At 63.0% G+C, this 57,671-nt stretch carries 48 protein-coding genes, 2 tRNA genes and 1 pseudogene (2 of these 51 running past the window's edge); 36 read left to right on the top strand and 15 right to left on the bottom strand.

Annotated features, from left to right (window positions below):
• Positions 1–735, bottom strand: partial view of a tripartite tricarboxylate transporter substrate binding protein gene (locus EAO39_RS20100; RefSeq protein WP_120971467.1) — the 5' portion only. It extends 267 nt beyond the left edge of the window; the window shows 735 of its 1,002 coding nt (coding positions 1–735); its start codon is at positions 733–735; the stop codon falls past the left edge of the window.
• A gap of 47 nt (positions 736–782) precedes the next feature.
• Positions 783–2,411 carry a benzoylformate decarboxylase gene (mdlC, locus tag EAO39_RS20095; protein WP_276209343.1) on the bottom strand — a complete coding sequence of 543 codons (1,629 nt, stop codon included), beginning with the start codon at positions 2,409–2,411 and terminating at the stop codon, positions 783–785.
• A gap of 110 nt (positions 2,412–2,521) precedes the next feature.
• Between mdlC and EAO39_RS20090 the strand changes: the two genes are divergently transcribed.
• Entirely contained in the window at positions 2,522–3,427 is a 906-nt protein-coding gene (locus tag EAO39_RS20090) for a LysR family transcriptional regulator (protein ID WP_120971466.1), read from the top strand.
• 73 nt (positions 3,428–3,500) lie between these two features.
• Here the strand turns inward: EAO39_RS20090 and EAO39_RS20085 are convergent, their stop codons facing one another.
• The 7 genes from EAO39_RS20085 to EAO39_RS20055 all read right to left on the bottom strand — a co-directional run bounded on the left by EAO39_RS20085 (position 3,501) and on the right by EAO39_RS20055 (position 10,193).
• The gene (locus tag EAO39_RS20085) at positions 3,501–4,670 is read right to left on the bottom strand and encodes an MFS transporter (protein WP_120971465.1); all 1,170 of its coding nucleotides are present in this window, start codon (positions 4,668–4,670) and stop codon (positions 3,501–3,503) included.
• Positions 4,671–5,025: 355 nt separating this feature from the next.
• Positions 5,026–5,102: transfer RNA gene (locus EAO39_RS20080), tRNA-Met, on the bottom strand.
• Positions 5,103–5,227: 125 nt separating this feature from the next.
• Positions 5,228–5,304 (bottom strand) — tRNA-Met (locus EAO39_RS20075).
• A gap of 24 nt (positions 5,305–5,328) precedes the next feature.
• Complete coding sequence (locus tag EAO39_RS20070; protein WP_120971464.1) at positions 5,329–6,108, bottom strand: enoyl-CoA hydratase; 780 nt, start codon at positions 6,106–6,108, stop codon at positions 5,329–5,331.
• A gap of 105 nt (positions 6,109–6,213) precedes the next feature.
• Positions 6,214–8,091, bottom strand: coding sequence for a M61 family metallopeptidase (locus EAO39_RS20065; protein WP_120971463.1), 1,878 nt, complete (start codon positions 8,089–8,091; stop codon positions 6,214–6,216).
• A gap of 108 nt (positions 8,092–8,199) precedes the next feature.
• The gene (locus tag EAO39_RS20060; protein WP_120971462.1) at positions 8,200–8,904 is read right to left on the bottom strand and encodes a DsbC family protein; all 705 of its coding nucleotides are present in this window, start codon (positions 8,902–8,904) and stop codon (positions 8,200–8,202) included.
• 158 nt (positions 8,905–9,062) lie between these two features.
• Positions 9,063–10,193 (bottom strand): FAD-dependent monooxygenase, encoded by a 1,131-nt coding sequence (locus EAO39_RS20055; RefSeq protein WP_205589447.1) that lies wholly within the window; start codon positions 10,191–10,193, stop codon positions 9,063–9,065.
• A 160-nt stretch (positions 10,194–10,353) separates the two neighbouring features.
• On the opposite strand from EAO39_RS20055, the gene EAO39_RS20050 reads away from it, so the two are divergent.
• The 6 genes from EAO39_RS20050 (at position 10,354) to EAO39_RS20025 (ending at position 17,517) form a co-directional block, all read left to right on the top strand.
• Complete coding sequence (locus tag EAO39_RS20050; RefSeq protein WP_120971460.1) at positions 10,354–11,241, top strand: MOSC N-terminal beta barrel domain-containing protein; 888 nt, start codon at positions 10,354–10,356, stop codon at positions 11,239–11,241.
• A gap of 254 nt (positions 11,242–11,495) precedes the next feature.
• On the top strand, positions 11,496–12,590 hold the full coding sequence (gene ychF / locus EAO39_RS20045; protein ID WP_120971459.1) for a redox-regulated ATPase YchF: 1,095 nt from the start codon (positions 11,496–11,498) through the stop codon (positions 12,588–12,590).
• An 11-nt stretch (positions 12,591–12,601) separates the two neighbouring features.
• On the top strand, positions 12,602–13,540 hold the full coding sequence (locus tag EAO39_RS20040) for a hypothetical protein (RefSeq protein ID WP_120971458.1): 939 nt from the start codon (positions 12,602–12,604) through the stop codon (positions 13,538–13,540).
• Between the two features lie 118 nt (positions 13,541–13,658).
• Positions 13,659–14,531, top strand: a complete 873-nt coding sequence (gene nadC / locus EAO39_RS20035; RefSeq protein ID WP_120971457.1) for a carboxylating nicotinate-nucleotide diphosphorylase — start codon at positions 13,659–13,661, stop codon at positions 14,529–14,531.
• A 133-nt stretch (positions 14,532–14,664) separates the two neighbouring features.
• Complete coding sequence (locus EAO39_RS20030; RefSeq protein ID WP_120971456.1) at positions 14,665–15,663, top strand: tripartite tricarboxylate transporter substrate binding protein; 999 nt, start codon at positions 14,665–14,667, stop codon at positions 15,661–15,663.
• 444 nt (positions 15,664–16,107) lie between these two features.
• Complete coding sequence (locus tag EAO39_RS20025) at positions 16,108–17,517, top strand: carbohydrate porin (RefSeq protein WP_162989661.1); 1,410 nt, start codon at positions 16,108–16,110, stop codon at positions 17,515–17,517.
• On the opposite strand, the gene EAO39_RS20020 is transcribed toward EAO39_RS20025, so the two are convergent.
• Positions 17,518–18,048 carry a YqaA family protein gene (locus EAO39_RS20020; RefSeq protein WP_205589446.1) on the bottom strand — a complete coding sequence of 177 codons (531 nt, stop codon included), beginning with the start codon at positions 18,046–18,048 and terminating at the stop codon, positions 17,518–17,520.
• A gap of 244 nt (positions 18,049–18,292) precedes the next feature.
• Between EAO39_RS20020 and EAO39_RS20015 the strand changes: the two genes are divergently transcribed.
• The 8 genes from EAO39_RS20015 to EAO39_RS19980 all read left to right on the top strand — a co-directional run bounded on the left by EAO39_RS20015 (position 18,293) and on the right by EAO39_RS19980 (position 26,007).
• Entirely contained in the window at positions 18,293–18,967 is a 675-nt protein-coding gene (locus EAO39_RS20015) for a M15 family metallopeptidase (protein ID WP_240467143.1), read from the top strand.
• Positions 18,968–19,112: 145 nt separating this feature from the next.
• On the top strand, positions 19,113–20,177 hold the full coding sequence (gene dusB / locus EAO39_RS20010) for a tRNA dihydrouridine synthase DusB (RefSeq protein WP_120971454.1): 1,065 nt from the start codon (positions 19,113–19,115) through the stop codon (positions 20,175–20,177).
• Positions 20,174–20,407 carry a Fis family transcriptional regulator gene (locus EAO39_RS20005; protein WP_066477459.1) on the top strand — a complete coding sequence of 78 codons (234 nt, stop codon included), beginning with the start codon at positions 20,174–20,176 and terminating at the stop codon, positions 20,405–20,407. Before dusB ends, EAO39_RS20005 begins: the two co-directional genes overlap by 4 nt.
• A 107-nt stretch (positions 20,408–20,514) precedes the next feature.
• Positions 20,515–22,113, top strand: a complete 1,599-nt coding sequence (purH, locus tag EAO39_RS20000; RefSeq protein WP_120971453.1) for a bifunctional phosphoribosylaminoimidazolecarboxamide formyltransferase/IMP cyclohydrolase — start codon at positions 20,515–20,517, stop codon at positions 22,111–22,113.
• A gap of 188 nt (positions 22,114–22,301) precedes the next feature.
• The gene (locus EAO39_RS19995; RefSeq protein WP_120971452.1) at positions 22,302–22,745 is read left to right on the top strand and encodes a c-type cytochrome; all 444 of its coding nucleotides are present in this window, start codon (positions 22,302–22,304) and stop codon (positions 22,743–22,745) included.
• Between the two features lie 110 nt (positions 22,746–22,855).
• Complete coding sequence (locus tag EAO39_RS19990) at positions 22,856–23,506, top strand: hypothetical protein (RefSeq protein ID WP_205589445.1); 651 nt, start codon at positions 22,856–22,858, stop codon at positions 23,504–23,506.
• Between the two features lie 379 nt (positions 23,507–23,885).
• Positions 23,886–25,286, top strand: a complete 1,401-nt coding sequence (locus EAO39_RS19985; RefSeq protein ID WP_240467142.1) for an amino acid permease — start codon at positions 23,886–23,888, stop codon at positions 25,284–25,286.
• A gap of 115 nt (positions 25,287–25,401) precedes the next feature.
• Positions 25,402–26,007: a DNA-3-methyladenine glycosylase I gene (locus EAO39_RS19980; RefSeq protein WP_120971450.1), complete on the top strand. Its 606-nt coding sequence runs from the start codon at positions 25,402–25,404 to the stop codon at positions 26,005–26,007.
• Here the strand turns inward: EAO39_RS19980 and EAO39_RS19975 are convergent, their stop codons facing one another.
• Positions 26,008–27,282, bottom strand: coding sequence for a Zn-dependent hydrolase (locus EAO39_RS19975; RefSeq protein WP_120971449.1), 1,275 nt, complete (start codon positions 27,280–27,282; stop codon positions 26,008–26,010). It lies immediately after the preceding gene.
• A 57-nt stretch (positions 27,283–27,339) separates the two neighbouring features.
• On the opposite strand from EAO39_RS19975, the gene EAO39_RS19970 reads away from it, so the two are divergent.
• A complete protein-coding gene (locus tag EAO39_RS19970; RefSeq protein ID WP_240467141.1) occupies positions 27,340–28,257 on the top strand; it encodes a LysR family transcriptional regulator in 918 nt (305 codons plus the stop codon).
• Between the two features lie 54 nt (positions 28,258–28,311).
• Here the strand turns inward: EAO39_RS19970 and hemL are convergent, their stop codons facing one another.
• Both hemL and EAO39_RS19960 read right to left on the bottom strand, forming a co-directional pair.
• Complete coding sequence (gene hemL / locus EAO39_RS19965) at positions 28,312–29,616, bottom strand: glutamate-1-semialdehyde 2,1-aminomutase (protein WP_120971447.1); 1,305 nt, start codon at positions 29,614–29,616, stop codon at positions 28,312–28,314.
• On the bottom strand, positions 29,600–30,562 hold the full coding sequence (locus tag EAO39_RS19960) for a bifunctional hydroxymethylpyrimidine kinase/phosphomethylpyrimidine kinase (protein WP_120971446.1): 963 nt from the start codon (positions 30,560–30,562) through the stop codon (positions 29,600–29,602). Before EAO39_RS19960 ends, hemL begins: the two co-directional genes overlap by 17 nt.
• A gap of 115 nt (positions 30,563–30,677) precedes the next feature.
• Between EAO39_RS19960 and EAO39_RS19955 the strand changes: the two genes are divergently transcribed.
• Genes EAO39_RS19955 through EAO39_RS19930 form a run of 6 tightly spaced genes read left to right on the top strand, consistent with a single transcriptional unit; the run spans position 30,678 to position 41,105 of the window.
• Positions 30,678–30,830 carry a rubredoxin gene (locus tag EAO39_RS19955; RefSeq protein WP_120971885.1) on the top strand — a complete coding sequence of 51 codons (153 nt, stop codon included), beginning with the start codon at positions 30,678–30,680 and terminating at the stop codon, positions 30,828–30,830.
• Positions 30,831–30,880: 50 nt separating this feature from the next.
• Positions 30,881–31,285, top strand: coding sequence for a response regulator (locus EAO39_RS19950; RefSeq protein WP_120971445.1), 405 nt, complete (start codon positions 30,881–30,883; stop codon positions 31,283–31,285).
• Positions 31,285–31,647, top strand: coding sequence for a response regulator (locus tag EAO39_RS19945; protein ID WP_120971444.1), 363 nt, complete (start codon positions 31,285–31,287; stop codon positions 31,645–31,647). The genes EAO39_RS19950 and EAO39_RS19945 overlap by 1 nt, the downstream gene beginning before the upstream one ends.
• Before the next feature lie 15 nt (positions 31,648–31,662).
• Positions 31,663–32,190 (top strand): chemotaxis protein CheW, encoded by a 528-nt coding sequence (locus tag EAO39_RS19940; protein ID WP_120971443.1) that lies wholly within the window; start codon positions 31,663–31,665, stop codon positions 32,188–32,190.
• 19 nt (positions 32,191–32,209) lie between these two features.
• A complete protein-coding gene (locus EAO39_RS19935) occupies positions 32,210–34,438 on the top strand; it encodes a methyl-accepting chemotaxis protein (RefSeq protein ID WP_120971442.1) in 2,229 nt (742 codons plus the stop codon).
• 46 nt (positions 34,439–34,484) lie between these two features.
• A complete protein-coding gene (locus EAO39_RS19930) occupies positions 34,485–41,105 on the top strand; it encodes an Hpt domain-containing protein (RefSeq protein ID WP_120971441.1) in 6,621 nt (2,206 codons plus the stop codon).
• Positions 41,106–41,207: 102 nt separating this feature from the next.
• Here EAO39_RS19930 and EAO39_RS19925 read toward each other — a convergent pair whose 3' ends face one another.
• Positions 41,208–42,710 carry a deoxyribodipyrimidine photo-lyase gene (locus tag EAO39_RS19925; protein WP_120971440.1) on the bottom strand — a complete coding sequence of 501 codons (1,503 nt, stop codon included), beginning with the start codon at positions 42,708–42,710 and terminating at the stop codon, positions 41,208–41,210.
• 23 nt (positions 42,711–42,733) lie between these two features.
• Here EAO39_RS19925 and EAO39_RS19920 point away from each other — a divergent pair, with 23 nt between their 5' ends.
• The 6 genes and pseudogenes from EAO39_RS19920 to EAO39_RS19895 all read left to right on the top strand — a co-directional run bounded on the left by EAO39_RS19920 (position 42,734) and on the right by EAO39_RS19895 (position 47,750).
• Positions 42,734–43,333 carry a YqgE/AlgH family protein gene (locus EAO39_RS19920; RefSeq protein WP_120971439.1) on the top strand — a complete coding sequence of 200 codons (600 nt, stop codon included), beginning with the start codon at positions 42,734–42,736 and terminating at the stop codon, positions 43,331–43,333.
• Complete coding sequence (ruvX, locus tag EAO39_RS19915; RefSeq protein WP_120971438.1) at positions 43,330–43,842, top strand: Holliday junction resolvase RuvX; 513 nt, start codon at positions 43,330–43,332, stop codon at positions 43,840–43,842. Before EAO39_RS19920 ends, ruvX begins: the two co-directional genes overlap by 4 nt.
• A complete protein-coding gene (gene pyrR / locus EAO39_RS19910) occupies positions 43,839–44,369 on the top strand; it encodes a bifunctional pyr operon transcriptional regulator/uracil phosphoribosyltransferase PyrR (protein ID WP_120971437.1) in 531 nt (176 codons plus the stop codon). The genes ruvX and pyrR overlap by 4 nt, the downstream gene beginning before the upstream one ends.
• A gap of 11 nt (positions 44,370–44,380) precedes the next feature.
• Positions 44,381–45,334 (top strand): annotated as a pseudogene (locus EAO39_RS19905) (aspartate carbamoyltransferase catalytic subunit); the annotation flags it as partial.
• A gap of 222 nt (positions 45,335–45,556) precedes the next feature.
• The gene (locus tag EAO39_RS19900) at positions 45,557–46,855 is read left to right on the top strand and encodes a dihydroorotase (protein ID WP_120971435.1); all 1,299 of its coding nucleotides are present in this window, start codon (positions 45,557–45,559) and stop codon (positions 46,853–46,855) included.
• Positions 46,856–46,988: 133 nt separating this feature from the next.
• Positions 46,989–47,750, top strand: a complete 762-nt coding sequence (locus EAO39_RS19895) for a lysophospholipid acyltransferase family protein (protein WP_120971434.1) — start codon at positions 46,989–46,991, stop codon at positions 47,748–47,750.
• A gap of 39 nt (positions 47,751–47,789) precedes the next feature.
• On the opposite strand, the gene EAO39_RS19890 is transcribed toward EAO39_RS19895, so the two are convergent.
• On the bottom strand, positions 47,790–48,803 hold the full coding sequence (locus EAO39_RS19890) for a tripartite tricarboxylate transporter substrate binding protein (RefSeq protein ID WP_120971433.1): 1,014 nt from the start codon (positions 48,801–48,803) through the stop codon (positions 47,790–47,792).
• A 137-nt stretch (positions 48,804–48,940) separates the two neighbouring features.
• Here EAO39_RS19890 and EAO39_RS19885 point away from each other — a divergent pair, with 137 nt between their 5' ends.
• The 8 genes from EAO39_RS19885 to EAO39_RS19850 all read left to right on the top strand — a co-directional run.
• The gene (locus EAO39_RS19885) at positions 48,941–49,846 is read left to right on the top strand and encodes a LysR family transcriptional regulator (RefSeq protein WP_120971884.1); all 906 of its coding nucleotides are present in this window, start codon (positions 48,941–48,943) and stop codon (positions 49,844–49,846) included.
• Positions 49,847–49,957: 111 nt separating this feature from the next.
• Positions 49,958–51,343: an 8-oxoguanine deaminase gene (locus EAO39_RS19880; protein ID WP_120971432.1), complete on the top strand. Its 1,386-nt coding sequence runs from the start codon at positions 49,958–49,960 to the stop codon at positions 51,341–51,343.
• Positions 51,344–51,435: 92 nt separating this feature from the next.
• Positions 51,436–52,749, top strand: a complete 1,314-nt coding sequence (locus tag EAO39_RS19875; protein ID WP_120971431.1) for a nucleobase:cation symporter-2 family protein — start codon at positions 51,436–51,438, stop codon at positions 52,747–52,749.
• Positions 52,750–52,798: 49 nt separating this feature from the next.
• Entirely contained in the window at positions 52,799–53,185 is a 387-nt protein-coding gene (gene arsC, locus EAO39_RS19870; RefSeq protein WP_120971430.1) for an arsenate reductase (glutaredoxin), read from the top strand.
• Positions 53,186–53,392: 207 nt separating this feature from the next.
• Positions 53,393–54,925, top strand: a complete 1,533-nt coding sequence (locus EAO39_RS19865; RefSeq protein ID WP_120971429.1) for a Do family serine endopeptidase — start codon at positions 53,393–53,395, stop codon at positions 54,923–54,925.
• A 386-nt stretch (positions 54,926–55,311) separates the two neighbouring features.
• Complete coding sequence (locus EAO39_RS19860) at positions 55,312–56,880, top strand: ATP-binding cassette domain-containing protein (protein WP_120971428.1); 1,569 nt, start codon at positions 55,312–55,314, stop codon at positions 56,878–56,880.
• 31 nt (positions 56,881–56,911) lie between these two features.
• Positions 56,912–57,316 carry a hypothetical protein gene (locus EAO39_RS19855; protein ID WP_120971427.1) on the top strand — a complete coding sequence of 135 codons (405 nt, stop codon included), beginning with the start codon at positions 56,912–56,914 and terminating at the stop codon, positions 57,314–57,316.
• Between the two features lie 108 nt (positions 57,317–57,424).
• A protein-coding gene (locus EAO39_RS19850; RefSeq protein ID WP_120971426.1) for a response regulator crosses the window boundary here: on the top strand, positions 57,425–57,671 show its 5' portion. Its footprint extends 413 nt past the window's final position; only the first 247 of its 660 coding nucleotides appear in the window; it begins with the start codon at positions 57,425–57,427; the stop codon falls past the right edge of the window.

Here is a 57,671-nt window from a genome sequence, read left to right as displayed (position 1 = left end):
GGGCACCTTGGGATAGAGCGGCGAGCGCTGCGGGCTGCCAATGGCCAGCAGCTTGAGCTTGCCGGCTTCCACCTGCTTGAGGCCGGGGCCTGGATCAAACCAGTACTGCAGCTGGCCGCTGAGCACATCGGTCAGTGCCGGGCCGGCGCCTTTGTAGGGAACATGGGTGGCCTCGACCTTGGCAGCACGCTTGAACATTTCACCGGCCAGATGGGGTGAGCTGCCGGGGCCGGGTGAGCCATAGGACAGCTTGCCGGCATGGGCCTGCAGGTGTTTGACGAACTCGCCCACATTGCTGACCGGCACCGAGGGATTGGTCTCCAGAAACACATGGACCCGGGCCACGGCAGCCACGGGAATCAGGTCTTTTTCCGGGTTGAAGGGCAGCTTGCTGTAGATCAGCGGATTGATGCTGATGCCGCCGCCCGAGCTCAGCAGCAGCGTGTAGCCGTCCTTGGGGGAACGCACGGTTTCGCCGATGCCGATATTGCCGTTGGCACCGGGCTTGTTGTCCACCACCACCGACTGGCCCAGGGCCTGGCTCATGGTGGGGGCAATCGCCCGGCCCATCACATCGGCGGCACCGCCGGGGGCGAAGTTCACTACCAGGCGGATGGGGCGCTCCGGCCATTTGTCATTGGCCAGAGCCGGGGTAGCGATGGTGCTGCAAAACAGGGCCGGAATGGCGGCCAGTCCCATGCGGCGCAGGCGGTTGATCGGCGGCATTTTTGCCATGAAGTCTGTCTCCTTGAGTGTTTTTATGTCGTTCGTCTAAGGGCGTGTCAGGCAACTTCCACTTCCACCACGATGGGGCGGGGGTGGGCAATGGCGGCCTGCAGGGCCAGGGCCAGCTGCGATGCATCCTCCACATGCATGCCGTCGCAGCCGTGGCCCTTGGCCAGGGCGACAAAGTCGATATCCGGCAGCTCCGTGCCTTCCACCTTCTCGCCGTCCCGGTAGCCAAAGACCTTGGAAAAATCCTGCAGCGCGGCGTAGCGGCGGTTCTTGAGGATCACAAAGGTGATGGGCAGGCGCAGATTGGCGGCGCTCCACAGGGCCTGAATGGCGTACATGGATGAGCCATCGCCGATCACTGCTATCACTTTTTTCTCGGGCTTGGCCAGGGCCACGCCCACGGCGGCAGGCATGCTGTGGCCCAGGCCGCCGCTGCACATGGTGAAGAAGGTCTCGCTGTGAAAAATCGGCAGATAGCTCTGGATGGTGGGGCGCGAGCTGGGCGCTTCTTCCACGATGATGCTCAGAGGATCACGCACGCCGGCCAGGGTGTGCATGGCAAATGCGACCGACATGCGTTCGCCCGCCGCCGGAGCCTCAGGTACGGGCGCAGCAGGCTTGCGGGCCGGGGCTTGGCGCTGCGTGATATGCGGGCGGGCCAGTAGTTCCTGCACGCCCAGGCGGATATTGCCCACGGCGGCCGTGCCCACGGGAGCCCAGGCGGCAATGGCCGGGTCTTCAATCAGCTGAAACAGCTCAGAGCCTGCGGGAATGAAGGGGCCGGCGCCTTCCACGTGGTAGGTGAAAGCGGCAGCGCCCACGGCAAAAATCGCATCGTGCGCGCCCAGCAACTCGACCATGCGCTCGCGCATGGCAGGCAGAAAGCCGGCAAACAGCGGGTGATCTTCGGGAAAGCTGCAACGCCCGCTCATGGGAGCCACAAACACGCGGGCCTGGTGGCGCTCGGCCAGGGCCACCACCTCATCCCAGGCCTGGCCGCGATCGACGGCGGCGCCTACCACCAAAGCAGGAGATTGCGCAGCGTCCAGCGCGTCGCCGATCAGGCTCAGGGTGTGCGGGTTGGCTCGGGTCTCGAAGCCCACATGGCGCAAAGTGATGGGCTCGCAGGGCTTGTCCCAGTCATCGGCAGGAATCGAGACAAACACCGGGCCGCGTGGCTCCTGCATGGCGATGTAGTAGGCGCGGGCCAGAGCCAGGGGCACGTCTTCTGCGCGTGCCGGCTCGCAGCTCCACTTCACATAGGGCTTGGGCAGCTCGGCGGCATCGCGTGAGTGCAAAAACGGATCGAACTGCAGCAGAGAGCGGGCCTGCTGGCCCGCCGTGATGATCATGGGCGTGCGGTTCTTGAAGGCCGTGAAGATATTGGCCATGGCATGGCCCACGCCTGCGGCCGAATGCAGATTCACAAAACTGGCCTGGCGTGTGGCCTGTGCATAACCATCGGCCATGCCCACGACCACGGCTTCCTGCAGGCCCAGTTCGTACGAGAAATCCTCGGGATAGTCGCGAAACAGCGGCAGCTCGGTAGAGCCCGGGTTGCCGAAAATACGGGTCATGCCCAGCTCGCGCAGCATGGCAATCACGACGTGGCGCACGGTATGGCTTGGCTGTTCGGCTTGTGCCAGGGCGGTTTGATGGGAGGTTGTGACTTGCAAAACAATCGTCCTGTAGGGAACTGAGAGGGGAGCTCAAGCGCTTGGGCGTCATCTTGCAGGGCGGCATAATTTCCAGCAATTGAATAAAACATCTAAGAGATATTCGTTTTATGGATATATCAGGCCTGGATCTCAATCTGCTGCGCGTGTTTGATGTGGTGTTTCGCCATGGCAGCGTCAGCCGTGCCGCCCAGGAGCTGGGCATGTCCCAGCCGGCGGCCAGCCAGGCGGTGACGCGGCTGCGTCAGTTGCTGGGCGATCCTCTGTTCGAGCGCATGCATGGCGGCGTAAGGCCCACGCCGCGTGCCGAGCGGCTGGCGCTGGCGGTGCGTGCTGCCCTGGCCACGCTGGAAGTGGCGCTGGCCGAGGCCCATGCCTTCGAGCCGCAGCAGGCGCAAAAGCGTTTTCGCATTCATCTCAGCGATATTGGCGAGGCGCGGTTCTTGCCGCCGCTGATGTGGGCGCTGCGCGAGCAGGCTCCCCATGTGCAGCTGGAGACCCTGCCCATGGCCATGACCGAGATTGCCGATGCGCTGGATCGCGGCTCGCTGGATATTGCCATCGGTTTTCTGCCCGGTGTGACGGGCACGCAGCAAACCGTGCTGCTGTCGGATCACTATGCGGTGCTGCTGCGCAAAGAGCACCCGGTGCTGCAGGTGTTGCAAGACGGGCGGCTCAGCCCGGAGAATCTGCGCTCGCTGGAGTTTGTGGCCGTGCGCTCCCATTCCGAAACCTTGCGCATTCTGCAGGCGCTGGATCTGCAGCAGCAGATACGGCTGTCAGCGGCCCACTTCATGGCCGTGCCCTCCATCGTGCGCCAGACGGACCTGGCCGTGATCATGCCTGCCGAGATTGCCGATACCTTTGAGCGCCAAGGCGGCTATGCGGTAGTGCAGGCCGATCTGCCGGCAAGCGCGTTCGATGTCTCGCTGCACTGGAGCTGGCGCTTTGCGCAGGAGCCGGCCAACCAGTGGCTGCGCTCGCTGGTGCTTGAGGTTTTCAGGCAGCGAGCTTGAAAAACGGACGTAAAAAAGCGCCAGAGCTTGTTGAAGGCTCTGGCGCTTGATGCATTAGCAGTAGCTGCTCTGTTTATTGAAGTTCCTTGCCCTTGAGTTCGGGAATCAGAAAGGCCGTGGCAATCATGTCCAGCACATAGATGGCGGCCAGCAGGGCGATGGCCACCTGGAAGGAGTAGGCCATGGCGATTGCGCCCACCACCACCGGGCCGAAGCCACCCACGGCGCGGCCGATGTTGAACAGCACGTTCTGTGCGGTGGCGCGGGCTGCGGTGGGGTAGGCCTCACTGATGACGGCGCCATAGCCGCCCATCATGCCGTTGACGCACAGGCCCATGATGGCGCCCACCCACAGCATGGCCGTGGGGTCGGTCAGTTGGGAATAGGCCAGTACCGAGATCACCGAGCCGACCTGGAAGATCAGGAAGGTGGGCTTGCGGCCGATGCGGTCGGCCAATTGGCCGAAGACCCAGATGCCGACGGACATGCCGATGATGGTGACCGCGGTCCACATCGAGGACTTGGTCAGGCTGAAGCCCATTTGCTTGGACAGAAAGCTGGGCATCCAGATCATGATGCCGTAGTAGCCGAAGTTCTGCACCGAGGTCAGCACGATCACGCCCAGGCTGACCTTGACCGTGGCCTTGTCCTTGACCAGCAGCTTCAGGCACTGCAGGGCCGAAGGCTGCTCTTTTTTGCTGCGAGCCACAAACACTTCGGGCTCGTGCAGCTTGTTGCGGATGACCCAGGCCACGAGGGCGGGAATCACGCCCACCAGAAACATGCCACGCCAGCCGATCAGGGGCAGCAACAGCGGGGTCAGCAGGGCTGCACCCAGCACGCCCACTTGCCAGCCCAGCGCTACATAGGACGAGACGCGGGCACGGTGGCGGGCCGGCCAGGCTTCGGCGGCCAAGGCCATGCCGATGCCGAACTCGCCACCCAGGCCTATGCCGGCAATGGTGCGGTAAATCAGCAAGTCCCAATAGCCTTGGGCAAAAGCGCACAGGCCGGTGAAGACGGCAAACAGCACGATGGTCCAGGTCAGCACGCGGATGCGGCCGTAGCGGTCGCTGAGCATGCCGAACACAATGCCGCCGAACACGGCGCCGATCAGCGTCCAGGTCACCAGCGAGCCGGCCTGGCCGGGAGTGAGGTTCAGGTCTGCAGAGATGGCCGAGAGCATGAAGCCCAGAATCAGCAGGTCAAAGCCGTCCATGGCGTAGCCGACGGCCGAGCCCATGAGTGCCTTCCAGCTGTATCCGTCGACTTGTGTTGGGGCACTGCCAGCTTGTGCGGCGCCATGGGTGTTTGAGGTCACGGGATCATCCTTGAGCGAGAGATCAGGACGTTTTCCGGTGCCCATCGGCAAGCTGCAGAAAAAGCGCAGCCCTCACTGGTGGGATGACCAGTGCGCGGGCACGCTGCGCGCGTGCAGCATCCTTGGGGTGCAAGGGGCACGAGAAAGAGTCCTGAAGGGGAGGGGGTGAGAGAGCGGGAGCAGGGCATCGCGCGCTGCGCAACAGGCGGCGCGGTGGCCATGCGGCCTCTGTAAAAAGCGAAAAGCCCCAAGAGCGTGAGCGCTTGGGGCTTAAATTTGGTGGTCGTAGCGGGACTCGAACCTGCGACATCAGCATTATGAATGCTGCGCTCTAACCAACTGAGCTATACGACCGACAGTCCGGTATTCTAATGCCTAAAAATTAGCTTTTCAGTCAAATCCAGAATTTTTTTGATGCGATCAAAAAGATCGGACATGAAAAAACCGCAGTGTTCATCAGAGCACTGCGGTTTTCTATCTGGTGGTCGAGGCGGGACTTGAACCTGCGACATCAGCATTATGAATGCTGCGCTCTAACCAACTGAGCTACACGACCTGGAGCCAGCGATTATATACCAAATTACTGGTGGGTGAAATGGGCTGGGCGCTTGTTGACGAAGGCGTCCATGCCTTCCTTCTGATCCTGCGTGGCAAACAGGGCGTGGAACAGGCGGCGTTCGAACATCACGCCATCCGACAGACTGCTTTCAAATGCGCGGTTCACGGACTCCTTGGCCGCCATGACGGCCAGCTGCGAGAAACCGCTGATGATGATGGCTGCGCCCAGGGCTTCTTCCATCATCTTGTCCAGCGGCACCACGCGGCTGACCAGACCGGCGCGCTCGGCTTCCGTGGCATCCATCATGCGGGCGGTCAGCGCCATGTCCATGGCCTTGGCTTTGCCCACGGCGCGGGGCAGGCGCTGCGTGCCGCCGGCGCCGGGAATCACGCCCAGCTTGATTTCGGGCTGGCCAAACTTGGCGTTGTCGGCGGCGATGATGAAGTCGCACATCATGGCCAGCTCGCAGCCGCCGCCCAGGGCGAAGCCGCTGACGGCGGCGATCACGGGCTTGCGAATGCTGCGAATGGTTTCCCAGTTGCGGGTGATGTAGTCGCCGCCGTAGGCATCGGCAAAGCTGTACTGGGCCATGGCGCCGATGTCGGCGCCGGCGGCAAAGGCTTTTTCGCTGCCTGTGATGATCATGCAGCCAATGCTTTTATCGGCGTCGAATTTCTTCAGGGCATCGCCCAGCTCGTTCATCAACTGGTCGTTCAAGGCGTTGAGCTGCTTGGGGCGGTTCAAGGTGATGATGCCGACCTTGTCCGCTTCAACGCGCACTTCAATGGTTTCGTATGCCAAGGTTGTCTCCTGAGTGGTTCTGAAGGTTGGGATTGCAGATGCCAAGAATAACTGCTGTTGCCGCACAGGTGCCAGGGTGCCCGGGCCGCTGTGCGGTGATCAGCGTCAGGCCGCAACAGCTGCCGCAGCGGTGACTGGGGCGGCGGCGCCGCTCAGCCAAAGCTCGCAAGCGGTCTTGTCGCTCACTTCCAGGCCCAGATTGCTGATGGGCGCGGCTTGCGCATTGGCGCTATTTGCATCCTCGGCGACGGGTTTTGCCGGCTGTGGATCCAGGGCCAGCTGCAGCGTCAGAATCTGCTTGTCGCGTGCCACCCAGGCGGTGACCTGATTCGCATCGCCGGCGTAGAGCAGTAAATCGTCCAGTTTGGTAATGCGCCAGCGCTGCTCCTGGGCCTCGATGGCCAGCCATTCGTCGCCGGCCATCATGCCGGACTGCTCGGCCAGGCCGCCGCGCAGCACGGTCTTGATCTGCACGCTATGGTTTTCCTGAACGCGCAGGCCCAGCTTCTGCGCCAGCTGCGCAGGTTCGGCCTTGGCCTTGATGCCGTGCAAGGTCAGCAGTTCTGCCAGTGGCAGATCGTTTGTGCCGTGCACCCAGAGATGGAGCTGGCGCGCAATGGCCTCGTTGCCCAGCTGGGCAACGAGGCGTGCAATATCGGCCTCGGTGATGGGGCCGCCCTGCTGTCCGCCTTGCACCTCACCGTCCGACAGCTGCCACAGCCCGCGCATCACATCGTCCAGCGATGCGCCGTGCTGGCGCAGGCTCAGGTCCAGGCACAGGGCGACCAGCGAGCCCTTGGTGTAATAGCTGACCGTGTGGTTGGCCGTGTTTTCATCCTGGCGGTAGTACTTGACCCAGGCATCAAAACTGGCCTCAGCCACCGATTGCAGCTGGCGGCCCGGGGTCTGCAGCACCTGGTTGATGGTGCGGGTGATGAGCTTGAGGTATTGGGTGCTGTCGATCAGCCCCGCGCGGCGCAGGAACAGGTCGTCGTAATAGCTGGTGAAGCCTTCGAAGAACCATAGCAGCTCGGTGTAGTTTTCCTGTTCATAGTCATAGCGGGCGAATTCGCCAGGGCGCAGGCGTTTGACGTTCCAGGTGTGAAAGTACTCGTGGCTGATCAGACCCAGCAGCGTGGTGTAGCCCTCGCTGGCCTTGGCTTGGCCGGGGCCGGTGTGTTTTCGCGGCAAGTCGCTGCGGCCGCAGATCAGGGCGGTGGAGTTGCGGTGCTCCAGCCCGCCGTAGCCGTCATCCACCACATTGAGCATGAAGACATAGCGCTCCATGGGCGGGCGGCTGCCATCGGCATGCCAGAAGGCGATTTCCGCTTCGCAGATTTTTTGGGTATCGGCCAGCAGGCGCCGGCCGTCAAAGCTGGGTGCGGCTCCTGCCACCACAAATTCATGCACTACGCCGCCGGCCACAAACTCCCCGCGCCAGAACTTGCCCATCTCGACGGGGCAGTCCACCAGCTCGTCGTAATCGGCGGCGGTATAGAGACCAAAGCCCTGGCCGTCCACCTGGGCGGCCGTGAGGCCGGTGGCAACCTGCCAGTCTTGCGTGGCGGGGCTGCTCAGCAGCTCCAGTGCATGGGGGTTGTGCTCCTGGCCGTGCACGCGCAGGCACAGGCTGGTGCCGTTGAAAAAACCGCGGCGACGGTCCAGCCAGGCAGTGCGTACCGAGGTGTCATACGCGCAAACTTGATAGCTGATAGCGCAAGCTGCATCTGCGCTACAACCGATTTTCCATTGGTTTTTGCTCAGCTGCTCGACGGCGATGGGCTGGCCGTTTTGCGTGGCACTCAGCGCTTGCAGGTTCTTGGAAAACTCGCGCACCAGATAACTGCCGGGAATCCAGACCGGCAGCGACAGCAGCTGCCCGGCTGCCGGGCGCTCCAGATGCAGGGTGACATCAAAAAGATGAGCGTCCACCGCGCTGGCCTGCACGGTGTAGCGAATCAAAGAGGCGGGGGCAACAGCCATGGCGGCTCCAAAAAAAAGGCCGGGGCATTGCACGGCCTGTGCTGCCCCGGCCAGGGTTCGCTTGATGCGACTAAGCGGCAAAGCGCTCAGAGGTGAATGGTGTCCAGCTTACTTGGCGGCCAGGTGCTTTTCCACTTCGGCAGCCGAGATGGCTCCGGGGACGCGCACATTGTTGGCAAAGATGATGGTGGGCGTGCCCGTGATCTTGTATTTGCGGCCAAACGCCACGTTGCGCTGAATGGCGGCAGGATCGCACTGGGCCGCGGCAGCATTTTTGCTGTTGAGCATTTGCTCATGCCAGGCCTTGGCCGGGTCCTTGGCGCACCAGATGTTGCGCGACTTGTCGGCCGAGTCCGGGCTCAGGATAGGGTAGAGAAAGAGGTAGATCGTGACGTTGTCCACGCTCTGCATGTCTTTTTCAAAGCGCTTGCAGTAACCGCAGTTAGGGTCTTCGAACACGGCCATCTTGCGCTCGCCCTTGCCGTGCACGATGGTGATGGCGTCCTTGAGCGGCAATTGCTTGAAATCGACTGCCGTCAGCTGGTTCATACGGTCTTCGGTCAGATTACGCCTGGCCTTGGTGTCGATCAGCTCGCCCTGAATCAGGTAGTTGCCCTTGGCATCGGTGTAGAAGATGTCGGTGCCTACGCGGACCTCGTACAGACCGGCCATGGGCGTGGAGCGCACCTCATCGATCTTTTCGAGCTGGGGAATGCGCTCGGTCAACGTCTTTTTGAGATTGGCATCCTGGGCATGCACGCTCAGGCCGAAGGTCAGGCTGGCGGTGGCCAGCAGGCAGGCAACAAGTTTCATAGAGCAAGTATGGGGCCGCGCTGGGCACGGCCAACCTTAGGTATTTCTTATTTCTGCCGTTCAAGGCCCGAGTGAATCCATGGCCTGGGCGGCAGGGCATGCGTTTTGGAGTGGCTTGGGGCCCAAGGGTTCCCCGGATCGACCGGGAAGGCCAGGGCTCAGAGCAGTCCCATGGCCTGTTTGGCCATCCAGGACTTGAGCGGGCCGCTGCGCTCGAAACCCTTCATACCCCAGTTGCGCAGCATTTGCATGGGCACTTCGGGGCGGGCAAACAGCTGCTGCAGGCCATCCATGGCCAGACCCATGGGGGCCAGGGCAGCCTTGCGCTCGCGTTCGTATTGGCGCAGCAGCTTGGTGTCTGCCGTGCTGCGCCAGTAGTCGCGCTCCTGCAGCACGCGGGCCAGCGTCTGTGCGTCGGCCAGGCCCAGGTTCAGGCCCTGTCCTGCCAGCGGGTGCACGTTATGGGCGGCGTCGCCAGCCAGCACCCAGCTGCGCGGGGTGCGTGAGGCATCCATCTGGGTGCCGCACCAGCGGTCGGCCACGGCCTGCTGTAGCGGCCAGGCGGCGCGCGGGGCAATTTCCTGCAGTTCGCCCAGGGCGTATTGGCTGATGGTCTGCAGGCGCACGGCAAAAGTCTCTTCGTCGCTGTGCAGCCACTCTTCCACTAGGCTTTGCTGCAAGGACCAGACCACGGCCACCTCGTTGCCTTCGGGTCCGGCCAGAGGCAGCAAGGCCAGAATGCTTTCGGGCGTGAACCACTGGCGCGCAATGCCGCCGTGGGGCAGCTCACAGCGCAGGCGGGTGGCAATCGCGCTTTGGGAATAGGGGGTGACGGAAAAATCCACGCCGAACTCGGCACGTGTGCTGCTGGCGCGGCCCTCGCAGATGGCGGTCAGCGCTGCGGGCACGGGTTCTTTGACGATTTCCACCTGGGGCTGGTAGCGCACGGCCTCGGCCAGGCGCTGCTCCAGAGCGGGAACATCCACAATCCAGGCCAGCGCCTCGACCTCTTGCGAGGCTGCATCGAATTGCACCTGGCCGTCCAGATCGCCAAACACCTGCATGCCGGTCACCGGCGTGGCGTGCTCGTCATCGGGCCAGCAACGCAGGGACTCCAGCACCATCTTGGAGCTGGCATTGAGAGCATAGGCCCGTACATCCCGCCCCTGGGCGTTGCGCTCTGCCGGTGCGACCAGTGCCACACGCAGACGATCACGCGCCAGCAAAAGAGCCAAGGTCCGGCCCACAATGCCGGCTCCACGAATACATACATCAAAGGTTTGCGCCATGTCCGGCATTGTAGGAGGCGTAAGCCGGGCCTGTGTTCCTCGCGGATTGACCATTTGCGGGGCCCATCACCTGCATCAACTATGCTGTTGATAGCAGCTTGCGCTTGATGGGTAAGCGCTACAGGTCAAAATTGCTCCAACTTATCCGCACCTTCCTGCCATGACCGATACCCGTTACGACGTCCAAGGCCAGATCGCTCAGCTCTGGATTTACCCAGTCAAATCCTGCGCCGGCATTGCGGTGCAGCAGGCGCAGCTGAGCCGCCATGGCCTGCAATGGGACAGGCACTGGATGGTGGTGGACGAGCAGGGCGAATTTCTCACCCAGCGCACGCACCCGCGCATGGCGCTGATTCGCCCCGAAATCGGCAGCGAGCATTTGCGGCTCCACTTTCCTGGGTTGGACGCGCTGCAACTTCCTTTGACAGCCCAGGGTGCCAAGCGCCGGGCGCGAGTCTGGAAAGACGTGGTGGATGCCTGGGATCTGGGCGAATGGGCGCAGCCGGCCAGGCAATGGCTGAGCGCAGCGCTGCAGACCGATGCCCAACTGGTGCGCTTTGACGCAGCCCAGCCCCGGCAAGCCAGCGAGCGCTGGGTAGGGCAGGATGAGGCTCCCACCCATTTTGCCGATGGCTACCCCTTGCTGGTGCTGAGCCAGGCGGCGGTGGACGAACTCAACGAGCGGCTGGAGCAGCTGGCCGAACCGGCCGTCGATGCCAGGCGTTTCAGGCCCAATATCGTGATTTCGGGTCTGGAGGCCCATGACGAAGACCGGGTGGAGTTGCTGCATCTGCTGGAGAGCGCGGGTGTCAGCCTGCGCCCTTGCAAGCCCTGCACGCGCTGCCCCATTCCCGATATCGACCCCGATAGCGCCGTGCCCGGCACGGCCGTAGGGCAGGTAATTCGTGGCTACCGCCAGGATCCACGCGTGGATGATGCTATTACTTTTGGCATGAATGCCCTGGTGCTGGGCTTGCCACCGGGCCGGGCGGCCACCGTTACTTTGCAACTGGGCCAGTCTGTGGCCGGAAATTTACGCTTCGATTGAGCCTTTGCTCGCGCCGTTTTTGCGTCTTTTGCCGCTGTCGCTGCGGATGGCCGGATTCCGGCGCGCGCCAGCAGAGATTCGCTGATCATTACAATCGGCATAGATTTCAGTGACAAAACCAGAACAAAACTCTGCAAACAGAGCGCGTCTGAGTCACATCTCTCCAGAACACCGAACACGCGTCAATGCGGATCGGGCACTTCGGCCACGCTGGTGTGGTGCTCGATAGTGCATTGATATCAAAGGAAATTTCCATGAGCCTCAAATGCGGCATCGTGGGCCTGCCCAATGTGGGCAAGTCCACTCTTTTCAACGCCCTGACCAAGGCCGGCATCGCCGCCGAGAACTATCCCTTCTGCACCATCGAGCCCAATACCGGCGTGGTGGAAGTGCCCGATCCGCGTCTGGATCAGCTGTCCGAGATCGTCAAGCCCGAGCGCGTGGTTCCCGCGATTGTGGAATTTGTGGACATCGCCGGTCTGGTGGCCGGTGCTTCCAAGGGCGAAGGCCTGGGCAACCAGTTCCTGGCCCACATCCGCGAAACCGACGCCATCGTCAACGTGGTGCGCTGCTTTGAAGACCCCAACGTGATCCACGTGGCCAACAAGGTGGACCCGATTGCCGACATCGAAGTCATCCAGACCGAGTTGTGCCTGGCCGACATGGCCACGGTGGAAAAGGCAATTCACCGCTATAACAAGGCTGCTCGCTCTGGTACCGACAAGGATGCCGCCAAGGTGGTTGCCCTGCTAACCCAGATCCAGGATGCTCTCAACGAAGGCAAGCCAGCACGCACCGTGCCCGTCTCCAAGGAAGACGCGCCCCTGATCAAGCAGTTCTGCCTGATCACCGCCAAGCCCGCCATGTTTGTAGGCAATGTGTCGGAAGACGGTTTCGAGAACAACCCGCTGCTGGACCAGCTCAAGGCCTACGCCGAAGCCCAGGGCGCGCCTGTCGTGGCCATCTGCGCCAAGATCGAAGCCGAAATGTCCGAGATGGAAGACGAAGACCGCGACATGTTCCTGGAGGAACTGGGTCTGGAAGAGCCGGGTCTGAACCGCCTGATCCGCGCCGGCTTCAAGCTGCTGGGTCTGCAAACCTACTTCACCGCCGGTGTGAAGGAAGTGCGCGCCTGGACCGTGCCCATCGGTGCCACCGCCCCTCAAGCCGCTGGCGTGATCCACGGCGACTTCGAACGCGGCTTCATCCGTGCCCAGACCATTGCTTTTGATGACTACATTCAGTTCAAGGGCGAGCAAGGCGCCAAGGATGCCGGCAAGATGCGCGCCGAAGGCAAGGAATACATCGTCAAGGATGGCGATGTACTGAACTTCCTGTTTAACGTCTAAAGCGACAGCCTTTGAACGAGACCGAGCAGCACTCCGTGCAGGCGGACCTGGTGGCGGTGCTGGTTGCCGTCACCGCCGGTCAGCCGCGCATTCTGACCACCAGAGCGGGGGTGACGCTGCCTGCCGGCCCCTTCACCTCCAACCACCGCTCGCTGCAGGTCAGCCTGCGTGCCTGGGTGGAGAAGCAAACCCATCATCCCCTGGGTTTTGTGGAACAGCTCTATACCTTTGCCGACCGCGATCGCTCGCAGGAGCTGGGGGTGCGCGCCATCTCCATCAGCTATCTGGCCTTGACCCGCGAACTCGATGACGACGGCCATGCCCAGCCCGGCTGGCAGGACTGGTATCGCTACTTTCCCTGGGAAGACTGGCGTTCGGGTGCGCCCGAGGTCATTGATGGGCAGATTGCTCCGGTGCTCAGGCACTGGTGTGAAAGTGCTTCAGATTCTGTAGCTGCATACGAACGTCAGCAAAGGGCTGCATTGACTTTTGGCCTGGACGGTCACGAGTGGAACGAAGAACTGGTGCTGCAGCGCTATGAGTTGCTGTTCGAAGCCGGCCTGGTGCAGGAAGCCTGGCGCGACGGGGTGAGTGCGCCCGAGGGCGCGGTGCTGGTGGGCACGGCCATGAGCAACGACCACCGCCGCATTCTGGCTACCGGCATAGCCAGGCTGCGCGCCAAGATCAAGTACCGGCCCGTGGTGTTTGAGCTCATGCCCGACGAGTTCTCGCTATTGCAACTGCAGCAGACCGTCGAAGCTCTGGCAGGTCGGGGCCTGCACAAGCAGAACTTTCGCCGTCTGATCGAGCAGCAGGCATTGGTGGAGGAAACCGGGCAGATGACGGCCACCGGCGCCGGCCGCCCGGCCAAGCTGTTTCGCTTTCGCCGCAATGTGATGCTCGAACGAGCGATTGCGGGCAACAAGCTGCCATTGGCCAGATCCCACTGATTTTTGATTTTGAAGACGAAACTGGCTTGACGGACTTAATGCTCAGGTTTAGCATAAGTTCGTTTGCGCGATGGCTTGAAAGCGAATCGCGCTTTTTATTTCTATACAAATACTCATAATGAGCATTATCGAGACTGCCGCCCTGCCTGTTCCGCCTCTGCCGGATGTGATGCTGGAGCCGCTGGTGCGCATGGCCTTGCTGGAAGACCTGGGCCGTGCCGGAGACTTGACGACGGACACCATCGTGCCCGCGGGCGCGAGCGACGAGCTGCGTCTGATGGCGCGTCAACACGGTGTGCTGGCGGGGCTGGATCTGGCGCGCCTGGCCTTTACCTTGATGGACGGCCGCATGGAGTTCCAGGTCAGCCGCCAGGACGGCACCGTGCTGGAGCCGGGCATGGAGATCGCCCGCATCCGCGGCAAGAGCCGCGCCATTCTCACGGCCGAGCGCACGGCGCTGAACTATCTGTGCCATCTGAGCGGCGTGGCCTCGGCCACGCATTCGATTGCCGAGGCCATCAAGGGTTTCGGCACGCGGGTGACCTGCACGCGCAAGACCATGCCGGGCCTGCGCTCGCTGCAAAAGTACGCCGTGCGCGTGGGCGGCGGCAGCAACCACCGCTTTGGGCTTGATGATGCCGTGCTGATCAAGGACAACCATATTGCTCTGGCCGGCGACGTGGCCACCGCCGTGGGCCGCGCCCGTGCCGGCGTGGGTCATATGGTCAAGATCGAGCTGGAGGTGGACACGCTGGCCCAGCTCGAGGTGGCGTTGCAGCTGGGTGTGGATGTGGTGCTGCTGGACAATATGAGCCTGGACGATTTGCGCACCGCCGTCGGCATGTGCAAGGGCAGGGCGATCACCGAAGCCTCGGGCCGCATCACGCCCGAAACTGCGGCTGCGGTGGCTGCGACGGGAGTGGATCAGATCGCCGTAGGCTGGTTGACCCACAGTGCGCGCGTGCTGGATATCGGACTGGATGCTGGATGAGCTCCCCCCTGAGCGGCTTTGCCGCTTCCCCCCGAGGGGACGACGCCCTCGCCGCGAGGCGGCGGGGCCGCCCAGGCTCTTGCTCGGCGTCTCTGGCGTGCGCTTTGCCTTTGCGTGTCCTGTGGTGTAGCTGATGAAGATGATTCCTAAACATCGCCGCAACTGGGCTGTGCTGACGGCCGCCGTGTTGGTGATGGCCGCCGCAGGCCTGTGGCAGGCCAGCACGGGCAAGGCTGCCATGCGGTTTGAAAAGCCCATCACCATCGTGGTGACCTTTCCGCCCGGAGGCGGTACGGATTTACTGGCCCGCAAGCTGGGGGCCGAGCTGCAGCAGCGCATAGGCCAGACGGTGGTGGTGGAAAACCGCCCCGGTGCCAGCGGCAATATCGGCGCGCGTCAGGTGGCGGAGGCGGCGGGCGACGGCAGCACGCTGCTGATGGTCAACAGCACGTTTGCCATCAACCCCGGCGTGTACCAGCATCTGGATTTCGATCCGCGCAAGGACTTCAAGCCGGTGTTCAACGCGGGCACGATTGCCTCGGTGCTGGTCGTTCCGCAGCAAAGCGAGGTGCATACGCTGGGCGATGCGCTGAAGCTTGCTTCATCTGCGGCACCTCTGGCGTTTGCCAGCTGCGGCAACGGCACGCCCCAGCATATGGCCGGCGAGATGCTGGCCCAGGCTGCGCAAGTGCGTTTGCAGCATGTTCCCTACAAGGGCTGCGGTCCGGCCATCACGGCGGTGGCTGCGGGCCAGGTAGCACTGGGCGTGGTGACCGCCAGCAGTGCAACGCCCTTGATCGAAGCTGGCCGCGTGCGTGCCATTGCCATCACCGCACCGCAGCGCGTGCCTCAGCTGGCCGACGTGCCTACGGTGGCGGAGGAAGGCGTCAAATCCTTTGCGCTAGAGCAATGGCATGGCTTGCTGGCACCGGCGACGACACCTGATGCGGTGGTGGCGCACCTGAATGAGGCGCTCAACCAGATTTTGAGTGCCCCTGAAATGCAGCAGGCGCTGACACAGCAGGGCTACACCTTGCTGAAACAGACGCCTGGGCAGTTTGCGCAGCAGATTCAAACCGATATGGATCGCTATGCCGCCGTCACCCAAAGTTTGGGACTGAAGGTGGATTGAATTACGGGTTGGGGGATATGCCGCAGCCGGGCCGCTGGAGCGGCGCGTTTACCTGAGCCTATCCTGGCGAACTGTGGTTCTTATGCCGCAAGCCACAGCAGATATTGCAGTGCAATATTCGCTGCCTATAATCCGCGCACTTTCATTTTCAAAAGGACGGCAGTGACTACTAGCCCGAGTGATAGTTGTAGGCCGGTGCCACGCATCGGTATGTCTCGGGCAGGCTGACGTCTCGGCCATGTCCAGCATTGGGTAGAGCATGTGTTCTACAGCCAGTGTGGCCGGCCTTTCCATTTTCTGTAATCACCAACGCGATGGCCGTTGCCAGCCTGCGGCAGCATGGCTGCGGCTGCGTGCATGACAGAGATGGCTTCTTTCTCCTTATCTGGTAGTTCGCTGTCTGCGCAGTCGAGGGACTGTGCACATGTGCAGCAAGGAGTGCGAATGCAACAGCAAAAAAACACATACAACAACTCTCTGAAGAATCTGCTCTGTGCAGGCGGAGTTTTCTCTTTATCTGTCGCCTGGATGGCGCCAGCCCTGGCTCAGCCAAGCGAGGCCGTCGATGCGCTCAGCGCCGCCGATAGCGTGCCGAGCACGAAGCTGGTGGAGCCAGAGCAGTGGAATGCCAAGTTTCAAGCCACTTATGTTTGGCAGCGCAAGCCGGCTTTTGATGCACCCTATACCGGGGCCAACAGCCTGGTGCCGCAAAAAGAGCGCAGCTATTCGTTTACCACCACGGCATCGATGGGCTACCGCCCCTGGGCGGGTGGCGAGGCCTATCTGGACCTGGAGGCCGCCCAAGGCGTGCCGCTTTCGGGCTTGACCGGCCTGGGTGGCTTTCCCAATGGGGAGCTGGCCCGTACCTCGGGAGCTACGCTCAAGGCCTACCGGGCGCGCGCTTTTGTACGCCAGACCTGGGGTTACGGTGGCGGCCAGGAAGCACAGGAGTCCGAGGCCGGCCAACTGGCCGGCATGGTGGACAAGCGCCGACTGGTGCTCACGGCGGGCAATCTGTCGGTGATCGATATCTTCGACGGCAATGCCTACAACCATGACCCGCGTACCCAGTTCATGAACTGGGCGCTCATGACGCACGGCGCTTATGACTATGCAGCCGATGCGCGCGGCTATACCTGGGGCGCTGTGCTGGAGTGGTATTACGACGATTGGGCCCTGCGTTTTGGCCGCTTTGTTCAGCCCAAGGAGCCCAACGGCCAGCCGCTGGATTCACGCTTTTTCAAGCATTACGGTGATCAGCTAGAGCTTGAGCATGCCCATGTGTGGGCGGGCCAGCCCGGCAAGCTGCGCGCGCTGGTGTTTCGCAACCATTCGGTGATGTCGCGCTATTCGGATGCCTTGAAATACGGGACTGCCACAGCAACGACGCCGGACCTGGACGCGGTGCGCCACGGAGTGCAGACCAAGTGGGGCTTTGGCCTGAATCTGGAGCAGGCGCTGACGAATGACGTAGGCCTGTTTGCGCGCGGCAGCTGGGCCGATGGCAAGACCGAGACCTATGCCTTCACCGAGATTGATCGTTCCCTGTCAGCCGGTCTGTTGGTGCGTGGCAGCCGCTGGGGGCGTGCGCAGGATACGGTGGGCCTGGGTCTGGTGCGCAACTATCTGTCTGCCACCCACCGCGGCTATCTGGCCGCAGGCGGCATGGGCCCGTTCATAGGCGATGGGCAGTTGCGCTACAAGCCGGAGACGATTTTCGAGAGCTTCTACAGCGTCTCCCTCGTCAAGGGCACGTTCGCCACTTTTGACTGGCAGCACATCCGCAACCCGGCATACAACGCTGCGCGCGGGCCGGTCAATGTGTTCAGCCTGCGCTTGCACACCGAGTTCTGATCAGTTGAAAAAGTGCGTGAACAGCTGCTGCAGACCGGCCGTCATCAAAAAGTAGCGCAAGAACTTGCCTATCGCCATATAGGCCACGCAAGGCCAGAAGGGCAGGCGCAGCCAGCCTGCCACGGCGCACAAGGGGTCGCCTACGATGGGCAGCCAGCTCAGCAGGCAGGTCTTGGCCCCGTATTTGCGCAGCCAGCTGCGGGCGATGCGATGCCAGCGGGACTGCTGGCGCAGGCTTTTCTGCGCCGGGGCGCCGTCTTGCTGATGGCGCAGCTTGCGGGCCTTGCTCCAGGCCCGTTGGGCACCCAGGCCCATCCACCAGCTGATGGCGCCGCCAATGGTGTTGCCCGCCGTGGCGACCAGGATGGCCGGCCAGAACAGCGCCGGGTTGGCCGAGACCAGGGCCGCCACCAGCGGCTCGGAACCCAGGGGCAGCAAGGTGGCTGAAATAAGGGCGACGATGAAGACCGTGCTCAGCCCCAGTTCGGGCAGCGACAGCCATTGCAGCAACTGATGTATCCAGACTTCCATACGGCTGTCAGTGTAGGCGGGGGGTCAATTCCCTCACGCCTGGGGGTTGGGCGGGCTGCACCTTGCTGTATCGTGTTACATCTGAATGCGTATGCTGGAAATTTTTGACAGCCAACCAAGTTAAAGCCAACAGGAGTCATCAATGGCGTTGAATGCGGGAAGGACGGGAGTGCTGGGCAAGGCGCTTGTGGCTGTTTCTGCTTTAATTTTGATAGCGGGATGTGCCCATCAGACGGCGGCTACAGTGCAAAAAAAGCCTGAGAACTCGGTTGATCTGGTGGCCCTGGCCACGCTGGCCCCGGGCGTGCGCGAGGACGTGCGCTATGTGGGGCCGCACAACTTCATGGGCCGTCCCGTGGCCGGCTACGAAGGCGCCCAGTGCTGGCTGAGCCGCCCTGCCGCGCAATCGCTGGCTGCCGTACAGAAAGAGCTGGCCGCCAGCGGGATGGCGCTCAAGGTCTATGACTGCTATCGACCGCAGAAGGCGGTCAACGACTTTGTGCGCTGGGGCAAGGACCTGGCGGATCAGAAAAACCGGGACATGTATTACCCTCGGGTGCCCAAATCCGAGCTGTTCAAGCGCGGCTATATCGCTGAAAAGTCGGGTCACAGCCGGGCCAGCACGGCAGATCTGACACTGATGGTGGTGGACGCCATGCGCGCCAGCCAGCAGGTGCGCGGCCCACTGGCCGACGGTATCGATGTGGACATGGGCACGCCGTTCGACCTGTTTGACGAGCAATCCCACACCGAGCACCGAGGGCAATCGCCCGACGTGAGGTACAACCGCCTGTGGCTGCGCAGCCTGATGCAGCGCCACGGTTGGCGCAATCTGCCCGAGGAATGGTGGCATTACACCCTGGTCAACGAACCCTATCCGGACCAGTATTTCGACCTGCCGGTTCGCAAGCTGCAGTAGGCACTGCACGGATAGTGATTCGCAGTGCAGGGGGATGCACTTCGTTGGCTGTTGCTGAAAATTTGGGCAGGTATAATTCAGCCCTCTTTTCTTGCTCCCGGCTGCGCCTTTGCTTCATGCTGCGCGCGGCCTTCGACCCCAACTCATGCCTGCACTGCACATTGGTCATATCCCATTGGCAAACCGCTTGTTTGTCGCGCCCATGGCGGGTGTGACGGACAGGCCGTTTCGCCAGTTGTGCAAGGCCTTGGGAGCGGGTTATGCGGTCAGCGAGATGGTGACATCGCGCAAAGACCTGTGGAACAGCCTGAAAACCAGCCGCCGAGCCAACCATGAAGGCGAGCCCGGCCCGATTTCCGTGCAGATCGCCGGGACCGAAGCGCAGATGATGGCCGAGGCCGCCGTCTACAACATCGAGCGCGGTGCGCAAATCATCGACATCAACATGGGCTGCCCGGCCAAGAAGGTCTGCAACAAATGGGCGGGTTCCGCCCTGATGCAGAACGAGCCTCTGGCCGTGGAGATTGCCCGCGCCGTGGTGGAGGCTGCACGCCCCTACAACGTGCCGGTGACCCTGAAGATGCGCACCGGCTGGTGCGACGAGCACAAGAATGCGGTGCTGCTGGCCCGCCAGTTCGAGGACGTGGGCATCCAGATGCTCACGGTTCACGGCCGCACCCGCGAGCAGGGCTACAAAGGCTTTGCCGAGTACGACACGATTGCGGCCGTCAAACAGGCGGTGAGCGTGCCCGTGGTGGCCAACGGCGATATCACCAGCCCCGAAAAGGCCAGGGACGTGCTGGCTTACACGGGTGCGGACGCCATCATGGTCGGCCGTGCCGCTCAGGGCAGGCCCTGGATCTTTCGCGAGATAGCCCATTTTCTGGCCACGGGCGAGCATATGGCCCCGCCGCTGGTGGCGGAGCTGCGCCGTCTGCTGCTGGAGCATTTGCAAGATCACTACAGCCTCTACGGCGAAGGCACGGGCGTACGCAGTGCGCGCAAGCACATTGCCTGGTATTTGCGCAGCCTACCGGGGGGCGAAGACTTTCGAAAACACATCAACACAATTGAGGACTGCGCGGTGCAATGGCAGGCCGTAGCCGATTTTCTGGATGCCCTGGGGCAGCAGATGGATCGGATACCGGCGGCCACGGCAGGTGTCCGACAAGACGCCGAGCTGGATGAACCCGCAGGAATAAGTGCATGAGCAACCAGAATTTAGAACAATGCGTTCGCGACAGCCTGGAGGGCTACTTTCGCGATCTGGATGGCGAGACGCCTGCCAATGTTTATGACATGGTGATCCGTCTGGTCGAAAAACCGCTGCTGGACGTGGTGATGAGCCACGCCGACAACAACCAGTCGCGTGCCGCCGAATGGCTGGGCCTGAACCGCAACACCTTGCGCAAAAAGCTGGTCGATCACCAGATGCTGTGAGCGCAAGCCCGGACCCAAGCGATACAGATACTCCCAAATTAATAGCTGCAAGCGCATTACTCACCTGCACTTGCGGCTTGTTTTATTCCAAACCTTGATTGACGCCCATGAAAGCTCTGATCTCCGTCTCTGACAAGACCGGTATCGTCGAATTTGCCCAAGCCCTGCACGCCCTAGGCGTGCAGCTGTTGTCCACCGGCGGCACGGCCAAGCTGCTGGCCGACAAGGGCCTGCCCGTGACCGAAGTGGCTGAAGTCACCAAGTTCCCCGAGATGCTGGACGGCCGCGTCAAGACCCTGCATCCCATGGTGCACGGCGGCCTGCTGGCCCGTCGCGAGCTGCCCGAGCACATGGCTGCGCTCAAGGAACACGGCATCGAGACCATCGATCTGCTGGTGGTCAACCTCTACCCCTTCGAAGCCACCGTGGCCAAGGCCGGCTGCACGCTGGCCGACGCCATCGAGAACATCGACATCGGCGGCCCTGCCATGGTGCGCTCCGCTGCCAAGAACTGGAAAGACGTGGGCGTGCTGACCGCAGCCGACCAGTACGACGCCGTGCTGGCCGAGCTGAAGTCCGCCGGCAAGCTGTCCAACAAGCTGCGTTTCGAGCTGTCGGTAGCTGCGTTCAACCGCATCAGCCAGTACGACGGCGCCATCAGCGACTACCTGTCGTCGGTCAAGTTCGAAGACGAAAAGCTGTCTGAAGAATACGTGCCTGAGCGCAATCTGTTCTCGGCCCAGGCCAACAGCCAGTTCGTCAAGATCCAGGACCTGCGCTACGGCGAAAACAGCCACCAGCAAGCGGCCTGGTACCGCGATCTGTACCCCGCTCCCGGCTCGCTGGCTACGGGTGTGCAGTTGCAAGGCAAGGAACTGAGCTACAACAATATTGCCGATGCCGATGCGGCCTGGGAATGTGTGAAGAGCTTCGATGTGCCTGCCTGCGTCATCGTCAAGCACGCCAACCCCTGCGGCGTGGCCGTGGGCTCCAACGCCTTCGAAGCCTATTCCAAGGCCTTCCAGACCGACCCCACCAGCGCTTTCGGCGGCATCATCGCCTTCAATCGCCCCGTGGACAAGGCCGCTGCCGAAGCCGTCTCCAAGCAGTTCGTCGAAGTGCTGATGGCTCCCGAGTTCAGCGCCGAAGCGCTGGAGATCTTCAAGTCCAAGGTCAATGTGCGTCTGATGACCATCGCTTTGCCTGCCGGCGGCGCAACCGACTGGGACAATGGCCGCAACGCCATCGAATCCAAGCGCATCGGTTCGGGCCTGCTGTTGCAGACTTCCGATAACCATGAGCTGACTCTGGCGGACCTGAAGGTGGTGACCGTCAAGCAACCCACCCCGGAAGAACTGCAAGACCTGCTGTTTGCCTGGAACGTGGCCAAGTTCGTCAAGTCCAACGCCATCGTGTTCTGCAAGAACGGCATGACCATGGGCGTGGGCGCCGGTCAGATGTCGCGTCTGGACTCGGCCCGCATTGCCTCCATCAAGGCTGAAGCGGCCAAGCTGTCGCTGCAGAACACCGTCGTGGCGTCGGATGCCTTCTTCCCCTTCCGCGACGGTCTGGATGTGGTGGTCGACGCTGGCGCAACCTGCGTGGCCCAGCCCGGCGGCTCCATGCGCGATCAGGAAGTGATCGATGCGGCGAACGAGCGTGGCGTGGCCATGGTGTTCACCGGTGTGCGCCATTTCCGCCACTGATCTTAGCTGCGGCGAATACAGGTCTTCATACTTCGTTGCGCAGTCTCGCCGTAGCGCTGCTACTGCCTTCGACTGCGACGCCTCGTCTGAATCGCGAATCTGAAGATTCGCGGACCTGTATTCACCGCTAAAGACAGCGTTTTTCGGCCCGCCTTGGCGGGCCGAGCTACAACTGCGAGTGATATGCAATGACTGATCCCATCGACGACGAAGAAAACTACCCGCCCAAACCGCGCTGGATTGGCTGGCTGATCGGGCTGGTCATGCTGGCCGCGGCGCTGGGTGTGGCAAATATCGGCTGGCGCATCATGCGGGTCAGCATGGCCGAGCAGGCGGCGGACGCGCTGGTGCAGAGCCATCCTGAGCTGGCTGCTGGCAAGAAGCTGGTGGAACAGTCCGACTGCATGCGTTGCCATGGCTGGGATCGCAAGTTTGTGGGCCCGGCTTTTGTGAGCATTGCCGAAAAATACCGTGATCGCGCGGATGCCGAGACCTATCTGGCCGACAAGATTCGCGGCGGCAGCGTGGGCGTCTGGGGCAATGTCATCATGCCGCGCCACCCGCAGATCAGCGAAGAGCAGTCTTTGCTGATGGCGCGCTGGTTGCTGCTGGTAGAGCCTGCCGCCAAATAGTGCGATTTGCTGCGCTTCACTGGAAGACCCAAGGCCTGTAGCGCATTGCTGCAGGCCTTTTTTACGGGGAGCCTGCACGGCTGGCGGGCCGTGTTTGCATAATGGCCCCGATGCTCCCGTCCCCGCCTTTTTCCAAATCTTCGCCTGCGGCCAAAGGCCGTGGCCTGCTGTTCTGGGCGATCTGCACCATGGTGGTGTTCTACGCCATCTATCCGGCCAGCAACTGGCTGGCATCGCGGCAGCTGTTGCGGCATGACTTCATCACTCCCTGGGATGGGCTGATTCCGCTGGTGCCGGAGTTCATCTGGGTCTACTTTTCCTTTTTCATCTTCATTCTTTTGCCCATCTGGCTGGTCGATGCCCGGGATGTGGATGCTTTGGGCAAGCGCCAGGTCACGGCGACGGTGATTTGCGGCCTGGTGTTCGCTCTGTTTCCGGCCAATCTGGCTTTTGACCGGGTGGTGCCCGATGCCGAGCCTTACCGCAGCATCTTCACGCTGATGTTCGCGGTGGACAAGCCGCACAATCTTCTGCCCTCTTTGCACATCGTCTATACCGTGGCCACGGGCCTGGCCATGGTGCGCACCCAGTGGGCACGCGGCCGCCACGGCTTGTGTGCTTTTTTGCTGGTCTGGGGGCTGGCGATCTGCGCTTCCACCCTGCTGGTGCATCAGCACCATATTCTCGATGTGCTCACGGCCATGCTGCTGGTTGCCTTGCTGCAGTGGCTGATACCGGGCCCCAGACCGGCGGGCCGCTGATTCCCCCGCAGCGCTGCCGACTATTGGGGAAATTCAGCGTTTCCTGCATCAGTGGCCGCTTACTCGCAGTTCAGCAGCGCAGCAAAGGCTGTGTGAGCAGTCTTCTTCAGGCATGGGGCCTACCTAGCTTGTTCACGAAGCTGCTGCACTCCGGAATGCACAAAACATGCGGCTATGGCGGGAAAGCCGCAGATAAGCTGCAAGCCGCCGGTGGAAACCCTAGGATTCATTTTTGACAAAACTTTCGGGGCAAGTGGCGGCCGCAGGCGGCTGCTGCAGCGCCCCGTCAACCTGCATGCAGTGGCTTAAAACGAAAACAATTGAACAGGCTCTGGCCGATTCCGATGAGCCGGGACGACAACTCGAACGCAGTTTGGGCGTGTTTGATCTGATGATCCTCGGCGTGGCCGTGGCCGTGGGGGCGGGCATCTTCTCGGTGGGAGCGCGCGCGGCGGGCAGCTTTGCCGGACCGGCGGTGATCTTCTCCTTCATCCTGGCTGCTGCCGCCTGTGCCGTGGCCACCATGTGCTATGCGGAGTTCGCCTCCAGCGTGCCGGTCACCGGCAGCGCCTACACCTATACCTATCTGACGCTGGGCGAGGGCCTGGCCTGGATCATTGGCTGGAATCTGCTGCTGGAGATGATCTCTGCCGGTGCCGTGATCGCCAAGTATTGGGGCATTTATCTGTCCACCATTTTCTCCACCGCCGGCCTTGATGTGCCCAGCACCATTTATCTGGGGCCGGTGGCCATGGAATGGGGGCCGTTCGTCATCGTGGCCGTTTTCACCGCGCTGCTGATGCGCGGCACCAAGGCCTCGGCCCAGGTCAACAATGTGTTCACGCTGATCAAGATCGCCATCACGCTGTTTGTGATCGTGGTCGGCTTCACCTATATGGACGTGAAGAACTTCACACCGTTTGTGCCGCCGGCCCAGCCTCCCGTCATCGGCCATGGCGTGACGGGCGACGTCTGGGGTCAGCCCATGCTGGCCTGGCTGTTTGGCGCGCAACCCAGCCAGTACGGTTGGCTGGGCGTGATCTCCGGCGCCTCTTTGGTGTTCTTTGCCTTTATCGGTTTCGATGTGGTCGCCACCTCGGCCGAAGAAGTCAAGGAGCCGCAAAAGACCTTGCCGCGCGGCATTTTCGGCGGTCTGGCTCTGGTGACCTTGCTCTACATCCTGGTCACGCTGGCGCTGACGGGCATGGTGCCCTATAGCGAACTGGCCAAGGCCGAGAACCCCTCGCTGGCCACCGCTTTCATCAGCGTGGGTGCCAACTGGGCCGCACAGGTGATTGCCGTGGGCGTGCTGATGGGCCTGACTACCGTGGTCATGGTGCTGCTGATGGGCTCGGCCCGCGTGCTGCTGGCCTTGTGCCGCGACGGCCTGCTGCCGCGCAGCTGGAGTGTGACCTCGGCCACGCGCAAGACGCCGGTGCGCCTGCAGCTGCTGGTGGGCGTGGTGATTGCCGTGCTGGCAGGCTTTACCAAGGTGGAGCTGCTGGAGGAGATGATCAATATCGGCACGCTGTCTGCCTTTGTGCTGGTGAGCATTGGCATCCTGGTGCTGCGCAAAAAACGCCCCGATCTGCAAAGTGGCTACCGCGTGCCCCTGGTGCCCTTGGTGCCGGTGGCCTCGGCCCTGCTGTGCACCTATCTGATGCTGAATCTGACCACGCTGACCTGGCTGCGCTTCATGGGCTGGATGGCCATAGGCGTGCTGATCTATCTGGCCTACGGCATGCGCCACTCGCGTCTGGCGCATTCCGACAAGCGATAAACGATTCCAAGTGATTTATGCCTGAAGCCCAATGAATTCAGGCACTATCAGCTATCAAATCAAAAGCCCTGCAGATGCTGTTCTGCGGGGCTTTTTGTTTGGCTAAAGTGCACCCATGTCTCACACACTTCCTTCTGCAGACGGGCAGGACCGTTGCTTCTGGTGCCATGGCTCGCCCTTGTATGTGCACTACCACGACCATGAATGGGGTTTTCCGGTGACGGAGGACAGACGGCTGTTTGAAAAGCTCAGCCTCGAAGGTTTTCAGGCGGGCTTGAGCTGGTACACGATTTTGGCCAAGCGCGAGAACTTTCGTGCCAGCTTTGCCAACTTCGACTTTCATCAAGTCGCCCAATTCGGCCCGGCCGATGTGGAGCGTCTGGTGCTGGATGCCGGCATCGTGCGCCATCGCGGCAAGATCGAGGCCGTGATCCACAATGCCCAGCGCGCTATCGAAATGGTGGACAAAGAGGGCTCGCTAGCCGCCTTCTTCTGGCGCCACCAGCCAGCCGCACCATCGACGGGTGCCGAAGTGCCGGCGCAGACGCTCGAGTCGCAGGCCCTGTCCAAGGAGCTCAAAAAGCGCGGCTGGAAGTTTGTAGGGCCGACCACGGTATATGCCTTCATGCAGGCCATGGGCATGGTCAACGACCACGCCCCGGGCTGCGTGACGCGCGCCCAGGTGGAGCAGGCGCGCAAGACCTTCCTGCGGCCGCAGTGACTAGCCCGGCTGGCGGTCCAGCTCCAGCAGCGTGGCGGCCAGCACCTGGGTGCCGGCCAGTACCTGCTCGGGTGAGGCCCATTCCACGGCGCTGTGGCTGCGCCCTTCCAGGCAGGGGATGAAGATCATGCCCGAGGGGCCGGTGTGCGCGATATACATGGCGTCGTGGCCGGCGCCGCTGGGCATGCGGCGGCAGCCCACACCCAGGCGCTGAGCGGCGCGTTCCACGGCGGCTGTGACCAGGGGCGCGCAGGGCACGGGATCCACATGGGTGCGCGGCTCCACGCGCCACTGCACGCCCAGGCGCTTAATGGCCGGGCTGCAGCGCTGCTCCAGCACCTCCCAGAATTCCTTCAGCACGGGCGCGTGGTTGCTGCGCACTTCCAGCGTCAGATCCACCTGACCGGGCACGGTATTGCTGGCATTGGGCGAGACCGCCATGCGCCCCACCGTGGCCACCACATAGTGGGGCGTGGTACGGCTCCACTGGCGGGCCAGGCGCTGGGCCTGGCGGATCACGCAGGCGGCGGCCACCAGGGCGTCGCTGCGTTCGTCCATGGGCGTGGTGCCCGCGTGGTCGGGTCGGCCTTCGAAGAACAGCTGGGCCCGGCGTATGCCCACGATGTCGGTGACTGCGCCTATGGCCAGGCCTTCGCGCTCCAGCATGGGGCCTTGCTCTATGTGCAGCTCCACAAAGGCGGCGAAACCGTCGTGGCGGCGGTCGGCTTCGGCCAGAGCTTCAGGGCGTGCACCCAGGCGCTGCAGGGCCTGGCCCAGGGTATCGCCCTGGCCGTCGCTGGCGGCCAGCATGTCGGCGCTGAGCTGGCCGGCCATGGCGCGGCTGCCCACGCAGGAGATGCCGTAGTCGCTGGGTTCCTCGCAGAGAAAGTCTATGACTTCGAACGGGTGCTCCAGCGTGATGTTGGCGTCGTTCAGCGCGTGCGCCACTTCCAGTCCGGCCAGCACGCCGAGGATGCCGTCGAAGCGGCCGCCGGCATTCACGGTGTCGGTGTGCGAGCCCGTGGCCAAGGGCTTGAGATCATCGCGCCGGCCTGGGCGACGGCCGATCAGATTGCCGGCTGCGTCCAGGCGCACCTGCAGGCCGGCGGCTTCAAAGGCCTCGCGCAGCCAGGCCCGTGCGGCGGTGTACTCGGGGCTGAAGGCGCGGCGCGTCCAGGCGATGTCGGCTCGGGTAAAGGTGGAGAGTTCTTCCAGGCGGCGCCACAGGCGCGCGCCGTCAATGGGAGGGAGCTCGGAGTGTTCGGCAGTATTCATGGCCTAATCTTCGCCTGTGTATCACCACAAGAGAATCTTTGACTGCTTATGCAAAGCATGAGTGAAACTTTGGCCAACGCCCCCAGCCTGGGCTTGTTGCGCAGCTTTTGCCTGATCGTGCAGGAAGGCAGCTTTTCGCAGGCTGCCGAGCTGATGGAGTTGTCCCAGCCTGCGGTCAGCCTGCAGCTGCGCCAGTTGGAGCGCCAGCTGGGCACGCGGCTGATCGAGCGCGTGGGGCGCCGTGCCGTGCCTACCGCCGCCGGCCGGGCTCTGCTGGAACAGTTGCCGGCGGTGACTCTGGCACTGGAAGGGCTGGAGCAGGCGCTGGGCGAGCATGTGCGTGACGTCAGCGGTCAGGTGCGCATAGGCACGGGTCTGACAGTCTGTCTGTATCTGCTGCCGGCGGCGCTGCGCCAACTGCGCGCCCAGTATCCGGGCATCGATATCGTGGTGGTGACGGGCAATACCGAGGAATGCGTGCGCCGGGTGGAAGACAACAGCCTGGATCTGGCGCTGGTGACCTTGCCGGTGAACCGGCGTGCTTTGCTGGCCACGCCGGTGCTGCGCGATGAGCTGGTGGCCGTGGGGCAGCCGGGCTTGCTGGGCTCAGGTGCTGCGGTGACGGCTGCCCAGCTGCGCCCGTTGCCGCAGCTGGCGCTGCAGAAATCCGCCAGCACCCGCGGCGTGGTCGATGCCTGGTTGCGTAGCGGTGGCGAGGCGCCGCGCCTGCAGATGGAGCTGGACAGCGTGGAAGCGCTCAAGGAAATGGCCGCCATCGGCCTGGGCTATGCGGTGCTGCCGCGCATGGCCATGCAGGGGCGCGGTGCACGCGAGGATCTGGAGCTACGCTCCCTGGCCCCGCGACTGGAGCGCACCCTGGCCATGGTTCTGCGCAAGGACAAGCCCTTGAGTCGGGCTTTGTCCGTGGTTTGCCAGAGCATCCAGTCACATGGCGCAGCCTGGGAGCAGCAGTGACGCTGCAAGCAAAACGCCGGGGAGTTCCCGGCGTTTTGAACAGAGCTCAGGGGCTCAAAGTGTCTTGAACACTTCGCGCGCCGCCTCGATGGTGCGGTCTATATCGTCGTCCGTATGGGCGGCGCTGACAAAACCGGCTTCGTACAGTGCGGGCGCAAAGTAATGGCCGCGCTCCAGCATGCCGTGGAAGAATTGGTTGAAGACCTTGCCGTCGGTCTTCATGACTTCGGCATAGGTGCTGGGCAGCTGGGGCAGGAAATAAAAGCCGAACAGGCCGCCTTGCCAGTCCACGCTGAAGGGCACGCCGGCAGCATTGGCTTCGGACTTGAGGCCTTGCATCAGATGGCCGGTCTTCAGGTGCAGATCGGTGTGAAAGCCAGGGCGGCTGATCAGCTCCAGCGTCTTCAGGCCGCAGGCCGTGGCAATCGGGTTGCCCGACAGCGTGCCAGCCTGATAGACCGGGCCCAGTGGCGAGAGCTTTTCCATGATCTCGCGGCGGGCGCCAAAGGCTGCCATGGGCATGCCGCCGCCAATCACCTTGCCCATGACCGTGATGTCGGGGGCAAAGCCGGCGATTTCCTTGGCGTACACGCTTTGCGCGCCGCCCAGGGCCACGCGGAAACCCGTCATCACCTCGTCGTAAATCATCAGCGCGCCATGCTCACGGGTCAGCTCGCGGATGCGGCGGGTGAATTCCACCGAAGCGCGCACAAAGTTCATATTGCCGGCAATCGGCTCCATGATCACGCAGGCAATGGAATTGCCGATCTTGGCAAAAGCTTCTTCGAGCTGGGCGACGTCGTTGTACTCCAGCACGATGGTGTCCTTGGCCACATCGGAGGGCACGCCTGCCGACGAAGAAGCGCCAAAGGTGGCTAGGCCCGAGCCGGCCTTGACCAGCAGCGCATCGGCATGGCCGTGGTAGCAGCCGTTGAACTTGATGATGGTATTGCGGCCCGTGAAGCCGCGTGCCAGGCGCAGGGCGCTCATGCCGGCTTCGGTGCCCGAGCTGACCATGCGCACCATGTCCATGGAGGGCATGAGCTCGCGGATTTTTTCGGCCAGCACCACTTCACGCTCGGTAGGCGCGCCGTAGCTGAAGCCTTCGAGTACGGCTTTTTGCACGGCTTCCACCACTTCGGGGTGGCCATGGCCCAGGATCATGGGGCCCCAGCTGCCGATGTAGTCGGTGAATTGCTGCTGGTTCTGGTCCCAGAAATAGGCACCTTGGGCGCGCTGCACAAAGCGGGGTGTGCCGCCCACGGCCGCGAAAGCGCGTACGGGAGAGTTCACGCCGCCAGGAATTACCTGCTTGGCGCGTTCGAACAGGGCAATATTCAGATCAGTGTTTTGTGTCATGAGAGGGCATCACAAAGCCTTCGATGGGCTTGGTGGCAGATTCGTTATCGGTGCCGCCGGCGGCCTCGGCGTCTTCATCGTCTTCGTCGGGCTGGGCCCAGAACAGGCGATCGGGAATGTAGTGGCCCATGCCGGGTCTGAAGCCTGCATCCAGACTGTGGTCCAGGTACTCCAGCGCTTCCAGCGTGGCCACGCCCAGATCGTTGCCGGTCGCAATCAAGGCGGTAAGGGCCGCCGACAGCGTATCACCGGCACCGGTGAACGTGGCTTCGAACATTTCGTATTTGCTGTTGCCCAGAACGGCCTGGGCAGTACTCAGGATGTTGTCGACGAACTGGTCGGGCAGGGGTATGCCCGTGACCAGGACGTAAGGCACTTCCAGTGCTTCAGCGGCCATGGCAATGTCGCGCGCCGTGGGCGAGCGGCTGTTGCTCCAGTCGGGCAGCAGCCAGCGCCAAAGGGTGTTGTGGTTTCCAACCAACACCGAGGTTTGAGGCAGGACAAGTTCCTTGAATGCATCCAGGTACTGGTCTAGCTTGTCTTCCTCCCACCAGGACAGATCGGGCATGTAGCTGACGATGGGAATTTCCGGGTAGTCCGAGGAAATTTCGGCAATGGCGGCCAGATTGCCCGGGCTGCCCACAAAGCCGACCTTGATGGCTGCGACCGGAATGTCTTCCAGCACGGCACGGGCCTGCTCGGTGACGGCCTCGTCATCCAGGGGGAAGTATTCATACACCCGGGCGGTGTCGCGCGCATAAGCACCTGTTACCACGGGTAGTGGGTGCCCACCTACGCAGGAGATGGTGGAGATGTCCGCAGACAGGCCGCCAGCACCGCTGGGGTCGCTGCTGTTGAAAACCAGCACGCAGATAGGACTCGCTTCGGTTTCTGCGGTGTCCGAAGTGGAAGAGGGGGTAGGTGTTTGGGGGGTGTTCAGTGCCATGGCTCACCCCAGTGTGCACCCGGGATAGCAAGGGTGAAGGCCGGGGTTATGACTAGATACAATCGTTGCATTCTATGTGAAGGCCCTATAAGCTGTGACCGACCCTAAAACTTGGATGTGTTTGATCTGTGGATGGCTTTATGACGAGGCGCAAGGCTGCCCCGAACATGGCATCCCGCCGAATACGCGTTGGGAAGACGTGCCCATGAACTGGACATGCCCTGAGTGCAGCGCCAGAAAAGAAGATTTTGAGATGGTGGAAATCTGAGTGCTTTTGCCGCTCGATATTCCAAGGCCTAATTCGGGAGGAGATTCACAGTGACAGCATCCAGTGCGCCTTTGCGGGTTCTGGTGGTCGATGACAGCAATACCATCCGCCGCAGCGCCGAGATTTTCCTCAAGCAGGGCGGTTACGAAGTTTTGCTGGCTGACGACGGTTTCGACGCTCTTTCCAAGGTCAACGATTACCAGCCGCAGCTCATTTTCTGCGACATTCTGATGCCCAAGCTCGATGGCTATCAGACCTGCGCCATCATCAAGCGCAACGCACGCTTCTCCAGCACTCCAGTTGTCATGCTTTCGTCCAAGGATGGCGTGTTTGACAAGGCACGCGGCCGCATGGTGGGCTGCCAAGACTATCTGACCAAACCTTTTACCAAAGATCAACTGCTGCAGGCTGTGGAACAGTTTGGCCAGCAAACCGCAGGTGTGGGAGCCGCGTGATGCCTATTCAAAAAGTACTGGTCGTAGACGACTCCAAGACCGAACTGATGTTTCTCACGGACCTGCTGCAAAGACAGGGCCTGCAGGTGCGCACCGCCGAAAACGGCGAAGAGGCCATGAAGCGCCTGGCCGAAGACAAGCCCGATCTGATTTTGATGGATGTGGTCATGCCGGGCCAGAACGGCTTTCAGCTGACCCGCTCCATCTCGCGCGATCCGCTGTTTGCCGATGTGCCCATTCTCATGTGCACCAGCAAGAACCAGGAAACCGACCGCGTCTGGGGGATGCGCCAGGGTGCGCGCGGCTACATCACCAAGCCGGTGGATGCAGCCGAGCTGCAAGCCAAGATCGCAGCGCTGTAAAGGCTGCGTCTGCCCATGGCGAACCGCGAAGCCCTCCGAGATCTCCAATCCCGTCTGGCAGGCCGCCTGCAGGCAGCACGTAGCGAAAGCGTGACGGTCGCTGCCTGGCTGGCCGTGCAGGCCGGCGGTCGTGACTACCTGCTGCCCTTGAGCCAGGCTGGGGAAATTTTCCCGTGGACGGGCGTTCAGCCCGTGCCCTATACCCAGAACTGGTTTCTGGGGATTGCCAATCTGCGCGGCACCCTGGCGGGCGTCGTGGATCTGGCCCTGCTGCTCAACCATGGCCGCTCCCGCAGCGAGCAGGAATTATCCGAAACCAGCTTGCTGGCATTCAACTCCGCTTTGGAGGTGAATGCTGCCTTGCTGGTGGATCAGCTTCAGGGTCTGCGCGGCGCAGACGCCTTTGTCCAAAGCGAGCCGGCACCGGCTCGTTCTCCGAGCTTTTTTGGCTCCGTCCATATCGATAGCACAGGCCGCCGCTGGCAAGAGCTGCAGTTGCAGCGCCTGTCGCAAACCGCCAAGTTTTTGAGCATTCGTGCTTAAGGTTTCTGGAAGCAGCGCTATGTCTTTTGCACAACGATTCACCCAGTGGTTCCAACGCAAGTCTGATCGATCAGGCACGGGTGCTGACAACAGCATGCTTGGCGATACCGTGGCCCAGGATATGTATTCACTGGATACCACATTGGGAATGCGCAGCGGCGATGCGGTGCTGCCAACCCAGGAGCAGGTCACGCTGCCGCTGCTGGGCAAGGCGCCGGTCCCCAAGCATCAGCGCACGCTGTTCACCTTGCTCGGTCTGTCGGTGCTGGTGCTGGTGGTCGTGGCGGCATGGATGCTGCGCTCGGCCAACAACTCCAACCAACAGCTGGCTGCCACCGGCCAGGCCTTGATGCAGTCCCAGCGTCTGGCCAAGTCGGTCTCCCAGGCCATGACAGGTGCCGAAGCGGCTTTTGCTGACGTGAAAGACAGCGCTGGCGTGCTGGCGCGCAATGTGCACGCCCTGTCTTCGGGCGATCCCGAGCTGGGCGTGAATGCCGTGGGTGCCGACCTGCAGGCCACGATGGACAGCATCACCCCACTGACGGAGCGGGCCGAGAAAAGCGCTGCCCTGATCATGGGTCAGCAAAAAATCCTGACCCAGGTCGGTGAGGCTCTGCGCACCATCAACCGCCAATCGTCGGACCTGCTGGAAACCGCCGAAACCATCTCCTCGCTGAAGCTGCAGCAAGGCGCGGGCGCGGCTGAGATTGCGGCCGCAGGCCAGCTGGTGATGTTGACCCAGCGTATTGCCAAGTCGGCCAACGAGTTCCAGACCCTGGAAGGCGTGAGCCCTGAGGCCGTGTTCCTGCTGGGCAAGGATTTGAACTCCTTCAAGGAAATCTCCGAAGGCCTGCTGGATGGCAATGCCGAGCTGCGCCTGGCACCCAGCCGTGACGAGCAAATTCGCGAGCAGCTGCAAACCCTGATCAAGCAGTACGACGAGACGCGTGCCCAGGCCAGCGCCATTTTGGGCAATCTGCAAGGACTGGTCTCGGCGCGTGAAGCGCAGACGGCTATCAACAACGATAGCGAACCGCTGCGCCGCCAGCTGGAAGAGCTGCAGACCGCCTTGCAAGGCGGCGCGGGTGCCAGCGTCTGGCAACTGGTCGTGCTGGCCCTGGCGGTTCTGGTGGCTGTGCTGTGCGGCATAGGTATCTCCCGCGTGCAGCTGATGGACAGCCGTGCACGCCAGCAGCTGGCCGAACGTCACCAGATCGACGCCCGCTCTCAGGAGCAGGAAGCCAAGCGCATCAACGATGCCAACCAGGCTGCCATTTTGCGTTTGATGAACGAGCTGCAGTCGGTGGCCGAAGGCGATCTGACCCAGGAAGCCACGGTGACGGAAGACATCACCGGCGCCATTGCCGACTCGGTGAACTACACGGTGGAAGAATTGCGCGCCCTGGTGGGTTCGGTGCAGAACACGGCCACCCGGGTGGCTCAGACCACGGCCGAGGTGGATGCCAACTCCACGGAGCTGCTGGCCGCATCGAACGAGCAGCTGCACGAGATTCGTGAAACCGGTCAGTCGATTCTGGAGATGGCCGGCCGCATCAACGATGTGTCGGCTCAGGCGCAGCAATCGGCCCAGGTGGCCCGTCAATCGCTGCAGGCTGCCGACTCCGGCTTGAAGGCCGTGCAAAACGCCATCGGCGGCATGAACTCCATTCGCGACCAGATCCAGGACACCTCCAAGCGGATCAAGCGCCTGGGTGAATCGTCCCAGGAAATTGGTGAAATTACCGAACTGATTTCCGACATTACCGAGCAGACCAATGTGCTGGCCCTGAACGCCGCCATCCAGGCCGCTTCGGCCGGTGAAGCCGGTCGCGGTTTCTCGGTGGTGGCGGAAGAAGTGCAGCGCCTGGCCGAACGTTCGGCAGATGCCACGCGCCAGATTGCGGCCCTGGTGAAAGCCATTCAGACCGACACCCAGGATGCGGTGGCCGCCATGGAACGCTCCACCCAGGGTGTGGTGGACGGCGCGCGCCTGTCCGACTCCGCCGGCACCGCACTGTCCGAAATCGACAGCGTGTCGCGCCGACTGGCCGAGCTGATCGAGCAAATTTCCTCCTCCACCTCGCGCGAAGCCGCGCAGGCCAATGATGTGGCCGAGAATATTCAGCACATTTTTGCGGTGACGGAGCAGACGGGTGAAGGTACGCGCAGCACGGCACAGCAGGTGCGTGAGTTGTCCCACATGGCCGAAGAACTGCGCCAGTCGGTGGCACGATTCAAGATCGTCTGAGTACCCATCAACACATACGAGCCCTGACGGGTCAAGGGAATTGAGCATGTCCGTGGTAGACGACTCGCCAATCCGTGCAGTGATGACTGCACCTGCAGAGCAGGACCTGGGGCCCCTGGCCTGGGTGCTTGATGAGCTGCGCAAGTCGCTGGAAGCTGCGAACAAGGCGGTAGGCCGATTTGTCCGGGACGCGGACGCGGCCCGTGTAGCCGATCTGGAGACGCTGGACACTTCGGCTCTGCGCATTGCGCGCCAGCAGCTGCACCAGGCTTGCGGTGCGCTGGAAATGGTGGGCCTGGGTGCTCCGGCCCAGATCATGCGCAGCATGGAGGATGCGGTCAACCGCTTCATACAGCGTCCCGAGCTGTGCACGGCCGAGGCTGCCGCCACGCTGGAGCGCACGCATTTTGCGTTGATGGAATTTCTGGAAACCATGCTGGCCGGCAAAGAAGTGTCGGCCGTGGCCTTGTTTCCCCAGTACCGTGAAGTGGCGACGCTGGCCGGCAATGAAAAAGTGCATCCCGGCGATCTATGGCCTGCAGAGCGCCGGGCGCGCGAACCCGACTGGGTGGGTGCCATGCCCGCAGCGCTGGAATACGGCCCCGCAGCCCGGGCCTTGTTCGATGGCGTGGTGCTGCGCCTGATCAAGAGCGAAGACCGCGAAGCCTCGGCGCAAATGCGCGACCTGTGCCTGCGCCTTGCCGCCGGCAAGCTGGAGGACGTGACGGCACGCAGCTTCTGGAAGATTGCGGCTGCCTTTTTCGATGCCCAGGCACATGGCCTGATCGCGGTCGATCTCTATGTCAAGCGCATGGCCTCGCGCGTGCTCATGCAATACGCCTCCATGGCCAAGGGCGACAGCCTGCCGCCGGCGCGGCTGCTGCAGGACCTGATGTTCTTCTGTGCCCAGGCCAAGCCGCGCGAGCACTCCGGCGAGGTGCTCAAGGCGGTCCAGCAGGCCTACTCCATGGACGGCATGCCCCAGGTGGATTACCAGGTGGCGCGCTTTGGCCGCCATGATCCGGCCGTGCTGATTCTGGCGCGCAAGCGCATTGCGGCCGTGGCCGACACCTGGTCGGCTCTGGCCGGTGGCGAGCGCGGCAAGATCAAGCTGACGGTGGAACAGTTCGGCCAGGTGGCCGAATCCCTGGTCAAGCTGCAGCCCGCCAGCCAGGGCCTGGCCCGGACCCTGATTCGCGTGGCGGAAACCGTGGACCGCATCGGTCAGCCGCCACCGGCCGAGCTGGCCATGGAAGTGGCGACGGCCGTGCTCTATCTGCAAGCCGTTTTTGCCACCTTCAATCTGGATGACAAGGCCCAGGCCAGCCAGTTCAGCAGCCTGGTGTACCGGCTGGATGCTGCCTTGCAAGGCGCTCCTGCCCAGCCGCTGGAGCCCTGGATGGAAGAGCTGTTCCGCCAGGCCAGCGATGACCAGACCATGGGTTCGGTGGTGGGCGAATTGCGCTCCACCCTGGGCGAGTCCGAACGGCAGCTGGATATGTATTTCCGCAATCCCGCAGATACCAGCGTGCTGGCGGCCGTGCCTCACCAGATGTCGCAAATGCGCGGCGTGTTCTCGGTGCTGGGCTTTGATCAGGCTGCGTTTGGCATGCAGCGCATGCGCGAGAAGGTCGAGCAGTTGATCCTGGGCGAAGTCCGGGAGGAGCAGCGCGCTCAGGCCTTCGAGAAACTGGGCAATAGCCTGGGCGCCATGGGTTTTCTCATCGACATGCTCAGCTACCAGCGCAATATGGCGCGCAAGCTGTTCATCTATGACGAGGAAGCCGACGAGTTGCGCGTTCTCATGGGACGCAATCGCAAACGCAGCAGCGAGCCTTTCAAGCCCACGGTGGATATCTCCACCGAAGACGCTGCTCCCGAAATACCAGCGCAGACCGCTGTATCTGTCACTGCTCCAGAGTCATTTGCACCTGAAGTGCATTTCGCAGTTGCGGAACAAGCTCTTGATTCCGTAGTGAAGGCGGCAGCAGCAGACCCCGTGGTTGCTGAACCCATGACGGCGGTTCTGCCTGCCGAAGAACCTAAGCCGCCAGCCGCTCCCGTGGACGTCGATCTGGGGCAGATGCCGGATGCCGCTGTGGCCGAAAGCCTGGCGCCTTCCTTGCCGGCTCCCGCTCCGGTGAGCGAGCCTGCGCCCGATGCGCTGGGCGATGCCATGGCCCAGGTGTTTGCCGGCATGCCTCAAAGCACGGCCGCCCAGCCCGAGGCACAAGAGCCGTTGGCGGCATTGGATCTGGATCTTTCCGCGTCGGCATCGCCGGTGCAGGTCGCGCCCGATTTCGAAGTGCCGGCCTTTGTGGAGCCGGCGCTGAGTGCGCAGGAACTTGATGGCGAAGATGAGCTGCTGTTCATCTTCCTGGAAGAAGCCCGTGAAGTCGTGGAAAACGGCTTGCAGGCCTTGCGTGTGCTGGAAGAGCAAGCCGGCAGCCTGAGTGAGCAAACCACGCTGCGCCGCGCGTTTCACACGCTCAAGGGCAGTTCGCGCATGGTGGGGCTGGATGAATTCGGTGAAGCCGGCTGGGCTCTGGAGCAAATGCTCAATGCCTGGTTGGCCGAGCAGAAGCCCATGCCGGCGCCCATGCGCGCTCTGGCCGTCGATGCCCTCAAGGCTTTTGCTGCCTGGGCGCAGGATCTGGAAGCGCGTCAGGCCGAGCACTGGTCTGCCACGCCATTTCGCGCTGCCGCCGATGCCATGCGTCTGACCGGCCAGCGCGCCGATGTCGCGCTGATGCCGCGCCGCGCACGCAGGCCGGAGGCCATAGCAGAGTTTGCTCCGCTGGCTCCCGAAGCTGAGGCCCTCGATACGGCGGCCCCCCCAGTTCCCGTCGAGCCAGAAATTCCCGTTGAGCCACAGGTCTCCGCCGAACCCGCAGCTTCCACTGAGCTGGGCTGGATGCTGGATCTGCCTGAAGAAGAGCAACCGGCAGGCAAGTCCGAGGACAGGCTCGAGAAAAGTCCCGCAGAAGCCGCCGCCGAAGCGCTGCTGCCTGCGCAGAGCCATGAGGCGCATGCCTTTCTGCCCGCGCTGGACTTTGATGTCTTTCTTCCCGCGTCTGCCGATGCACCGCTGCAGCGGCCCGGCGACGCGACAGATGCAGCGATCAGCGAGGTGCCGGCCAGCCCCGATGAGGCGCAGGATCTGGACTTTGCAGATTTCGAAATCGCCATGCGCGAGAGCGAGCTGGCGGCCTTGGATGCACACGCGCCCGTGGTTGAGCCAGAACCCGCATTGGCGCCCGAACCCGAGGCCGAGCCAGAGACTCTCATTGATCAAGCGCTTGAGAGCGCGCCGCAGCCGCTGCTGCAAGCGGCTCCAGTCGTGGATTTTGCGGACTTCGAAGTTTCTGAGGCAGCGCCTGCCGCCAAGCACACGCCCATCGCTGAAATCGATATGGCGCCGGAAGTGCCTATGCCGGAGCAACCCGCCGCGCCAGAGGACGATTACAAGCATATCGACGGGCTGCGCATCAGCACACCGCTGTACAACGTCTATCTCCACGAGGCCGACGAGTGGTCCGAGCGCCTGCGGGCCGTGCTGCAGCAGTGGAGCCTGGACCTGAGCCAGCCCGTGCCCGAGGATGCCGTGGCTTTGGCCCATTCGCTGGCCGGCAGCTCAGGCACCGTGGGCTTCAAGCCGCTGTCCGAACTGGCGCGCCTGCTGGAGCACACGCTGCAGCATCTGCAGCCCCAGGGCTTTGCCACGCAGCATCAGGCCAGCTGCTGCGTCAACGCGTCGGAAGAGATTCGCCGCCTGCTGCACCAGTTCGCCGCAGGCTTTCTGAAGACGGCGCAGCCCTCGATAGCCGAAGAGTTGCAGGCCTTGCTGGCGCAAAACCTGGAGTTGACCGAGGTACCGCCAGCACTTGAAGTCAGCGAGCTGGATCTTAGTGCCCGCGACTGGTCGGATCTGCTGACCGATTTGCCCGCCAAGACCGTGGATCCGCTGGATCTGCCGTTGGACTTCGCGGCGCAAACGGTTGAAAGCGCCGATCCCGTTCTCGAGAGCGGCGCGCAAACACCCGATGTGCCACAGGCGCCTGCCGTGTACTCGGCCATGCCGCGGCCCGTGGGTGCCGAGCAGGAAGCCGATCTGCAGCGCCGCATCGATGCGGCGATTGCCCTGGCCGTCCATGCCGAGACGGACGATGACGAGATCGATGTGCTCGATCAGGTCGACCCCGATCTCTTCCCCATCTTCGAAGAAGAAGCCGTCGATCTGCTGCCCAAGCTGGGCGCCGCTCTGCGCCGCTGGCATGCGCGCCCGCTGCTGGACGATGCCCGCAAGGAAACCTTGCGTGCCTTGCACACCCTCAAGGGCAGCGCCCGCCTGGCAGGAGCCATGCGCATGGGCGAGATGGCACACCGGCTGGAGTCGGCCGTGGAGCGCGTGGATGGCGACAAGCCCAGCGCCGAAAGCATTGATCCCTTGCTGGCCCGTTTTGATGCCCTGCAAGCCAGCTTTGATGTGCTGCGCGTGGCGGGCGAGCAGGACGCAGAGCCGCCGCTGGACCGGATTGACGATGCCGTGATTCAGGCGCCGCTGCATCTGGCCGCAGAAAGCGCTGCGACGGCTGCCGCTCAAGCGCAGAGCGCTCCTGCCGACGAGGCCGCTTCTGCCAGCAGTGAAAGCGTTGCCACCGAGCCCGAGGTTTCCGCTTTCGATGACGCGCTGGATGCGCAGGCTGCAGCGTCTGCGGCCGTACCGCGCGTCGCATCGCAGCAGACGGTGCGCGTGCGTGCCCAGTTGCTGGACCGCCTGATTTCCCAGGCCGGTGAGGTTTTGATTGCCCGCTCGCGTGTGGATTCGCGCCTGGCCCAGGTCCGGGCTTCGCTGGGCGATCTGACGCTCAATCTGGAGCGCCTGCGCAGCCAGCTGCGCGATATCGAGGTGCAGGCCGAGAGCCAGATGCAGTCGCGTCTGGCCCTGTCCAAGGATTCGGCCGCCGGTTTCGATCCGCTGGAGTTCGATCGTTTCACCCGCGTGCAGGAGCTGACCCGCATGATGGCCGAGTCGGTCAACGACGTGGCCACCGTGCAGCGCAATCTGCAGCGCGACATGATTGCGGCGGAAGACGATCTGGTGGCCCAGGGCCGCCAGGCGCGTGATCTGCAGCGCGATCTGCTGCGCACGCGCATGGTGGAGTTCGAATCTCTGGCCGAGCGCCTGTATGCCGTGGTGCGCCAGACCTCCAAGGAGATGGGCAAGCAGGTGCGCTTGAACATTCTGGGCGGCACCATCGAAATGGACCGCGGCATGCTCGAGCGCATGATGCCGGCCTTCGAGCACTTGCTGCGCAACTGCGTGGCGCACGGTATCGAATCGCCCGAGCAACGCCAGGCCGCAGGCAAGTCGGCCGTGGGCACCATCGAAATCATTCTGAGCCAGGAGCGTAACGACGTGGCGCTGTCGGTGGAAGACGACGGCGCCGGCCTGAATCTGGAGAGCATTCGCAGCAAGGCCATCAGCCAGAATCTCTGGGCCGCCGACCAGTTCATGGGCATGGAAGATGCGGGCCGCCTGATCTTCGAGTCGGGCTTCAGCACGGCCACCGAGATCACCGGCGTGGCCGGGCGCGGCATTGGCATGGACGTGGTGCGCTCCGAAGTCAATGCGCTGGGCGGACGCATAGAAACCCATTCCGAGGCTGGCCGCGGCAGCGCCTTCCGTCTGGTCTTGCCGCTGACCACGGCCGTGACCCAGGTGGTCATGCTGCGCGTGGGCAAGATGAGCGTGGGCGTACCTGCCAGCCTGGTGGAAATCGTGCGCCGCACGCCGCTGGATGCGTTGGGCCAGGCCTATCAAACCCAGGAGTTCCACGACGGCAGCGAAGTCATGCCGTTTTACTGGGCCGGTGCGCTGTGGCAATCGTCTTTGCGCAGCGAGGAAGCCGTGGGCCGTACCCGTCCCGTGCTGATTGTGCGCAGTGCCTCGCAGCGCATTGCCCTGCATGTGGATGAGGTGTTGGGCAACCAGGAAGTGGTGATCAAGAACCTGGGCCCTCAGCTGGCGCGTCTGCCCGGCCTGACCGGCATGTCCGTGCTACCTTCGGGTGCCGTGGTGCAGATCTACAACCCGGTGGCCCTGGCCAATGTGTATGGCGATCAGGTGCGTGCGCTGGCGGTCAAGGCCGAGCAGGCCGCAGCCGAAGGCTTGCAGGCATCGTCCGCTGCTGCGGGCGCGTTGCTGACGGGCGATGCTCAGGCCTCGGTGCCTCTGGTGCTGGTGGTCGATGACTCGATTACCGTGCGCCGTGTGACCCAGCGCCTGCTGCAGCGCGAAGGCTACCGCGTGGCCCTGGCGGCCGACGGCCTGCAGGCCATCGAAGTGCTGCAGGACGAGCGCCCCACGGTGGTGCTGTCGGACATCGAAATGCCGCGCATGGACGGTTTCGATCTGCTGCGCAATATCCGCGCGGACCACCGACTGAAAGGCATGCCGGTGATCATGATCACCTCGCGCATTGCCCACAAGCATCGCGAGATGGCGGCGCAGCTGGGCGCCAACCACTATCTGGGCAAGCCTTATGCCGATGAGGAGTTGCTGGGCCTGATTCAGCACTACGCCTTGCAACGCAGCGGCCCGGCGCCCGACAGCCAGCCTTTGCACGGTGGCGCGACTGGCAGCACGCCGGCCGTGGGCGACTAAGTTTTCTCTAGAAAACAAGGAGCGGCTTGCGCCGGTCTTGATGGGGTTTCAGACTGAATAAGTTCTGAAGCCTCTGAAGGACAAGCGCAAGCCGCTTCTTTTTCAGGAGTCCTGATCGTTGCTGCTTTTGACCACGGCATAGCGGGCCAGCGTTTTTTCACGCGCTGCGGCATGGTCCACTACAGGGTAGGGGTAGTGCTGGCCCAAGCGGATGCCGGCTTCGGCCAGCTCGATGGGCTTGGCCAGCCAGGGTGCATGACGCAGCTTGGCGGGCAGGGCGGCGACTTCGGGCACATAGCGGGCAATGAATTGGCCCTGGGCATCGAACTTCTGGCTTTGCGTGACCGGGTTGAAAATGCGAAACCAGGGCTGGGCATCGCAGCCCGTAGATGCCGCCCACTGCCAGCCGCCGTTGTTGGCCGCCAGATCAAAGTCGTTGAGCTTCTCGGCAAAATAGGCCTCGCCGCGTCGCCAGTCCAGGCCCAGATCCTTGACCAGAAAGCTGGCCGTGACCATGCGCAAGCGGTTGTGCATATAGCCCGAGGTGTTGAGCTGGCGCATGGCGGCATCGACCAGGGGGTAGCCGGTGCGGCCCTCGCACCAGGCGCTGAACAAGGCGTCGGCCTCGGGGCCGCTGTCCCATGCAATGGCGTCATAAGCGGGCTTGAAGCTGCGCGCGGTGACATGCGGATGGTGGGCCAGAATCTGAAAATAGAAATCGCGCCAGATCAACTCGGACAGCCAGGTGGCCGCGCCTTCGCGCTCCTCTGGGTGCCAGTCCTCGTTGTGGGCGGCTTCATAGGCGATACGCGCCAGCTCGCGTATCGATACCGTGCCAAAGCGCAGATGCACGCTGAGGTAGCTGGGGCCTTTGAGCGCGGGAAAGTCGCGCGCCGCCTGGTATTTGGGCAGGCGCGGCAGAAAGTCGGCCAGCAGCTGCCGGGCACCGCTGACGCCGGTGGGCAGGCGCAGGCCGTCCAGCGTGCCGGCGACAAAGCCCAGCTCGGCCGCGCTGGGCATGGGGCGCACATCTGCCTCGGGTCGGGCCGCCAGCTTGGCGCCCAGATGGCGCTCGCTGGGGTAGCTCGAGAGATAAAACGGCGTGATCTTGCGCAGCCAGGCGTTCTTGTAGGGCGTGAAGACGGAAAACGGCGACAGGCTTTGCGTCAGCACCTCGTCGCGGCCGAAGATGCGGTGGTCCTTGCTGGGCAGAAAGTTCACCTGCTGGGCGCGCAGCTGGCGGCGCACGCCGGCATCGCGGGCCAGGGCCTGGGGTTCGTCATCGTCATTGCAGAACACCGCCTGCGCGCCCAGTTCACGGGCCAGGGCGGGAATGATGTCCTGGGGCAGCCCTCGGCGCACGATCAGGCCGACATCGCTGCGACCGCTGCTGCTGCGCAGGCTCTGGTCCAGCTCGACCAGGCTCTGGCAGATGAACTCCACGCGGCGGTCTGCACGCGGCAGAGGCGCGAGAATGCTGTCGTCAAGCACAAAAACGCAATAAAGCTGTGCGCACTGGCGCAAAGCGTCATAAAGCGCGGCATTGTCGGCCAGGCGCAGATCGCGTCGGAACCAAACCAAGCCCACAGGGTAAGAAGGAGACATAGATCGCCGGTAAAATCGCTGACATGTCTGAAGAATCTGCGCCTATCAATTTGACGCACCACTTCCTGATCGCCATGCCCGGATTGGAAGATGAGTCGTTTTCGCGCAGCGTGGTCTACCTGTGCGAACACAGCGAGCGTGGAGCGCTCGGTCTGATTATCAACAAACCTTCCAGTCTCAGTCTGGAAGGCTTACTCAAAAAGGTGGACCTGGGTCTCAAACGCGAGGATTTGCGCAACGAGCAGGTCTATACCGGCGGCCCGGTGCAAACCGACCGAGGTTTTGTGCTGCACGAGCCCATGGTGATCGAGGGCGCGGCGGCGGACGAATCGGCCTATGCCTCGACCATGACCATCCCCGGCGGGCTGGAGATGACCACTTCCAAGGACGTGCTCGAAGCCCTGTCAGACGGCGCAGGCCCCAAGCGGCTGCTGGTCACGCTGGGCTATGCCTCCTGGGACGAAGGCCAGCTGGAATCCGAAATCGGCGAGAACGCCTGGTTGACGGTGGCTGCCGACCCCATGGTGATTTTTGACACCCCGGTGGAGCAGCGCTATGACCGCGCCCTGGGCCTGCTGGGTTTGCAGCGCTGGATGCTGTCGCCCGAATCCGGACGTGCATGACTGATATTTCCTCTTCCCACAAGGCCGCCGATGCGGCCTTTTCATCGGCCGACGGATCGACGCAGGCATCAGGTATGGCGCCAGCCGCAGCCCCCGTGCCCAGCCAGCCCGAGGTTCCCGCGCACTTTCAGCAATTTCTGGCTTTTGACTTTGGCACCAAGCGCACGGGCTGCGCTTCGGGCAACCGGGTGCTGGGCGGGGCCAATCCGCTGCCCACCATCAAGGCCGAAGCTGCAGAAGCGCGCCTGGTGGCGGTGGACAAGCTGGTGCGCGAGTGGCAGCCCAATGCGCTGGTGATCGGCGTGCCCTACCACCCCGATGGCGCCGCGCACGAGAACACGGCGCGGGCCTTGAAATTTGGCCGCCAGCTGAGGAGCCGCTGCAAGCTGCCGGTCTATGAAGTGGACGAACGCTACAGCACGACCGAAGCCCTGGCCGGCGGCGCGCGTGACGCCGATGCGGCTTCGGCCTGCATTATTTTGGAACAGTTTTTGAGGAGTCTTCCATGAGTGAAACCATTGCAGGAAACCAGTCGGGACAAGGGAGCCTGATTCTGGATGCCGAAGCCTTGTACGGCGAATTGCTGCGTGGTGTGCAGCGCCTCATGGGGCCCCAGACGCGTCTGGCCGGCATCACCTCGGGCGGCGCCTGGCTGGTGGAGCGCCTGCACAAGGATCTGAATCTGCAAGGCAAGCCTGCCGTGCTCTCGTCCTCGTTGCACCGCGACGATTTTGCCCAGCGCGGCATGAGCACCAGCGCCCAGACGCAGATCGACTTTGACGTCAACGGCGCCGATATCCTGGTGCTGGACGATGTGCTCTACACCGGTCGTACCGTGCGCGCCGTGCTCAACGAACTTTATGACTACGGCCGGCCCGCTTGTGTGCGCCTGGCCGTTCTGGTGGACCGGGGCGGGCGCGAGTTGCCCTTCCAGGCCGACTTTGCCGCAGCGCGCGTGGTGCTGCCGGCCGACCGTCTGCTGTCGCTGGCACGCGACGAGGGCGGTGTTTTCCACTTTCGCATCCAAGAGGCCTGATCGTGCTGTACAAGCGCAACCCCCAACTGAACAAGAACGGCGAGCTGATCCACCTGCTCTCCACCGAAGGCCTGTCCAAGGACATCCTGACCCACATCCTCGACACCGCCGGCAACTTCGTCAGCGTCAACGACCGTGAAGTCAAGAAGGTGCCCTTGCTGCGCGGCAAGAGCGTGTTCAATCTGTTCTTTGAAAACAGCACACGTACCCGCACCACCTTCGACATCGCCGCCAAGCGCCTGTCGGCCGACGTGTTCAATCTCGATATCGCGCGCAGCTCGGCCAGCAAGGGCGAGACCCTGCTGGACACCATTGACAACCTCTCGGCCATGGCGGCCGATATCTTTGTCGTGCGCCACAGCGAATCGGGTGCGCCCTATCTGATCGCCAAGCATGTGGCTCCCCATGTCCACGTGGTCAATGCCGGTGACGGTCGCCACGCCCACCCCACCCAGGGGCTGCTGGACATGTACACCATCCGCCACTACAAAAAAGATTTCTCCAATCTGCGCGTGGCCATCGTGGGCGACGTGCTGCACTCGCGTGTGGCGCGCTCCGACATTCACGCCCTGACCACGCTGGGCGCGGCCGAAGTGCGCGTGGTCGGCCCGCGCACGCTGGTGCCTTCGGACATGGCCAGCATGGGCGTGCGCGTCTTCCACAACCTGGAAGAAGGCATCAAGGACTGCGATGTCATCATCATGCTGCGCCTGCAAAACGAGCGCATGAGCGGCGCGCTGCTGCCTTCCAGCCAGGAGTATTTCAAGAGCTTCGGTCTGACGCCGGAGAAGCTGCAGCTGGCCAAGCCCGATGCCATCGTCATGCACCCCGGTCCCATCAACCGCGGCGTGGAAATCGCCTCGGAAGTGGTGGACGGGCCGCAGGCCGTAATCCTCTCGCAGGTGACTTTCGGCATCGCCGTGCGCATGGCCGTGATGTCCATCGTGGCGGGGAATGAGGCGTGAACACCCCCTGAGCCGCTGCGCGGCTTCCCCCTCTCTCGCGATGCGGGAGGGGGACGACACCCTCGCGTCGGGGCGGCGCGGCCAGCTTTGGCCCTAGCTTGGTGTCCCATGCGAAAGTCGACGAAGCAAACTGCAGTTGCTGGTGGTGACGGTTTTTAGATATATTTTTATAGCTGCTAGCGCTTATGGAATAAGGGCTGGCGGCCAATTTGGTGCAAAACCATGAAAATTTTGATCCGTAATGGCCGAGTGATGGACCCGGCCCGTGGCTTTGATCAACAGGCGGATATCGCCATCGACGGCAAGCAGATCATCGCGCTGGGCGAGACGCCTGCCGGTTTTGTGGCCGAGCGTGAAATCGATGCCAAGGGCTGCTGGGTGCTGCCCGGCCTGGTCGATCTGGCCATGCGCCTGCGCGAGCCCGGCTACGAGCACGAAGGCATGTTGCAGTCCGAAATGGCGGCTGCCGTGGCCGGCGGCGTGACCAGCCTGGTTTGCCCGCCCGATACCGATCCCGTGCTCGACGAGCAAGGTCTGGTGGAAATGCTCAAGCTGCGTGCCGACAAGCTGCACAAGGCGCGCTTGTTCCCCATGGGGGCGCTGACCATCGGTCTGAAGGGCGAGACGCTGACCGAGATGGCCGAGCTGACCGAGTCGGGCTGCGTGGCTTTTGGCCAGGCCGATGTGCCGCTGTCCAGCATCCAGACGCTGCAACGCGCCATGTCCTATGCCAACACCTTTGGCTATGCCGTGTGGCTGCGCCCGCAGGACAAGGACCTGGGCAAGGGCGTGGCCGCCAGCGGTGCACTGGCCACCCGCATGGGTCTGGCCGGCGTGCCGGTGGCCGCCGAGACGATTGCGCTGCACACCATCTTCGAGCTGATTCGCGGCTCGCAGACGCGGGTGCACCTGTGCCGCATCTCCAGTGCCGCAGGCGTGGAACTGGTGCGCCGCGCCAAGGCCGAAGGCCTGAATGTGACGGCCGATGTCTCCATCAACTCCCTGCTGCTGACCGAAACCGATATCGGCTACTTCGACAGCAGCGCCCGTGTGGTGCCCGTGCTGCGCCAGCAGCGCGACCGCGATGCTCTGTCTGCCGCTCTGGCTGACGGCACGATTGACGCCCTGGTCTCCGACCACACCCCTGTGGACGAAGACGAAAAAGCCCTGCCGTTTGCAGAGTCCGAGCCCGGCGCCACCGGGGTGGAGCTGCTGCTGTCCGTGGCCGTCAAATGGAGCCGCGACCATGGAGTGCCCTTGAACCGTGCCTTGCAGGCCGTGACGGCATCGCCCGTGGCAGTGCTGGGTGCGGCTTTGGGCGAGCAGCAAGCGCAGCTGGGCCTGTTGCAAGCCGGCGGTATGGCCGATCTGTGCATTGTCGATCCCGCTGCCGAATGGACGGTGGAGCCCAAGGCGCTGCTGAGCCAGGGCAAGAGCACGCCGTTTGGCGGCTACGAACTGCCGGCCCGCGTGCGCTACACGCTGGTCGATGGACAGATCGCTTTCGAGCGGGCGGCTTAAACCGCTGCTGAGCCGCTGAAAGGCAGCGGTTTGGGCTAGATAGGGGCGGTGCGGCGGGCTTGGGTCTGCGCCGCCTGCCCCGGGCCCGCCGGGATTTTGAGCGTCAGTCGGGAACGAGGAATTCTTGCTAACCATGGCGAACGGCTTGTACAAAATCAAAAACAGTTTGCGCGCCGTCTGGCGCGGTCTGCGTCTGCTGGCCCATGTCGCCAAGGGCGCGTGGATTGTGGCCTTTCGCTTTCCGCAGCTGCACTACTGGCAGCAGCATGAGCATGTGCAGGCCTGGGCCGCCACCTTGATGGTGCGCGCCGGGGTGCAGCTGCAGATTGAGGGGCAGCCACCCACCCAAGGCCCGGTGCTGCTGGTCAGCAATCACATCTCCTGGTTGGACATTCCGCTGCTGCACGCGGCGCGTCACTGCCGGTTCATCTCCAAATCCGACGTCAAGGGCTGGCCCATCATCGGCACGCTGGCCACGGCGGCGGGCACGCTCTACATACAGCGCAGCTCGCGGCGCGATGCCGTGCGCATGATCACGGCCATGGAAGAGGCTTTCAAGCGCGGTGAAATTCTGGCGGTCTTTCCCGAAGGCACGACGGGCGACGGTCGCGAGCTGCTGTCGTTTCACTCCAATCTGCTGCAGGCAGCCGTGCAGGTCGATGCCCCGGTACAGCCCGTGGGTCTGCGCTTTGTCGATGGCAAAACCGGCGAGCCCAGCTACGCCGCCACCTATGTGGGCGATGAAACCCTGCTGGGCTCCATCTGGCGCGTGCTCAGTGCCGAGCAGCTGATGGCCGTGGTGCATTACGGCGAGCCACAGCAGGCCCAGGGGCGCGACCGGCGTGTCTGGGCCAAGGACTTGCACGCCGAAGTGGACAGGCTGCGCAAAGCTTGAGCCGACCCATGTGGAGCGCCGCAACCTGGCGTGCGGCACTTACAGCGACATCTTGCTGTCCACAATCACCTTGCGCCAGCGCTGCAAGTCCTTGGCAATCAGATCGGCAAACACCTTGGGCGTGCTGGGCATGGGCTGGGCACCTTCGCTTTGCAGGCGCTCCAGAATGGCCGGGCTCTTGAGCGAGGCATTGATCTGGGCGTTGATCTTGTTGACCACATCGATAGGCATCTGGGCCGGGCCCACCACGCCATACCACTGGTCGGCCTCAAAGCCGCTCAAGCCGGGCAAGCCGGTCTCGGCCACCGTGGGCACATTGGGCAGGGCGGCAATGCGCTGAGGCGAGGACACGGCAATGGCCTTGATCTGCCCGGAGCGAATCTGCGCCAGCACCGCCGGCACGCCGGTGAACAGGGCCTGCACCTGACCGGCCACCAGATCGTTGACGGCCGGCGCCGTGCCCTTGTAGGGCACATGCTGCAGATTCAAGCCGGCCTGCAAGGCCAGATAGGCCATGGTCATATGGGCGGCACTGCCGTTGCCGCCCGAGCTGAAGTTCACGCTGCCGGGTCTGGCCTTGGCATAGGCGATGAACGAGGCCAGATCGTTAACGGGTACGGAGGGGTGAACCACCAGCACATTGGGCACGCGCGCCACCCAGGCCAGTGGGGTGAAGCTTTTGATCGGGTCGTAAGGCAGCTTGGGGTAGAGCGTGGGCGTGACCGCCAGCGTGCCCACATGGCCCATGAGCAAGGTATAGCCGTCGGCAGCGGCCTTGGCCACGCGGTCTGCGCCAATGCTGCCGCCGGCACCTGCCACGTTTTCCGGCACCACGCTCTGGCCCCAGGCCGTGGTCAGCTCATGGCCGATGGCGCGGCCCAGAATGTCGGCCGAGCCGCCGGGGGTGAACGGAATCACCATGCGGATAGCCTTGTGGGGATAGCTGGTTTTTTGCGCAGCGGCCATGCCAGGCAGGCCTGCAAGTCCCGTCAGCGCGCCGGCGCCTGCCCATTGCGCCCACTGCCTGCGGGTCAGATGTTGAAACGACGTCATGGCCAGTCTCCTTGTTTTGGTCTTGTCGCCAGTCTAGGGATGAAGCCTGAAAAAGCCAGAGTGCAGCGCTCATAGCTGATATGTCTTATGCGCTGGCCCTACCACTGCATCCGGCGAAACCGGGTACGCTTGCCGCCATGCATTCCCGAGTTTTGCGTTACTTCGATGAGGTCGTGCGCCGTGGCTCCATACGCAAAGCGGCGGAGTATCTGCACGTGGCTCCTACCGCCGTCAACCGGCAGATTCTGGACCTGGAGGCCGAGCTGGGCGCGCCGCTGTTCGAGCGCATCAGCAATCGCCTGCGCCTGACGCCTTTGGGGGAAATGGTGCTGGCCCATGTGCGCCAGACCTTGCGCGAGCATGAGGCGCTGCGCGAAAGAATCGAAGACTTCAAAGGAGCGCGGCGCGGCCATATCGGCATTGCGGCCACCACCGGGCTGGCGGCCTCGCTGATGCCCTCGCTGGTACATGATTTTCGTCAGCGCTATCCGGGCATCACGGTGCGCGTGATCGATATGCCAGGGGCCGCGATTGCCGCAGCCGTCGAACGCGGCGAGATGGACCTGGGCCTGTGCTACGACCTGCCGGTGCCCAAGACCTTGCGTGTGCTCGCGGCCAGCGAATGGCAGATTGGGGCGGTGGTTCCGCCGGGGCATGCATTGGCAAAGCACTCTTCGGTGCTGCTCAGCGAGTGCGTGGGCTACCCGCTGATCCTGCCTGCGCCACCGCTTTCCATTCGCACGCTGCTGGATGCGGCCTTTGCCAGAAACGCCATCGAGGTCACACCAGTGGCCGAGTCCACCTCCATGGCCTTGATTCAACGTCTGGTGGCCATGGGCAGCGGCATTGCCTTGCTCAACCCCCTCGATGTGATGGAGGAGTGCAGCCGCAATGCCCTGCTGTATCTGCCCTTGCGCGATCCCGAGCTGCAGCGCCAGGCCTTGGTGCTGATGGCCCGCAGCAAAGGGCAACTGAGCGCCGCTGCCGAGCTGATGGCGCAAAGCATAGAGGCGGCTTTGGCCCGCATGTTTGCCGCGATCTAGCTGGCCTTGATGTACACATTTTGTGTGCATTAGAGGCGGAATTTAGCGCTATCGTGAGCGCACAAGTCTTTCTAGACTGGCCTCCACTTGAACGACAGTGGAAACGCCAAAATGACTTTGATAGCCCTTCATGCCGATGTACTCGTCACCATGGACGAGCAAAGGCGCGAGATCGCCGATGGAGCTCTGGTGGCCGAAGGGGCCGCCATCCAATGGGCCGGCCCCACGGACCAGCTGCCGCAGCAATACCGTGCGCTGATGGAGACCGGCCAGGCCCAGGTGCTGAATATGCGCGGCAAGGTGGTGATCCCCGGCCTGGTCAACACCCATCACCACATGTACCAGAGCCTGACCCGTGCTGTGCCTGCGGCCCAGGATGTGGAGCTGTTTGACTGGCTGGGCAATCTGTACATGTTGTGGTCGCATCTGACGCCGCAGATGGTGCATGCCTCCACGCAGACGGCCATGGCCGAGCTGATGCTGTCGGGCTGCACCACCAGCAGCGACCACCTCTACCTGTTTCCCAATGGCTCGCGTCTGGATGACTCGATTGCTGCGGCCCAGCAGATGGGCATGCGCTTTCATGCGGCGCGGGGCTCCATGAGCCTGGGGCGCAGCAAGGGAGGGCTGCCCCCGGATCAGGTGGTGGAGGATGAGGCCTTCATCCTGCGCGACAGCCTGAGGCTGATTCAGCAATACCACGACAGCTCCCGCCACTCCATGCTGCGCGTGGTGCTGGCGCCTTGCTCGCCGTTTTCGGTGACGCGCGAGCTCATGCACCAGTCGGCGCTGCTGGCGCGTGCCCACGGGGTTTCGCTGCACACCCATCTGGCGGAGAACGAGAACGATGTGGCGTTCTCGCGCGAAAAATTCGGGCTGACGCCGGCGCAATATGCAGAGAGCCTGGGCTGGGTGGGGCGCGATGTCTGGCATGCGCATTGCGTCAAGCTCGATGCCGAGGGCATTGCCCTGTTTGCCCGCACCGGAACGGGGGTGGCGCATTGCCCTTGCTCCAATATGCGCCTGGCCTCCGGCATAGCGCCGGTGCGCCATATGTGCGATGCCGGCGTGCCCGTGGGGCTGGGGGTGGATGGCAGCGCTTCCAACGACGGCGCTCACATGCTGGGCGAAGTGCGCCAGGCCATGCTGCTGCAGCGTGTAGGCCATGGGCCGGCCGCCATGAGTGCGCGCCAGGCCCTGGAAATCGCCACCCTGGGCGGTGCACGCGTGCTCAATCGCGACGACATCGGTGCCATTTCCACCGGCATGTCGGCGGATTTCGTGGCCTTTGACATGAACCAGATTGCCTATGCCGGAGCCGGCCACGACCCCGTGGCGGCCCTGGTGTTCTGCACGCCTACCCAGGTGCATACCAGCGTCATCAACGGCCGCGTCGTGATTGCCGACGGGCAGTTGCTGACGGCCGATCTGGAGCAGGTGCTGGGCACGCACAGAACGCTGGCCAGCCAGCTGTTCGCGGCGGCCTACCAAAGCTGAGCAGCGCCAGCCGCTGCCATCTCGTCCATTGAGCCTGAGGGTGAGAGCCCGTCAGGCAAAAACATTCCGATAACAAACCAAGGAGACAGGCAATGGAACATTTGATCTACGGCGTTGAGGATCGCCCACCGCGTTTTTTCACCACGCTGCTGCTGTCGCTGCAGCATTTGCTGGCCGCGCTGGGGGGCATCATCGCGGTGCCGCTGGTGTTTGGCGGAGCGCTCAAGCTGCCGGCCGACCAGATCGTGGCTCTGGTCAACGCGGCCTTGCTGGGCTCGGGGGTGGTGACCATCATCCAGTGCCGGGGCGTAGGGCCGGTGGGCATACGCCTGCCCTGCGTCATGGGCACCAGTTTTGCGTTTGTCGGCGCGGGCATCAGCGTGGGTCTGGAGCACGGCGTGCCCGGCATTCTGGGTTCATCGCTGGTGGGCTCGCTGGTGATGATCGTGGGCAGCTTTTTCATGCCGGTGATCCGCCGCTTCTTTCCGCATACCGTCACCAGCGTGGTCGTCACCATGATCGGTCTGTCGCTGACGCCGGTGGCCGTGGACTGGGCAGCAGGCGGCGTGGGCAGTGCCGGCTATGGCTCGGTGGCCAATCTGGCGGTGGCCGTCTTCGTGCTGTTTCTGGTGATTGGTTTTGTGCAGTGGGGCAAGGGCATGATTTCAGCATCGGCCGTGGTGCTGGGCATTGTGTGCGGCTACCTGCTGTGCCTGGCCATGGGCTGGATCGATTTCACCCAGGTCAGGCAGGCGGCCTGGTTTGCCATTCCCCAGCCTTTGCACTTCGGCATGAGTTTCCCCCTGTCCGGCATAGTGGCCATGTCCATCGCCTTTCTGGTCACGATCGTGGAAACCACGGGCACTTTCATGGCCTTGGGTGCCGCCACGCGCACGCCGATTCCCGGCAAGCGCCTGGCCAGCGGCATGTTGTGCGATGGCGTGGGCTCGGCCTTTGCCGCGCTGATGTCCAGCCCGCCGGTCTCCACTTTTGCGCAGAACGTGGGCGTGGTGTCGCTGACCGGCGTGGCCAGCCGCCATGTGGTCATGCTCACCGGGGTGATGCTGCTGTTGGCCGGCTTGTTTCCGGTGCTGGGCGCCTTGGTGGTCACCATTCCCCAGCCGGTTCTGGGTGGCGCTGGCCTGATGATGTTCGCCATGATTGTCTGTGCCGGCGTGCGCATGCTCAGCAGCAGCGAGCAGTCGCGCCGCAGCACGCTCATCATTGCCGTCTCTCTGGGCTGCGGCCTGGCTGTGACCGTCAGGCCCGATCTGCTGGTCAAGATGCCGGCCTTCATCCGCGAAGTGTTTGGCTCAGGCATTACCGTGGGCGCGCTGGTGGCGGTGGCCCTGAATCTGGTGCTGCCGGGGCGCGAGCTGGAAGTGCATGAGGAGGTGGCGGCCTGAGCGAGGCTAGCGGAATGGAATTCATGCGTCGGGCCACTACACTCGGCGCATGACTACAAGCCACCCCACGGATGCGCCGGTGAATCGCCCCGATATCACCATTTTTCACAACAACCGCTGCAGCAACTCGCGCGGAGCCCTGGCCCTGCTGCGCGACAACGGCATCGAGCCCAATATCGTGGACTACATTGCCACGCCGCTGACGGCGCCCGAACTGGCCGAACTGGTGGCGCATCTGGGCGTTCCCCTGCAGGATTTGCTGCGCACCAAGGAAGCCGCATACCAGGAGCTGGGCCTGGATCAGGCCGGTGTCAGCGACGCGCAGCGGCTGGCTGCGGTTGCCGCGCATCCCGTGCTGCTCAACCGCCCCATCGTGGTCACGCCCAAGGGGGCTGCACTGTGCCGGCCGCCCGAGAAGGTGCTGGCGCTGATCTGAAGCAGTTGCTATGAATAGGAGAGCTTGTGGCGCTCTCCAATCAATGATTTCAGATGAATATTGTTGAAAATCAGGATTGGATAAGCGCGAAGCGCTCATTTCTTTGCTGTGCCAAACGAGGCTGGCCGCTCCTAAGTCTGGCCTAAGTCTGGGCGTTCAAACTACCTCTCAATAGCACCGCCACGGTGCATTTTTGAAAGGTTTGCCATGAATACGCTTTTGTCTACACCTCGTCGTCTGGTCATGGCTCTGGTGGCCGCCGGAGCCATTGGTGCGCTGGGAGCGACCGGCGCCGGTCTGGTGGGGGCCAGCCGCAGCGATGCCGTCGCTCAGACGGCAGTCTCCTCCTTCAATCAGCCCGCAGCCGGCAATCTGCCCACGCTGACGACACCTAATTTTGCCGAGATCACCGCCCGCAACGGGGCTGCCGTGGTCAATATCAGCGTGGTCGGAACTTCGCGCTCCATGCGTGAAGACACGGCGGATTCCGCCAGCGAGCGCGGTGCTGCGCCGCAGATCAGCCCCGACGACCCCTTCTCTGAATTCTTTCGCCAGTTCGGCCTTCCCGGCATGCCGGGCATGCAAGGCGGCCGAGGCCAGAGACCCGATACGCCGGTGCGCGGCGAGGGCTCGGGCTTTATCGTCTCCAGCGATGGTGTGATTCTTACCAATGCCCATGTGGTGCATGGCGCCAAGGAGGTGACGGTCAAGCTCACCGACCGGCGCGAGTTCAGCGCCAAGGTGCTGGGTGCCGATCCCAAGACCGATGTGGCCGTACTCAAGATCGAGGCCAGCGGCCTGCCCACCGTCAAGCTGGGCCAGACCAGCCAATTGCGCGTGGGCGACTGGGTGTTGGCCATTGGTTCGCCCTTTGGTTTTGAAAACAGCGTGACGGCGGGCGTGGTCAGCGCCAAGGGCCGCTCGCTGCCCGATGATTCCTTTGTGCCTTTCCTGCAGACTGACGTGGCCATCAATCCCGGCAACTCGGGCGGTCCGCTGTTCAATGCGCAAGGTGAGGTGGTGGGCATCAACAGCCAGATCTACAGCCGCTCCGGTGGCTACCAGGGCGTGTCGTTTGCTATTCCCATCGAGCTGGCTACGCACGTGCAGCAGCAGATCCAGACCACGGGCAAGGTGCAGCACGCCAAGCTGGGCGTGAGCGTGCAGGAGGTCAACCAGGCGTTTGCCGACTCCTTCAAGCTGCCCAAGCCTGAAGGCGCGCTGGTGGCCAGCGTGGAAAAGAACGGCCCTGCCGCCAAGGCCGGACTGGAGCCCGGCGATGTGGTGCGCAAGGTCGATGGCGTGGCCATTGTGGGCAGCGGCGATTTGCCTGCCTTCATCGGTCAGGCCTTGCCTGGGCAGAAGGTGACGCTGGAAATCTGGCGCAAGGGTGAAGCCAAAACACTGACCGCCACCCTGACCGATGCCAGCGACAAGACCGAGCGCTTGGCCCAGGGTGCGCAAGATGCAGACAAGGGCAAGCTGGGCCTGGCGCTGCGCCCGCTGCAGCCTGAGGAGAAAAAGCAGATCGGCGTGGATGCCGGCCTGGTCGTGGCCCAGGCGGGCGGCCCCGCTGCTGCCGCCGGCATAGAGGCTGGCGATGTGCTGCTGGCCATCAACGGCGTGCCTGCCGGCAATGTGGAGGCCGTGCGAGCCGCCGTGGCCAAGGCCGACAAGTCCGTGGCCGTGCTGATCTGGCGCGATGGCAACAAGATTTTTGTGCCTGTGCGCCTGGGATAAGCCTGAACACCGGCTTCGCTTGAAGCGTCGTTAATCGCTGGGTTTGAGAATGGATGACACCGATACAGGTTTGTATCGGTGTCATTTTGTTTTATTAAATTTCGTTTGAAAATTCGATTAAAACCAGATTTAAATCTGGAGAATAAATCAATAGGTATTCCGAATTAAATAGTCGCGTTTCATTAAGTAACAAAAAATTAGGTATTGATTGCCATAAACTGCCGGGCCTGCGTGGGTGCTTTCTACTTATTTCCTTGATGCCATGAACTGAATGGCCGGCAAGGCGAGGTCTTGGAAAACGCATCACGGCATCCGGCCGCAAACGATGGCGCACTCATATCAAACGCCATGCATTCCATCGCGTGGTACCGCGAGGGAGGCTTAATTTGGAACAGGAATCCAGCCTGCAGGCCCACGGCCTGGGGGCATCGTATGGCGCGCGCGTCATCCTGGCTGAGGTGGACTTTGCCCTGCCAAAAACCGGTGTTACGGCCTTGCTGGGCCCGGCAGGTACGGGCAAATCCACACTGCTGCGCACCATGGCGGGGCTCAATGCCGGCAACCCGCGTTTTCGCCGCTGGGGTGCGCTGCACTATGCAGGCCAGCCGGTAGACAGGCATCCGGACTCCATGCATCCGGCGCCAGCCCTGCCGCGTCTGGTGCAGCAGCAGGCCAGCCTGATGCGTTCGAGCACGCTGGAAGCCTTGATCGAGCAAATGCGCCTGCATCGGCAGCACTCGCCGCTGCAGTGGCGGCAATGGGTGCAGGCCTGTTTGCAAGAGTACGGCTTTGCCGAGTTGCTGCCCATGCTGGATACGCCGACCCTGGAACTGACGGCTATGCAGCAGCGCGCCGTGGCCATTTTGCGCGAGGCCTGGGCCGAGCCCGCCGTGCTCATGCTGGACGAGCCCACGGCAGAACTTGCCGGCTACGAGGCCTTTGTGTTGCTGGAGCTCATTGCTCGGGTGGCGCAGCGCAGCTGTGTGCTGCTGGTCACCCACCAGCAAAAACATGCGCAGGCGGTGGCGCAGCACATGCTGCTGCTGGCCGGCGGGCGCATTCAGGAGTCCGGCCCCATGGATGGCTTCATGCACGCGCCAGCAACGGCGGCGGGCCGGCAGTTCTTGCGCAGCGGTAGCTGCTCCGTGCCCATGCCGGGCACGCCGGCTGAGCACCTGGCCGACGATGTACAGCCTGCGCCGCCCTTGCCGGCGGCAGCGCTGCAGGCGATTGCCGAATTTGCAGACCTTCAGGCCGTGGCGATGAAGCCTCCTCAAAAAAATGAGCTTGAAGCGCAGGATTTCATTGAGCTGCAGGCAAAAAGAATTATTGAAACCACGGCGGCCTCCGTTCAGGCGCAGGGCGGGGCCGCATCTGCCATGGCGCAGCATGGGTTGGCGGCATTCAAGGCGCGCCTGGTGAGCACCGCCGTGCTGATGGACATGCTGCCGCTGACCGCCGCCGAGCATTCCGTGCCTGCCAGCCGTGGCCCCAGCGGCTTTGCCTGGCTGGTGCCGGGCCGTCTGGCGGGCACGCCCTGGCCCGGCGTGGTGCATGACATGGATCTGGATCTGCAGGCCTTGCGCCGCTGCGGCGTCACCATGCTGATCACGCTGACCGAGAAAGACTTTCCGCAGCAGCCGCTGCAGCGCCACGGGCTGAAGAACTTCCATCTGCCCGTCTATGACCATGAGTCGCCCACCGTCGCGCAGATCCAGATGCTGCTGGCGCGCATGTCTGCAGCCATGCGGCGCGGCGAAGTGCTGGCCGTGCATTGCCTGGCCGGTCTGGGCCGCACCGGCACCGTGCTGGCCGCATGGCTGGTGCGCGAAGGGCTGACCGGCGAGGAAGCGCTGCGCCGCGTGCGCCTGATTGACGCGCAATACGTGCAGTCCCAGGCGCAGGAGGCGCTGCTACACGCATACGAAAACGCGCTGCTTGAAAAAATGGCGTGACCGAGATCGAGAAAATGAAAGAGAGAACGTAATGAGTTTGGATGCAGTTTTGAGCCAGGTGGTGCCCACGGTTCCCGAATGTCTGGCCGTGGGTTATGTGGACGCGGGCTCCGGCATGTTGTTGTCCATCCGCACCGTAGATTCTCACCCTCGCGAGGTCATTGATCTGGTGGCTGCGGCGACCGGTGATTTGTTCAACGGCCCCAATGTCTCCATGATCGAGAAGATGTTCAAGCGCTCGCGCGGCCTCAGCGACGACGGTCATCACTATTTTCAGGAAATCATCATCAACAGCGACAACCTGATCCACGTGTTCCTGCGTAGCAAGTCGGTGCCCGACTATGTGGCAGTCTTTGTCTGCCGCCGCACGGCCAATCTGGGCATGGCTCTGACCAAGGCACGCATGGCCATGCCGCAGATCGAAGCCGCGCTCTGAATCGGCGACTAGCGCCTGGGGGGCACATACGCTCGCCATGTCTTGGATGGCGCATGTAGCGACAGGGCTTAGCCGGCACAAAGGCGCATGGATCGTTATGCTTGATCCATGCGCCTTTTGCTTGTTGAAGATGACACCATGATTGGCCAGGCCGTGCAGGGCCTGCTGCGCGGTGATGGTTATGCGGTGGACTGGGTGGTCGATGGCCTGCAGGCCGATACGGCTTTGCTGGCCCATGAGTACGATCTGGTGTTGCTGGATCTGGGCCTGCCCAGGCTGGATGGCCTGCAGCTGCTGCGCCAGCTGCGTGCCCGCAAGGATGCCACGCCCGTGCTGGTGGCCACGGCGCGCGATG

This window comes from Comamonas sp. lk, from assembly GCF_900564145.1.
In the GTDB taxonomy this organism is placed as follows: Bacteria; Pseudomonadota; Gammaproteobacteria; order Burkholderiales; family Burkholderiaceae_C; genus Comamonas.
The sequence above is the reverse complement of the archived record's forward strand: the minus strand, read 5'-3'. Positions and strand labels throughout refer to the sequence as shown.

Coding starts and splice junctions, on each gene's coding strand:
- EAO39_RS20090 (WP_120971466.1), top strand. CDS start 2,522: ATGGATATATCAGGCCTGGATCTCAATCTGCTGCGCGTGTTTGATGTG.
- EAO39_RS20085 (WP_120971465.1), bottom strand. CDS start 4,670: ATGGGCTCGGCCGTCGGCTACGCCATGGACGGCTTTGACCTGCTGATT.
- EAO39_RS20065 (WP_120971463.1), bottom strand. CDS start 8,091: ATGGCTGTTGCCCCCGCCTCTTTGATTCGCTACACCGTGCAGGCCAGC.
- EAO39_RS20060 (WP_120971462.1), bottom strand. CDS start 8,904: ATGAAACTTGTTGCCTGCCTGCTGGCCACCGCCAGCCTGACCTTCGGC.
- EAO39_RS20055 (WP_205589447.1), bottom strand. CDS start 10,193: ATGGCGCAAACCTTTGATGTATGTATTCGTGGAGCCGGCATTGTGGGC.
- EAO39_RS20050 (WP_120971460.1), top strand. CDS start 10,354: ATGACCGATACCCGTTACGACGTCCAAGGCCAGATCGCTCAGCTCTGG.
- ychF (WP_120971459.1), top strand. CDS start 11,496: ATGAGCCTCAAATGCGGCATCGTGGGCCTGCCCAATGTGGGCAAGTCC.
- nadC (WP_120971457.1), top strand. CDS start 13,659: ATGAGCATTATCGAGACTGCCGCCCTGCCTGTTCCGCCTCTGCCGGAT.
- EAO39_RS20030 (WP_120971456.1), top strand. CDS start 14,665: ATGAAGATGATTCCTAAACATCGCCGCAACTGGGCTGTGCTGACGGCC.
- EAO39_RS20025 (WP_162989661.1), top strand. CDS start 16,108: ATGCAACAGCAAAAAAACACATACAACAACTCTCTGAAGAATCTGCTC.
- EAO39_RS20020 (WP_205589446.1), bottom strand. CDS start 18,048: ATGGAAGTCTGGATACATCAGTTGCTGCAATGGCTGTCGCTGCCCGAA.
- dusB (WP_120971454.1), top strand. CDS start 19,113: ATGCCTGCACTGCACATTGGTCATATCCCATTGGCAAACCGCTTGTTT.
- EAO39_RS20005 (WP_066477459.1), top strand. CDS start 20,174: ATGAGCAACCAGAATTTAGAACAATGCGTTCGCGACAGCCTGGAGGGC.
- purH (WP_120971453.1), top strand. CDS start 20,515: ATGAAAGCTCTGATCTCCGTCTCTGACAAGACCGGTATCGTCGAATTT.
- EAO39_RS19995 (WP_120971452.1), top strand. CDS start 22,302: ATGACTGATCCCATCGACGACGAAGAAAACTACCCGCCCAAACCGCGC.
- EAO39_RS19990 (WP_205589445.1), top strand. CDS start 22,856: ATGCTCCCGTCCCCGCCTTTTTCCAAATCTTCGCCTGCGGCCAAAGGC.
- EAO39_RS19980 (WP_120971450.1), top strand. CDS start 25,402: ATGTCTCACACACTTCCTTCTGCAGACGGGCAGGACCGTTGCTTCTGG.
- EAO39_RS19975 (WP_120971449.1), bottom strand. CDS start 27,282: ATGAATACTGCCGAACACTCCGAGCTCCCTCCCATTGACGGCGCGCGC.
- EAO39_RS19970 (WP_240467141.1), top strand. CDS start 27,340: ATGAGTGAAACTTTGGCCAACGCCCCCAGCCTGGGCTTGTTGCGCAGC.
- hemL (WP_120971447.1), bottom strand. CDS start 29,616: ATGACACAAAACACTGATCTGAATATTGCCCTGTTCGAACGCGCCAAG.
- EAO39_RS19960 (WP_120971446.1), bottom strand. CDS start 30,562: ATGGCACTGAACACCCCCCAAACACCTACCCCCTCTTCCACTTCGGAC.
- EAO39_RS19955 (WP_120971885.1), top strand. CDS start 30,678: ATGTGTTTGATCTGTGGATGGCTTTATGACGAGGCGCAAGGCTGCCCC.
- EAO39_RS19945 (WP_120971444.1), top strand. CDS start 31,285: ATGCCTATTCAAAAAGTACTGGTCGTAGACGACTCCAAGACCGAACTG.
- EAO39_RS19940 (WP_120971443.1), top strand. CDS start 31,663: ATGGCGAACCGCGAAGCCCTCCGAGATCTCCAATCCCGTCTGGCAGGC.
- EAO39_RS19935 (WP_120971442.1), top strand. CDS start 32,210: ATGTCTTTTGCACAACGATTCACCCAGTGGTTCCAACGCAAGTCTGAT.
- EAO39_RS19930 (WP_120971441.1), top strand. CDS start 34,485: ATGTCCGTGGTAGACGACTCGCCAATCCGTGCAGTGATGACTGCACCT.
- EAO39_RS19925 (WP_120971440.1), bottom strand. CDS start 42,710: ATGTCTCCTTCTTACCCTGTGGGCTTGGTTTGGTTCCGACGCGATCTG.
- EAO39_RS19920 (WP_120971439.1), top strand. CDS start 42,734: ATGTCTGAAGAATCTGCGCCTATCAATTTGACGCACCACTTCCTGATC.
- ruvX (WP_120971438.1), top strand. CDS start 43,330: ATGACTGATATTTCCTCTTCCCACAAGGCCGCCGATGCGGCCTTTTCA.
- pyrR (WP_120971437.1), top strand. CDS start 43,839: ATGAGTGAAACCATTGCAGGAAACCAGTCGGGACAAGGGAGCCTGATT.
- EAO39_RS19900 (WP_120971435.1), top strand. CDS start 45,557: ATGAAAATTTTGATCCGTAATGGCCGAGTGATGGACCCGGCCCGTGGC.
- EAO39_RS19895 (WP_120971434.1), top strand. CDS start 46,989: ATGGCGAACGGCTTGTACAAAATCAAAAACAGTTTGCGCGCCGTCTGG.
- EAO39_RS19890 (WP_120971433.1), bottom strand. CDS start 48,803: ATGACGTCGTTTCAACATCTGACCCGCAGGCAGTGGGCGCAATGGGCA.
- EAO39_RS19885 (WP_120971884.1), top strand. CDS start 48,941: ATGCATTCCCGAGTTTTGCGTTACTTCGATGAGGTCGTGCGCCGTGGC.
- EAO39_RS19880 (WP_120971432.1), top strand. CDS start 49,958: ATGACTTTGATAGCCCTTCATGCCGATGTACTCGTCACCATGGACGAG.
- EAO39_RS19875 (WP_120971431.1), top strand. CDS start 51,436: ATGGAACATTTGATCTACGGCGTTGAGGATCGCCCACCGCGTTTTTTC.
- arsC (WP_120971430.1), top strand. CDS start 52,799: ATGACTACAAGCCACCCCACGGATGCGCCGGTGAATCGCCCCGATATC.
- EAO39_RS19865 (WP_120971429.1), top strand. CDS start 53,393: ATGAATACGCTTTTGTCTACACCTCGTCGTCTGGTCATGGCTCTGGTG.
- EAO39_RS19855 (WP_120971427.1), top strand. CDS start 56,912: ATGAGTTTGGATGCAGTTTTGAGCCAGGTGGTGCCCACGGTTCCCGAA.